A 53,348-nucleotide genomic window follows, 5' to 3' on the forward strand; every position below is an offset into this window, starting at 1 on the left:
GACGTGGGCGCCGAGGCGGTCGAGCCCGCCGAGGGGGCGCCGGACGGGGTGGCGGCCGCGGTGGGGGAGCCGGCCGCGGCGGTGCCCTTGCTCGAAGCCGAGCCCGAAGCCGAGTTCGAACCCGAGCTGGAGCAGGCAGCGAGGCTCACCGCGGCGAGTGCCGTGAGGGAGGCGGCGAGGAGACGAGTGCGCATGGCGCCACACTGTCATGTCCGCGGCGCGGAAGGGAAGGTCCCGTCCTCGGCCGACGGACGGGCCCCGGAACGGCGGACGGCGGCCCGGAGGGAGTGCCTCCGGGCCGCCGTGCAGCCGTGCAGCCGTCTGCCGCCCGCCGTGCCCGGACGGCCGTCAGCCGGGCCCGTTGGCCTTCAGCCAGTCCTTGGCCACCGCCGACGGGTCCTCCTTGTCGACCGAGACCCGCTTCATCAGCCCCGTCAGCCCGGCCGTGTCGAGCTTGGCCGACACCGCGTTGAGCGCCGCCGTCGCGGTGGCGTCCACGCCCGCCTTGTTGACCAGCGGGGTGACGTTCTGGGCGCCGAAGACGTTCTTCGGGTCGCTCAGCGGGACGAGCTTGTACTGCACGATCTTCGGGTCGGTGGTGAACACGTTGCCGACCTGGATGCTGCCGTCCTTGAGCGCGTTCGCGGTGGTGTCGGCGGTGGGCTTCCACTCCTTGAAGGTCAGCCCGTAGACGTCCTTGAGCTGCTGCTCGCGGCGGGTCTTGAACTCCGGCGGGCCGCCGATGGTGAACTCGCCGGCCTTGGCGGTCAGGTCGGCGATGCTCTTGAGGTTGTACTTGTCGGCGGTCTCCTGGGTGACGCTGAGCGAGTCCTTGTCCTCGGCGGGGGAGGAGTCGAGGATCCCCAGCGCGGCGGGCAGCGTCGTGGTCAGCGCCGCGTTCACGTCCTGGGTCGTGACGGCGGTGTTCTTGGCGTCCAGGTAGGCGAGCAGCGCGCCGTTGTACTCGGGCAGGACGGTCAGGTTGCCGCTCTGCAGCTGCCCGTAGAGCACCTCACGGCTGCCGATGTTGAACTTCTCCTCGACCTTGACGCCCTTGGCCTTGAGCGCCTGCGAGTAGATCGAGCCGAGCAGGACGTTCTCGGGGAAGTTCGCCGAACCGACGACCACCGTCCCGCCGGAGCTCCCTCCGGTGGCGGCGGAGCCGGCCCCGGAGGCCGAGGCGCTCGACCCGCCGCCGAGCGGGTTGCTGCTGTCGGCGGAGGAGCCGCAGGCGGTGGCGCCCAGGGCGAGCGCGGCGAGCGTGCCGAGGAGCACGGCGTGCCTGCTTCTCTTGATTGTCGACATGGTGACAGTTGTCCTTCCGGAGCGGATGGGAGAGGAGAGCGGAGGGGGCCTCAGCGGGCCTTGCGCTGGGCGCGCACCCCGGGCGGGAGCGCGAACCGGGCGAGCAGGGCGAAGAACAGCTGGGCGCCGACCGCGAGCAGCACCACCAGCAGCGCGCCGCCCACGGTCACCGCGTACTGCCGGGTGGCCAGCCCGTCGATGACGTAGCGGCCGAGACCGCCCAGCCCGACGTAGGCCGCCACCGTGGCGGTCGCGATCACCTGGACGGTCGCGGTGCGGAAGCCCGCCAGCAGGGTCGGCGCGGCGGAGGGCAGGCAGACCTGGAGGAGCACCTGCGGGTGGGTCAGGCCGATCCCGCGCGCGGCGTCCCGGACGTCCGGGTCGGTGCCGCGCACCCCCTCGACGGCCGCCACCAGCAGCGGCGGCGCGGCCAGCGCGACGAGCGGGAACAGTACGGCGGTGTCGCCGACCCCGGCGAGCAGCACCGCGAGCGTCACCAGGCCGAGGGTGGGCAGCGCGCGGGCGGCCCCGGCGAGCGCGGTGACCACGGTGACGCCGCGCCCGGTGTAGCCGATCAGCAGCCCGAGCGGGACGGCGATCAGCGCCGCGTAGAACAGCGCCTCGCCGGAGAGCAGCAGGTGCTCGGAGACCCGGTGCACGATCGAGTCCGGACCGCTGCGGCGGTCCGGATCGGAGAAGAAGTCGCTCAGCCAGTTCAGCCAGTTCACGAGCCCGCCCCCTGCTCCCGGACGGCCCAGGGCGCGAGCAGCCGGCGGGCGGCCACCAGCAGCAGGTCGACGGCCAGCGCCAGCACGGCGATCAGCACGATGCCGGCCACGATCGGGGTCGGGAAGGTGCGCTGGAAGCCGTCGATGAACAGGTAGCCCAGCCCGCCGCGCCCGATCAGCGCGCCGACGCTGGCGAGCGAGATGCTGGACACCGCGGCGACCCGCAGCCCGGCGATCAGGTACGGCACGGCCGCGGGCAGTTCGACGGCGGTCAGCCGGTGCCACGGCCCGTAGCCCATCGCGGTGGCGGCCTGCCGCACCGAGTCCGGGACGGCGCGCAGCCCGTCCACGGTGGTCGGCAGCAGGACGGCGAGGGCGTAGAAGGTGAGCGGGATCATCACCGTCGCCTGGGTGGCGAGCCCGGTGTACGGGATCAGCACCACGAAGACGGCCAGCGAGGGCAGCGCGTAGACGATGTTGAAGACGGCGGACAGCGGCTGGTACAGCCGGGGGAAGCGGGCGCAGGCCAGGCCGAGCGGGACGGCCAGCAGCAGGCCGATGAGCACCGGGACCAGGGCGATCACGGCGTGGTCGGCGAGCAGGTTGCCCAGGTAGCCGAGGTGGTCGCCGATCCAGTACCAGCGGACGATCGGTTCATCGTCCACCGTCGGCTCCGTCCGCCGTGCCGGTCCGGTCCGGTTTGTCGATGCTGACCGGCCGCTCCACGCTGACGGGCTTCTCCATGCTGACGGGCTTCTCCACGCTGACGAGCCCCGCCGCGTCGACGGGCCCCGCCGCGTCGACCGGCCCGCCGCCGACGGGTGTGAGCGCGGCGAGGACGGCCTCGCGGTCGGCGGTGCCGATCGCCCGGCCGCCCGCGTCCAGCGCGATGGCGACCCCGGCGGGGGAGAGCACGGCGGCGTCCAGGGCGGCGCGCAGGGTGTCGGTGTCCGGGTGGTAGCCGGCGGCCGGCTGCAGTTCGGTGCTGCCCGTGCCGCGGTCGATCCAGCCGATCGGCCGGCGCTCGTCGTCCAGGGCCAACTCCCAGCCGCCGTACCCGAGTCCGTCGTCGAGCGGGCGCGGCCGGATGGCCTTCGCGGGCCGCAGGCCGAGGCCGCGCAGGCCCCGGTCACGGCCGAGGAAGGCGGCCACGCCGTCGTCGGCGGGGGAGGTCAGCAGGGTGTGCGGATCGGCCAGTTGGGCGATCCGGCCGTGCTCGCGCAGCACCACGACCTGGTCGCCCAGCCGGACGGCCTCCTCGATGTCGTGGGTGACGAACAGCACCGTCTTGTGCAGCTCGGACTGCAGCCGCAGCAGCTCGTCCTGGAGCCCGGCCCGCACCACCGGGTCGACGGCGCTGAACGGTTCGTCCATCAGCAGCACCGGCGGGTCGGCGGCCAGCGCCCGGGCCACGCCGACCCGCTGCTGCTGCCCGCCGGACAGCTGGAAGGGGTAGCGCTTGGCGGTCTCGGGGGCGAGGCCGACGAGTTCCAGCAGTTCGGCGGCCCGGGCACGGGCCTTCTTGCGGTCCCAGCCGAGCAGGTACGGCACGGTGGCGATGTTGTCGATCACCTTGCGGTGCGGGAAGAGCCCCGCCTGCTGGATCACGTAACCGATGCCGCGGCGCAGCTTGGCGGGTTCCAGCCCCGCGACGTCGGCGTCGTCCAGCAGGACGCGGCCCGAGGTGGGCTCGACCATCCGGTTGACCATGCGCAGCAGGGTGGTCTTGCCGCAGCCGGACGGTCCGACCAGGACGGTTATCCGACCGGTCGGGACCTCCAGGTCCAGTCCCTCGACCGCGATGGTGCCGTCGGGGTGGCGCTTGCCGGCGCCCTCGAATCTGATCACGGAGTGTTTCCTCGTCAGGGCGCCCGGTGGTGGCGGCGCCTGTGTCGGTCGGTCTTACGGGTCGTTCGGTTGATGGCGGCTCACCGCCCGGGCGTTCTTCCGCCCGCGTGGCTGCCCAGCTTCGGACCGGCGGAAACTCTGATCAGCCTATGACCTGCATCATCTCCTGTCCCTGATTTACGGCCCGGCACACCGCGTGACCCCGGCTCGGCCGCCGGGGCCACGCGCTGTGACCGCCGACCCGACGGCCGGGGGCGCGGGTGTGACTTCGGCTCAGCCGCCCGGTCGGGTCGGCAGCCCGGCCGCCGCCCAGCCGACGAACCCGCCGTCCAGATCGGTCGCGCGGTGCAGCCCCAGCTCGCGCAGCGAGGCCGCGGCCAGACTGGAGGCGTAGCCCTCCGAGCAGACCACGACCACCTCGACGTCGTAGCCCGAGGCCTCGGGGATGCGGTGACTGCCCGTCGGGTCGAGCCGCCACTCCAGGACGTTGCGCTCGATGATCAGCGAGCCGGGGATCTCACCCTCGGCCGCCCGCTGCGCCGCCGGACGGATGTCCACCAGCAGCGCGCCCTCCAGGTGAGACTGGTACGCCTCCCGGGCGCGCGGACGGTGGACGCCCTCGCGGGCCCGCTCCACCAGGTCGTCGATCGTGGTCACCATTGCTCCGGTCCTTCCATCGAGGTGCGGACGAGCCCGCCGGCCCGCAGGTCGTAGTGCGCCATCGCGCTGAGCGGGGGCGAGTAGGCGTGCAGGGTGACGGCCGGGCCCGAGGCGGTGTTGCGCACGTCGTGCACGTACTCCGGGCCGAAGGCACGGGCGGTGCCGGCCGGGACCCGGCGGATCAGCAGGCCCTGCTCCGGGCCGCCGAGGGACAGCTCCTCCAGCTCGCCGAGCGCGACGGTGAACGCGCCGCGCGAGCCGCCGTGGTCGTGGAAGCCGGTGGACTGGCCGGGCAGCCAGCTGATCAGCCAGACCTCGTGGTCGTCGTCGGCCACCAGGCGCTGGTACCAGCGCTCCTCGGTGGAGAGACGGACCAGGTGGATCCACTGCTCGGGCTGCTCGGCCAGCTCGCGGACGACGGTCCGCAGGGTGCTCGGGCTGAGCGGGGCGCGGGGCCGCCCGGCGGCTGGCTGCTCGGGATTGGGCTCCTCGGGGGCGGGGGCGGGGGCAGGGGTCGGGGTATCGGCTACCAGGTCCAGGCTCATGGGGGGCGTCCTCGGGTGCGGCGGGAACGTCGGCAGGGGCGCTCGGGTCCGGTGGCGGGGCTGCGGCGTGACGGTGACGGGCGCGGGCCGGCGGAGCGACCTGGCTCGACCTGGCACGGCACGCGCGGGTGCCGCCGGGCGGGCGGGATTCAGGACTGCGGGTGCGGGTGCGCGGTACGGGCCCTGGCGGTGGTCACAGGGCGGAACCGGCGGAGCGGAGCAGGGTCAACAGGCACAGATGGAACTCGCCTGGCGTCGCAGATCGACGTGCAGGCGGCAAACCAGAGTGGTGCCGGAGTCCATGCCAGGGATCCTTTCCGAGCCGGTCGGAGGAAGTCAAGCCGGGGCGCCCGCTTGTTGCGCCCTGTTAACCAGCGGCTCGACACTCCTCGGCCTCGGCCCCCTCCACCTCCTCGGCTCGACCGCGGGCTCGGCCCCCGCTGCTTCCCCTCCGGCTCTGCCCTCAGCGCTGTCCCCCCGGCTCGGTTCCCCGGCTCAGCCCTCGGCCGGAACGCGCGGTGCCGGCGGCGCCGCTGCGGGCGCCGGGCCGGGCGCGGGCGCGGTGGAGCCGTCCGCCGCCGTCGACAGGGCGCGCTCGACCACCGGCCCGGCCTGCTCGCCCAGGTAGCGGCCGAGCGTCTGGTAGGCGTCGAACTGCTGGTGGTTGAACCACTGGTCGCTGGTGCCGTCGTTCGGGAAGGCCTGGTTGGCCACCGCGTAGGAGTGCAGCTCGTACGGCATGTCGGCGGTCAGCACGGCCTGGAGGACGATCAGTGTGCCGTGCCGCTCGGAGCCGGGCTCGCCGTCGAGGGCCGGGTAGTGGATGTCCCCGGTGATCACGCCGCAGGCCGAGAGCCGGTCGGAGAGCTGGGCCGCCAGCCCGTGCAGGGGCGGGGCGGACCCGTCCCGCCCGGCGGTGGCGCTGCCCGGGATCAGCAGCTCCGGCTGGTGCAGGGTGATGACGACGCCGAGTTCCTCGCGGGCCAGGGTGATGGCGGCGGCCAGGTTGGCGGCGTAGCCGGAGTCCCCGCTGGCGTCGACGCCGACCGCCGTCCGCACCCGGTGCCGCAGCAGCTCGACCAGCCCGAGGTTCTCGTAGTGCCCGCCGTCGGTGGTGAGCAGGAACCGGTCGTCGGCGGGGAACCGGCCGGTCAGCTCCCGTAGTTGGTACGGGAGTCGGCGGACGGCGGGCTGCCCGGGGCGGCGCCAGTCGGGTGCGCCGGACCAGGCCGGGCCGAGCTGTGCCGGGTTGGGCAGCCAGGTCCCGAGCCGGGCGTTGGTCACCGCGAACAGCCCCTGGTAGACCCGGGACTGGCGGCCCATCGCGGAGGAGAAGGCGGCGCCGGAGACGGCCATCGCGGACTGCACGGTGAGGTCCCGGGCGATGTGCCGGCGGGTGCGCCGCTCCAGCAGGTCGGTGCGCGCGTACCCGACGTCCGGGCCGCCCACGTAGTCGTACGAGAACGAGAAGGAGACCGCCCGACGGCCGGGCGGGGTACGGGAGTTGCCGGACAGGTTGGCCGCCGCCGAGAAGATCACCTGGGGGAAGTCGGGGTGCCGGGCGGCGTAGTGGCTCAGCCAGGTCTGCTCCCGGTGGAAGTCGTACCGGCGGGCCAGCGAGCGGCCGCCCTCGGTGACCCGGCGGACCGCGAACGCCGAGGCCAGGCGCAGCCGGTAGAACGGGTGCAGGCTCATCCAGGTCTGGTCGAGGTTGAGCCCGACCGCGCCGAGCACCAGCGGCAGCAGCACCTGGACGGCCGTCGGCCAGGCGTACCCGGTGGCGACCGCCCAGCCGAGGGCCAGCAGCGCGCCCGCCGTCAGCGTGCCGAGGGCGGCCCAGACCACCAGGTACTGGGGGAGGTTGGCGGTCAGCCCGCCGCCGATCCGGCCCGCGCCGCGCAGCGCCCCGGCGGCCGCGTGCACGCCCCGGCCGATCGTCCGGCGGTCGCGCCAGAGTATGCCGAGCAGCAGGGCGAGGTAGCTGAGCACCACGGTCAGGCTGAGGCCGGCGCCGGTCAGCTGCGGGCCGGCCGCCAGCGCCTGTTGGAGCCGGACCGCGCCCCAGGCCAGCCCCGGCACCGCCAGCACCCCGAGGGCCAGCAGTCCGGCCAGCGCGAGCGCGGCGTAGTTGAGCCGGCGTAGCGCGCGCGGCAGCACCGCGTGCCAGCCGAGCGGCGGGAAGGCCAGCAGCCACAGCAGCCAGCACCCGGCCGCCGCGGCGAGCAGTGCGCCGAGGGCGGCCAGCGCGGGGGTGCGGAAGGCCAACGCGCCCGGTACGGCGCCCGGGTGGCGCAGGCCGGCGGCGGCCAGGGCGTCCAGGTCGGTGAGCGGGACGGCGTGGTAGAAGCGGCTGAGGCCGAGGCCGAGCACCAGGACGGCGGCCAGCAGCAGGGTGAGCGCGGACAGCACCCCGCGCAGCAGCGTGCCGAGGGCGACCAGCCACTCGCCGGCGCCGTCGGCGATGTACTTGCTGTGGCGGCGGAGGTGGTCCTCCTCCGGGGAGCCGGGCTCCATCACCGTGTCGGCCGTCAGGCCCGAGGCGGCGCGCACCGGGCTGCCGGGCGCGGAGTCGCTGAGCGCGAGCTGCAGCGCGCCCACGGTGTAGCCGCCGCCGGAGACGGACACCAGGTAGCGGGCCCGTTTCAGCCACGGGCGCAGCGCCTGGAGCGCGCCGAGCGTGACGCAGGCCGAGCGGATGCCACCGCCCGAGACGCAGAAGCCCAGCTCGGCGGGCTCGCGGCCGGGCGGCACCCGGCCGGCGTCCCGCCAGTGGGCGTGGGCGCCGGGGGCGTCGGACGCCCCCTCTCTGCGCGGGGCCCGGTGCTGGTGCGGGGCCTGGTGCAGCGGCCGCCCGTGCCGGGTGAGGACGGGCCACGGCGGTATCAGCGCCGGGCGGTCGGGGTCGGCGTCGTCGGCGGATTTCGCCGCCCCGGGGCTCAGGCCCCGGGCGGCCCGGGCGGCCGTCACCGTCAGCAGGCCGGCCGCCGCCACCCCGGTGGGCAGGAGCAGCAGCCAGGTGACGGTGGTGAGCGCGGCCGCCACCGTGAAGGGGGTGTCGGAGCCGCCGTGGTCGAGCCCGAGGCGCAGCAGGACGTTCGCGCCGAGGTCGCAGCCCGCGGCGAGCGGCCCGGCGATCCCGACCAGCAGTGCCGGGCCGATCCGGTGTCGGCGCCCGAGCACGTACCCGCCGAGCAGGGCCGCGGCGACCAGCGTCAGCCCGTAGCCGCCGATCAGCCAGAGTTCGTCGCGCAGCGCGGTGAGGTAGGCCGAGGTGCGCTCCCCGACCACCGCCTCGGCGGCCGCCCGGGAGCCGGCCAGCTGCAGGGCGGTCAGCCGGGTGTGCGGCGACTGGCCTCGGGCCGACAGGAGGCCGAGGGCGAGCGGCAACAGCGCCCCGAGGGCGAGCAGCAGGCCCGCCCAGGCGGGCAGGGCCGGAGGGCGGCCCACCGTGCCGTCGCCCGCGCTCGCGCCCGTCTGCGCCGACGTGTCCGCCGATGCCGATGCCTGCGCCGACGTGTCCGCCGCCGATGCCGGTGCCGACCTGTCCGCCGGACGCTCCTCGTGCCCGTCCACCGCTGCCATCCGTACCACCCCCCGTTCGGCTCCCCGCCGGCCGTCGATCCCCGTGCCCTGCTCCTGAAGTCGCCTCGTAGCAGCGTCGTATGACGATCCGTCGAAGCGTCCACGCGCGTTTTACCCTGTCGTGGCCGATTCCGCACCCCCGGTGACCGCTTTCACTCGAATGAGTAAGGAGGTCACTTCCGGGGTAGATGAGCGTTTCATCCCACCAGGGACCGACCGCGTGTCCGCGCTACAAGATCGCCCCAGACGCGATGCCGTCGACGTATTGTCAGGCGACCAAAGCCCGGCCTACCGTCTACAGATCGCGTTCTACGCACGTAGACCCTTCCCGTAGACCCCTGTGGCTCCCGGAGCGGACCCGCAGGCGAGACCCGCCCCGTCAACCCTCAGACCGCGGGCCCGACCGCACGGCCGGGACGCGGAGTTGCGGAGGTACCCATGTCGCAGATCGTCCGTGCCGCGCTCGTCCAGACCCGCTGGACCGGCGACCAGGAGAGCATGATCGCGCTCCACGAGCGGCACGCCCGCGAGGCCGCCGCCCAGGGCGCGAAGATCATCGGCTTCCAGGAGGTCTTCAACGCCCCGTACTTCTGTCAGGTCCAGGAAGCCGAGCACTACCGCTGGGCCGAGGCCGTGCCGGACGGTCCGACCGTGCGCCGGATGCGGGACCTCGCCCGCGAACTCGGCATGGTGATCGTCGTACCGGTCTACGAGGAGGAGCAGGCCGGCGTGTACTACAACACCGCCGCGGTGATCGACGCGGACGGCAGCTACCTCGGCAAGTACCGCAAGCACCACATCCCGCAGGTCAAGGGCTTCTGGGAGAAGTACTACTTCAAGCCCGGCAACCTCGGCTGGCCCGTCTTCGACACCGCCGTCGGCAAGGTCGGCGTGTACATCTGCTACGACCGGCACTTCCCCGAGGGCTGGCGCGCCCTGGGCCTGGCCGGGGCGCAGATCGTCTACAACCCCTCCGCCACCAGCCGCGGCCTGTCCGCCTACCTGTGGCAGCTCGAACAGCCCGCCGCCGCCGTCGCCAACGAGTACTTCGTCGCCGCCATCAACCGGTTCGGCACCGAGGAGTACGGCGACAACGACTTCTACGGCACCTCCTACTTCGTCGACCCGCGCGGCCAGTTCGTCGGCGAGGTCGCCTCCGACAAGGAGGAGGAACTCGTCGTCCGCGACCTCGACCTCGGCCTGATCGAACAGGTCCGCCAGCAGTGGGCGTTCTACCGCGACCGTCGGCCCGACGCCTACGGGCCGCTCGCCGAGGCCTGAGGAGCAGCGCGATGACCACCCGTGACCCGCGGCAGCGCACCGTCGTCCGCGGCGGCCTCGTCATCACCGCCGCCGACGAACTCCACGCCGACGTCCTGATCGAGGGCGAGCGCGTCACCGCCCTCGCCGCCACCGGCAGCGCCGCCGCCGAGGCCTGGACCGCCGGCACCGTCATCGACGCCACCGGCCACTACGTCATCCCGGGCGGCGTCGACGCCCACACCCACATGGAGCTGCCGTTCGGCGGCACCGCGGCCTCCGACACCTTCGAGACCGGTACCCGCGCCGCCGCCTGGGGCGGCACCACCACCATCGTCGACTTCGCAGTCCAGCCCGTCGGCGGCGCCCTGCGCGAGGGCCTGGACACCTGGCACGCCAAGGCCGAGGGCAACTGCGCGATCGACTACGCCTTCCACACCATCGTCTCGGACGTCAACGACGCCGTCCTCAAGGAGATGGACACGCTGGTCGACTCCGGCGAGTCCACCTCCTTCAAGCTCTTCATGGCCTACCCCGGCGTCTTCTACAGCGACGACGGCCGGATCCTGCGCGCCATGCAGCGCGGGGCGGCCAACGGCGGGCTGACCATGATGCACGCCGAGAACGGCATCGCCATCGACGTCCTGGTCGAACAGGCCCTGGCCGCCGGGCGCACCGCGCCGCGCCACCACGGCGAGGTCCGGCGCGAACTGCTGGAGGCCGAGGCCACCCACCGGGCGATCAAGCTCGCCCAGGTGGCCGGCAGCCCGCTCTACGTGGTGCACGTCTCCGCCGCCTCCGCGCTCGACGAACTCGCCCGGGCCCGCGACGCCGGGCTCCCCGTGTTCGGCGAGACCTGTCCGCAGTACCTCTTCCTCTCCACCGACAACCTCGCGGAACCGGGTTTCGAGGGCGCCAAGTACGTGTGCAGCACGCCGCTCCGGCCGCGCGAGCACCAGGAGGCGCTCTGGCGCGGGCTGCGCACCGACGACCTCCAGGTGGTCTCCACCGACCACTGCCCGTTCTGTTACGTCGGGCAGAAGGAACTGGGCCGCGGCGACTTCTCCAAGATCCCCAACGGCCTTCCCGGCGTGGAGAACCGGATGGACCTGCTCCACCAGGCCGTGGTGGACGGGCGGATCAGCCGGCGCCGCTGGATCGAGATCGCCTGCACCGCCCCGGCCCGGATGTTCGGGCTGCACCCGCGCAAGGGCACCATCGCGCCCGGCGCGGACGCCGACCTCGTGGTCTACGACCCCACCGCGGTGCAGACCGTCTCCGCCGCCACCCACCACATGAACGTGGACTACTCGGCGTACGAGGGCCGGCAACTCACCGGCCGGGCCCGGACGGTGCTCTCGCGCGGCACCGTGGTACTGGACGACGGCCGCTGGCTCGGCCGGGCCGGCCACGGCACCTTCCTGCGCCGCGACACCTGCCACTACCTGACCTGATCCCCCCTCCCGTCCGGGGCCGCGCGGTGTGCCCGCCGGCCCCGGGCCACCCTCCCGACCCCTCTCCCGGAGCCACCCATGGACATCGGCCTCGTCCTGCAGACCGACCCGCCCGCCCGCCTGCTCATCGACCGGATGATCCGCGCCGAACGGGCCGGGTTCAGCCACGGCTGGACCTTCGACTCCTGCGTGCTGTGGCAGGAACCCTTCGTCATCTACAGCCGCATCCTCGCCGAGACCGAGCGGCTCACCGTCGGCCCGATGGTCACCAACCCCTCCACCCGCACCTGGGAGGTCACCGCCTCCCTGTTCGCCACCCTGAACGACATGTACGGCAACCGCACCGTCTGCGGCATCGGCCGCGGCGACTCCGCCATGCGGGTCGCCGGACGCCGGCCCGCCACGCTCGACCGGCTCTCCCAAGCCATGCACGCCATCCAGGAGTTGGCCGAGGGGCGCACCGTCGAGGTGGACGGCACCGAGATGCACCTGCCGTGGGTCGGCCCCGGCGCCGCGCTGCCGATCTGGATGGGCGCCTACGGGCCCAAGGCGCTGGCGCTGACGGGCCGTCAGGCCAACGGTTTCATTCTGCAGTTGGCCGATCCGTACCTCACCGAGTACATGGTCAAGGCGGTCCGGGCCGCGGCCGTCGAGGCGGGCCGGGACCCGGCCTACGTCACCATCTGCGTGGCCGCGCCCGCGTACGTCACCGCCGACGACTCGGCCGCCGCGCTGGCCCACGCCCGGGAGCAGTGCCGCTGGTTCGGCGGGATGGTCGGCAACCACGTCGCCGACCTGGTCAGCCACTACGGGGAGCACTCCGACCTGGTGCCCGACGCCCTCACCGACTACATCAAGAACCGCCAGGGCTACGACTACAGCCACCACGGCCGGGCCGGGAACCCCGACACGGCCTTCGTCCCGGACGAGATCGTCGACCGCTTCTGCCTGATCGGGCCGGTCGGGACCCAGCGCGACCGGCTCGCGGAACTCCGTTCGCTCGGCGTCGACCAGTTCGCCGTCTACGCCATGCACGACGCGGTCGAGGCCACCATCGACGCCTACGGCACGGACGTCATCCCCCACCTCTGAACCCGTGATCCCCTGATCCCGCACGCGGCAGACGGGAGTTGCCCATGGCCGACACCGCGACCGGCGGCGGCGGACAGCGGCAGCACCCCGACGGCCGGGTCGAACTCGACCCGGCCGAGGGGGTGTTGCCACCCAACGGCTTCACCAGTGACGACCTCCGGCCGGTCCCGGTGCGGCGGCGCACCTGGACCACCTACAACTTCCTCGCACTCTGGGTCGGCATGGCCCACAACATCCCGTCCTGGACGCTGGCTTCGGGCCTGATCGCGATCGGGATGGACTGGAAGCAGGCGGTGCTGACCATCGCGCTCGCCAACCTGATCGTGCTCGCGCCGATGCTCCTCACCGGACACGCCGGGACGAAGTACGGTATTCCGTTCCCGGTGTTCGCCCGGGCCGCGTTCGGACTGCGCGGCGCCAACCTGCCCGCGCTCATCCGGGCGGCGGTGGCCTGCGCGTGGTTCGGCATCCAGACCTGGATGCCTAGATTTCAACAAACCATCCCCTTGTCCAACCCTCGGCATCCACAGTTGGATGCCGAGACTTTGACAAAGGGCCTCTGACCAGGTCATATGACGGTATGGACCTCATACGAAACGTACTTCTGCACGAGCGGATCAGCTCGGATACCGAGACCTCGACCTCCATCGAGCGCCAGGACGAGAAGCTTCACCAGCGTGCTGCGGAGGATGGAGTCAAGGTCGTAGGAGTCGCCGTAGACAGGTCCGTTTCTGGTGAGGTCGACCTGTACCGCCGACCGGAGCTCGCGCCGTGGCTGTCCCAGGAGAAGCGCGGTGACTGGAACGAACTCTGGGTCACGAATCAGGACCGGCTGAGTCGATCCGACATCCACGTCATGGCGTTCGTGTTCCGCTGCCTGGAGTGGGGCAAGGAGATCGTCATCCTGGATGATCCCGAGTTCACACAGCAGATGAAGACCCCCGAGGGGCGCGTCATTCTGCACGCGAAGTCGCTTGGTCCGGCCAAGGAGCTGGAGCGCATCAAGGCCCGTTGCATGGAGGCGCACGAGTGGCGGCGAAAGACCACTCGTTGGCCCGGAGGCATACCGACATTCGGCTACGTGTCGTACAAGGTGATGGAGAACGGCAAATCCGCCACCTACATCAAGCTCGATGAGGACATGCTTACTGTCCTGCATGACATGAAGCGCCGGATGGTGGTGCTCGAAGACTCCTTCTCGGGCGTCACGATGTGGCTCAACAAGAACCAGATCCTGACGGCCCGCGACAGGGCGCGAATTCGGGCGGGCAAGCCTCCGGGGCGCCTGAACAAGGCGACGGGTGAGTACGTCCTTGAGAGGTGGTCCGAGACCACGGTTGCAGAGCTGCTGACGAACGAGGCCCTTCTTGGCTACAAGAAGCACAAGGGGGAGATCATCATCGGATCTGACGGCAAGCCACTCAAGATCGCGGAAGCGGCCTTCGATCCGAACGAGTGGGACGAGCTCCAAGCAGCCTGCCAGGCTCGGAGGATCACCTTCCAGCGTCGCGCGAACCGCCCGAACCCGAAGTACGGCGTTGTCTTCTGCGGGGGGTGCACGAAGAACGGCACTCACTCCCAGGTGAAGTGGAAAGACCGCGAATACCGGTACTACCGGTGCAACGGCTCCCACGCCCTGAGGTGCGAGGGGCACACGATCGACGCCGAAGAGGCCGACGACATCATGGAGAAGGTCTTCCTCCGCGAGGCTGGCCATGAGCAGGTGGTCAAGAGGGTCTTCCAACCTGGAGAGGACCACACGAAGGAGCTGGAGCAGGTGCGCAAGCACATCAAGCGCCTTCAAGCGGAGAAGGACAGGGCGAAGGACTGGGATGAAGAAGACGAGGCGGAGTACGAGGAGCGCCTGGGCGCGTTGAGGGCCCGGCGGAACGAGCTGAAGAAGCTACCGCAGCGAAAGGCAGGCTGGGTTGCGGAACGTCTCAAGAAGACCTACCGGGAGGCATGGGAGGAGGGTGACGCCAACGCTCGCAGGAAGCTCCTCATCTCGGCCGGCTTCCGGTTCGAGATCCTGGACAACCGAACGGAGGTGCCCTGGATGATCCAGATCCCCATGGACCTGCTCGCGGAGATCAGTGGAGAGGCGCGAGACTCTACGCGGGTGATCCTGCCGAGCACCCTGGCAGTCTGCTGACCCCCTGCGAGCCCCGGCCCCACGGCCGGGGCTCCTTCAATTCAGCAATCCGTCACTTCAGTGGGAGCCGTCTTCCGGGGCGGCTCCTTCTGCATGTCGAGCCGGGCCGCCAGGAGTAGCCGGAGCTGACGTCGAGGTGCGGCCCAAGAGCACCGGTCGCAGGCTCGGTGTATGGCGTCGATCATCGTGCTGTTCGAGGTGGACCAGGGCCAAGCCGCCGGCCTCGAAGGCGACGGCCCTGACGTGCTGCGAGTGCATGCCTCCGGGGCTGATCCTGAGACCCCTGAAGACCCGCTGGACCGGACCCTCTGCGGGATGAGCACGGGCACCTTGGAGCGCTCGGGCTACCGGCCGGCGCAGCCAGGGGAACCCTGGTACCCGGTCTACCTGCGGGCCAAGAGGTGTCGAGACTGCGAGGACGTTCTCAGGAGGGTCTGACCCACAGGGGCCGCCTTCGGCGGGCGGCCCTATATGTAGCCCTTCCAAAAGTTACATAGGTGCCGCTCGACCAGGAGGCCGGCACTCGCCTCCGCGGATGTGGCCCAGCTCACGAAGAGGGACCGAGGGCTGGCTTCGACCAAGATCATCTATTCCTTCAATCTAGCAATCCAACATCAATGCCAGGCGAGTTGACTGGCGGAGCGAGAGGGTTCGAAGCCCGCGAAGGGGTGTCCGGCCGGCCTTCCTGTCGCTACGCAGCGTTGATGTTCCGTGACTCAATTACTTCAATCCCGTACACGGTTGGAGGACGGTGCCCCCGGCGGTCCCGCTTTGATTGAGCTAAGGCATTACCCCCGGTATTTCCAGTCGCATTCATTCAACGGGAATTGCGGAATTGCTGGAACGGAATGAACGTGGCATGGACATTACTTCAATCAACCCGGGTGACGCGTCCGAGTGAGGAGGGGCACATTCTGAATGGCGTTGGGTGATCGATCGATGTGGTATCACGTGCGTGCGCACACGCATTGCCGCCCCACAGGGCCTACAGGGGCCTGGCAGGGTGTGCCTGGGGTGGTTGCCTAGGGGGGTGCCTGGCAGGCGCTCAGAGGTGCCATTCTGCACGTCTATGCGTTGACCGGCGGAGCTGGTACATGTGCGCGCGCATTCCTCTCCCGAGAAAGAACAGGTTGACTGGCGGAGTGATCCAGATCACTCACTCGGAAGTTGACCGGCGGAGTTGATCGGCGTAACTTTGAATGCGTTGGAGGGCGAACGGGACGGAAACGGACCGACAGCCCCGACAGAGCCGGAAGAGGACGAGCCCCAAGGGGTTCGGGAAGTACGGCAAGCACATCAAAGAGCGGAAGCGCGCACGCCCCATCTGGGGAAGGCGTCAAACCGTGTCACGGCGGACTAGCGGCCTAATGCGACGGCTAGGGGACACACTCCCAATGTGCGACGAAACCAGCGGACAAGGTGAGCGCAAGCGAGTGTGACAGCGGGCAGGGCTTCGGCCGCCCGCATTCAGCAGCGTAGGGCGCAAGAGAGCGCCTATACCGTCCCGGTGCAACTCCGGGCGCTGCACGCACCCCTAAAAGTTGACCTGCGGAGTTGAGTTGAATGCGCAAGGGAATTGAAATCTCGGCCATTGTGGCCGGTGGAATTGTGGGCCTTCTGTTTGCTCACTGGCTGGGCATGGACCGTGTCATTGGGACCGGTTGGGACAACATCGTCTGGCTGGTCACTCCGCATGATGCGGACAACGTGACTGTCTTCAATGACGGTTTCTACGAGAGCAAGCACGACGACTGCGAGCAGGGTTTCCAGGCCGCTTGCGAGTGGCTTAAGGCGGCTAACTGATGTGCGAGTCGCTTAGCTACATCGTTGAGCGTGACGCCCACTTCCGGACTCGGATTCTCGGAAGTGCCGCTCTCTGGATTGCGCTCGGGATCAAGGACGAAATGACAGCGGCGCACAACACCATGGTTGAGACGTCGCGCAAGCTCCGCAATGCACACAAGTCCGTGTGCTCCGTCTGCAAGTAAGGGCAAGAAACATGCATCTCCTTACGTACGTCAACAAGCTTCCTGTTGTGGCATGCATGCGGGACAACAGTTCTGAAACGGCGCGCTCGGTCGTGGTCTGCGATCAGCGGTACAAGGGCCCTTACACGGTATGGAGCGTCCACCAGTCGGGCGGGGAAGTGGTGGCAGAGAACGGCCACTACGACATTGACGACTACAGCCGTGCGCTGTCTATCGCTTCGGAGCGTGCCAAGTGAGCTATGTACTGTGCGGGCCCGGTGTGGCGGACTGGTGCATCACCGTGATTGGTGGGCGCCCCGGGGAGACGGACTACTGGACTGAATATGTCCAGGGTGACCGGCCTGAGGAGGCGGATGCCTGCCTCTTTCTGCCTGCCGGTTGGGAACTCCTGGAATACGAATTCAAGGCGACGCCCCACGGTGCGCACTCTGAGGAGTGGGAACCGGAGCACGCAGACTACCCGCATCAGCCCGGTTATCTGTACGACTGTCCGGCCTGTGAGGCCGAATGCAACTGCACCCGCATTCCGGGTTCGCTCGAATACACGCAGTGCGTTTTCTGTGTCGCCCTGGAGGAGATGACCCGATGATTGAACACGTCTACACAGGGTGGGCTGTCACCCTCACTAACGGCAACGTCGTGAACTTTACCGACCAAAAGCGAGCGTTGATCTACTTCGGGGACAATGACACAAGGGAAATGAAAATAAAAAAGCAAGCCATTGCTTGCGGGATGTTCACGCGAGGATTCTGCGGACACTGCTCCCAGGGTGTTCCCACTCGGATGGTGAAGTGATGAGTTCGGAAGGGCGCTTCTTCTACTACGAACCTGCCGACTACACGGCCTGTGCCGAGCACATGGCGCGGGATCTAGAACGTTGGTTCCCGGAGACGGCAGAGACGTGCCAGGGGTGGGACTACAACTACACCGGGCCGGACATTGACCGCCTGATACCGGCCCTCACTGAGTCTGGCGAACTGCTGCCCGGACACCTCGCGCGGCTTGGCTTTGCTGGCGCGTGTGAATCGCTCCACTGAACCGTTTGGGTTGGGCGCGCGAAAGCGTGCCTTTCCCTGGCTGCTCAGTGCTGCCTACTCGCTCAACCGAAAGGGATGACCATGCACACATTCGCCATTGAACAAGCCGACGCCCACCGATTCGGGTCTGCCGTCGCAACGCACATCCGGGCACGGGCCGACTTCCTCACGGACGACATGCATGCCCTCTGGTGGGACCTCTACGTGGCATTCCGGGACGCCAGTGGGAGCGGCACGGTAGATGTCCCCCGAGACGCTGCGCACGGCATTCCGGTGATTCTGCACGCGGAACGCTACTGGGAGGCGGAGGAAATTCGAGTGCACGTTAAAAGTGTGCTCCGGCCGCAGTGGCGTGACTTCATGAAGGGTGAGTGCCGGTGATGGCGGAGTCCGAATCTGAAATGAACGAGAAGCGGGCTTACTGGGCGCGGGTTGCGGTGAAATTCGCGGCCCAGACTGGCCAGCACGGGGAAGCAAAAGCGCTGCACGAAGAGGACTGCTTTCGTGAGGTGGTGGGGGATCTAATCTGCGATCTCGGGCACCTTGCTGCCTCCTACGGCCACGACTTCGAAAAGGTGCTGAGGGATGGGCTCGAAGCGTTCCGCGAGGAGTGCGCCATTGCCGAATGCGAGGAAGCGGAAGAGGGTGGCAGCGAATAATGCACGGGTTGAGCTGCATTCGATGCGGCGGCACTCGACTGATATTCACCGTTCGGGCGTGGGCTGTGTGCATGACGTGCCATGCCGGAATGGGACAGGGGGAGGCAATGAACTGCCCAGAATGGTGTGAAACATGCGAAGCATTCGTTACGGAGGATGATCGGTGATGGCGGCAAAGCACTACCGCAAGCGCGACGACGGAAAGATCGGCTGCAACACAGGGTTCAACGAGTGTGATGCTCTGGCAACTCGATGGATGGACTTCCTTCCGAATGGCGCTCTGCGCGTGAGCACGGCCTACTGCGCCGAGCACGGGGACTGGGAGCTCAAGGACTCCCAGATCAGGGAACGCAACCTCCGCCAACCGTAGGCCTCATCAGTCGTACGAGGAGAAAGAGAACCCGTGAGCACCTATACCCGCAATGCCGTTTCCAAGGCCATCCTTGATGCCGCCGATCTCGTCATTGAAGAACTCAACGGTGGAGAGCGTGACACCGATCTCCTGAGCGTGGTTGTGAATGCCGCGCTGACCATATTGGACGACCCAGACGCTTCATTCCGTCAGATCGTTGAAGAGTGCTACAGCATTGAGGAGGCGGAGCTTCGTAGCTGGTGGACCAACTGGGCGTAAGCCTCCTCTAACGGACTTTGAGAGTGGTCCCGGTACTAAGTGACCGGGATTGCTTCCTTGGGCCGTCAGAACCACTCGGATACTTCGGAGAGACCAGCATGCGTATCTATGTCGCCTCGCTGCTTGACTATAACGGTGGCGTACTTCACGGGCGATGGATTGACCTAGACATCCATATGGACGTGGAGGCAGTCATGAGCGAAATTCGGGAAATGCTGAATAAGTCGCCTTGTGCTGCCCGCGAGTTTGGGGTTTCTGAGGATTGGGCCATTCATGACACGGACGACTTCCCGTCAGGTGTCGAGGTCGGCGAGTTCACCTCGATTGACCACGTTTGCCAAATCGCCGACACCGTTCGTCAGGTAGCTGACAATGAGGTGATAGAGGCAGTCATCTCGTCGACCGGGTCACATTTTGTCGAATGGGACTCGCCCGACTTCTTTCATGACAGGTGGGTCACCAAGGTTGACAGTGTGAACGACTTCCTTTACGAGGATTTCCAGACAGCGCACGAGCTGCCGGATGAACTCATGGGATACATCGACCTGGACAAGTATCGCGTTGATGTGGAACAGGACTATGACTTTGTCAGGCTCTATGCGGGATATGGCGTCGTGCTCCGAAACGTCTGAGGGAGTGCGGGAATGCCAATGAAAGGGGAAGCTCAGTGAAGCCGGAAGACATTTCGCCGGACGTGAGGGTGTCCGGTAGGGACATGAATGGGGCGGAGGTCATCGGCCGAATCATCGGCGGCGCCTTGCTCCGTGTGAGTGGGGAGATGCGTGCGGCTGCGATCGTGCACACTCCGCGTGAAACCAACATCGTTGGATACCTGGTGCACCCGGGCGGCGTGTTCGTCGCCCTGATCGAAGATCTGGAGATCAGCAAGTGACCGATAGCGCCTGGACGCCTGTGACGTACACCCATGTAGCGGCCGGCCTGGGTCCGGAAACCTTCGCCCTCTCGGTGGTGGTCGAGTGGGCGAACGATGAGAGGGGCGGTTACCGGGTGTCCGTCCTGGACGGTCGCGGGGAGGTGAAGCGGTCGGCGGGGCGCCCCTACGAGAAGCTGGGCGCAGATCCTTCCCCCTATGAACTGAACGCGCTTGTCCGGCGACACTTCGCCGTCGACCACACGCGACACGGCGAAGCGTCGGATTGGTGGTCTGATTTCGCTTGCCTGGCATGGGAGTTGGCAGACCATGAAGCCATCAGGTGGTATCCGGCCTGCCACCTTGACCGGTCTGCGCGGGCGCGTATCGAGGAGCTGGCCGCATGAGTGACGGTGTTCTCCTGTACTGGGCCGTTCTGTACACACAGGGCAACGAAGTGAGTGGCCTGGTGTCGGTGACGGACGGCGAACGCGCGCCCCACACGGTAAACAGCGTCCGCAGAGCGGTTGAGATCCGGCATGGCAGCGTCGACGAACTGTCTGCTGTCGGCCCGATGCTCACTCGCGAATTGGCGGAGGACTACCTTCGGGCGGCCACTGCAACGCAGGCCGGTCTGAATTTCTGGTTGGAGCAGGCAAGTTGACCTGACGTTCTTTGATGGGGGGCACCCGCAGTGGTGCCCCTTGTCATAGAGTGTCAGGCAATGCCGAGAGGTAGAACGATGGCAATTCGCAAGATAGTTCGAACTGAGTTCGTGGCGACCTGTGACGCACATGCCCAGAAGGGGGTGGACGACGTTCCCGGGACGTGCAAAGTGTTCATCGGCGCCAAGGGTTGGGACCTCTGCCAGGAGCACGAGGACAAGTTTGTGGGGTTCTTCGTTGAGGCCTTGGGGGAACCCTGCCGGACCGAGATGCGCGCCGTCGAAGCCTCCGAGGAGGAGGCCGCAGCGGAGCCGGGGCCAGAGGAGGATGAAGGCGCCCAGGAGGAACGGGAGGAGGCCCCCGAAGGGGGCTTCGACACCACCGGCCTGGGACTGTGGGAGGACTTCCCAGAGGACCCGTCAGAGGACGACGAGGACTTCAAGGGCACGGTCGTGGTCACGGGTAACATCCCCAGCTACAACCACTCGGACGCGCGGCGGGCGCTGGAGAACGCGGGGTACCGGGTCGTTGGGCATGTAGACGCCGACACGGTGATGATCGTGCTCGGTAAGCAGCCAGCGGCGCACAAGGTGGCCGAGGCTCGGCACCATCGGACGCCGGTCTTGGATGCGAGCCGGGCCCGGGTGTTCGCCAATTGCGTGGAGGCAGGGGAGTTCCCTGCCAACGATGAGCTTCCGGACGTTGAACTCAAGCGGGGCGCTCGGGCGCTCCTTCCGGTGTGAGGGGAGATAGGACATGGCTTCGGCTGACTACAGCGGGATGTTCACGGGGCGACTCAAGACCCTGGTGGACGAGTTCGCACCTCAGATGAATTGGAGCCCGATCGGGCTTGGAGCAACCCTTCTCGCGGTCCTGTCGGCCATGGCGGACGACACCCGAGTCCAGCGCGGAGAAGGAAGCCTGGCGCTCCCGCTGCAAGTGGTGATCGTCGGCGAGTCCGGTGAAGGCAAGGGCCAGTTGTGGAGCATGGCACGCGACATTGCGCAGAACGCCGACCCGGTGTTCATGGGTAGCAATGTGATCAACAGTGTGACAGGGGGAAAGGGCCTGCTGATCGAGGTCTTCAACCGCAGCAACCATGCGCTGGTATTCGAGAGCGAATGGCAGCGCATCCTGATGTCAGCCACCAGGAACCCCACGCTCTCCGCCAACATCCGAGACTTGGCTGACTCTGTCACCGTGGCCGGGGGCACAGGCAAGGACCGGGTTGTCGTCGAAGACCCCCACGTGGCCTTCCTCGGGCACATTCAGCCCGAGGTCTTCGCTTCCTGCATGTCCGCCCGGGACGCGTCGGGCGGTTCGTACAACCGACAGATCTTTGTTCCCATCGAGCAGGAAAACTGGCTGTCGGAGCGGCACCGTCGACCCCCGGCGCTGACAGTGAAGGCACAGGAGTGGTTCGCGGAGGCCCTGCGTCACTCACGCCGAACGCCCTTCCTTTCGCTGACGGAAGACGCGCTGGACGCTGCGGACGAGATGGAGCGACCCATCCGGGAGCACATCGCAAGCGTGCCCTCCTTGAAGCCTTTCGGAGCCCGAGTGATCGAGCACATCCGGCGGGTGGCGGCACTGATGTGCCTCTTCGACAAGCGGAAGGAGGTGACCAGCACTGACCTTCAAGCGGCCCGCGCCTTCGTTGAGTACTCGTTCACAGCGGTTGAGCAGTTCGCAAGTCTGGCGGCGAACGGACGGGGAGTGAAGACCCTGCCGGACTACATCAGGGAGCACCTGGTCCGCCTTGGCGGAAAGGCCCAGCACTCCAAGCTGGTGCGTGCGCTGGGCGCGCGGGCCAGTGCCGTCAGTGTCCGCGCGGCCGTCAAGGAGATGGACGACATCGAAGTGTTCTGGGACGAATCCGGAGCGCTCGGACGGACGGCGGAGATGTACCGGTTCCGTGCCACCGACCAGGACGACATGGAGGACTTGGGCGACGACGTCGACCAGGCCGACGAGGAGACGGCGCAGGTGATCCCCCTGCCCGAGGCGAGGAAGCAGGGCCGACCGGCCGCAGCGGCCTTCGAGGAGAAGCCGGCCGAAGTCGGCAACCCGCTCCAGGCGCTCCTGTAGGGGTCGACCACGTAGACCGACAGTGCGCGGCGGAGCTGCGCGACGAAGACGAAGAAGAGCGGGCCTGGCTGGTGCGGGCCCGCTCTCTCGTTTGTGGAGAGGAAGAGAAGTGACCGAAAGCCGGGCCACGAAGCACGTAATGCGGAACCTTCAGACCAGCGACGTCGACAGTGGAGACCCCTGGGGGCAGGTCGCTTCGCACTTTGGGACGACGCTCGACAGCTTCACCAGGAGTGCGAAGCAATGGCTCAGAGACAAGTCGGCACTTTCCACTAAAACCATCGAGAACGCGGACTACGAGGTTGCGTACCTCTGGTTCATTCACGGAAAGCACAAGGGAGAAGAAATGGGTAACGTCCAGGTTCGGACTGGGAAGCGACTGTGGGAGTACTTCGAGGGTACGGGGTTGTTTCAGGAAGGCGGAGAGGAAGACCCTGAAATCTATGCGGAGCTCATGGCGCTCCGTCCGTATGGCGGTGGTCGCTGGGGGACCGTCAGCCAGGGCACCCTGGGGTGGATGCTCGACTTCGCCGAGTCTTTCGCGGATGTCGCTGAGGATCGGTACGACAGCAAGGCCGCGGGAGACTTCCTGTCCAAGCACAGCGGCCTCTACACAGGCCAGTTCACGGCGGCGGGTCAGCTGGCCGGCGCCAAGGCATCCAGGGAAGAGGAGAGCCCCGTAGAGGCTGACGTCCCCTTGGAACCGGCGCTCGGGATCGAGCCGGGTACTGAGGGGGTCGATCACCGTTTGGACAGCGAGACCCCGGTGGGGTCTGCTGACGGCAAGACGGAGTCGAAGAGGCAGGTGCCGGAGGAGTCTTCCCACGGCAAGCCGATCTACCACGTGAAGACGGGGAAGCTTGTGGGGTGGTGGACTCCCAAAGCCTTCGTTTCGGTGGAGAGCGTCAGTGAAGAATCCGAGGACTGATCAGCCCATAGCAGCGGGTTAGGCCGCCCTTCGGGGCGGCCTTCCTGTTGGTAGCTCCTGGTAAGGTCCCCGGTTGGTTCTGGAACGAAGTGAAACCAACCGGGAGAGGCAATGGCATTCGGGCAGATCAAGCAGGCGAAGGCGAAGGGGCGGCACGGGGAAGCGGCCAAGGCTGCCCGCGAGGCTGGCCAAATGGTGTTCGCCTACAAGGTTATTGAGGAGATCGGCCAGATCGGCTACTCGGGTCCGATCGGCGTCCTCGACCGAGCCATAGAGGCCATCGAAGAGCACGGTTGGAGGCTGGAGCACGTGCAGACCGAGAAGGTTGAGAAGCTGACCGGTGACCGGCGTATGTTCTACCTGATCTTCCGCCGCTCGTAGTAAGCCGGAATGCAAGAAAGGCCCCCAGGCATCCCGGAGTTGGGATTACCTGGGGGCTCTCTGCGTTTAGACCATGGGTCCGAACGCGCTCTCTTCTGCGCTCCCCGGCTGCTCGGCCGGGGACGTCCTGTTGCTCACCTGCTCGGAGGGCAGGTTCTCCACGCCGGCCTTCCGGACGGCGCGGGTATGGGCCTGGTGGACCAGCTCGCCACCGAGCAGCGAGATGACCAGCATCACCAGGGAAACGATCTTGTCCTGAACGTCCGGGCTGACCCAGTTCGTGAACAGCGCCAGCACCGCCACCAAGGCGGCCTGGACGCGAGCCGAGTTGGCCAGCAGGAACGAGACGACACCCTTCACGACCAACCCCTTCCTTCAATCTCGCAATCCGTCATTGCGGTCGCGGCTACCAGGCGATACCTGCGGTGGTGCGGGCAGAAACCGTGTAGTCGAGGCCCTTGGAGTCCTTGCCCTGCACCTCGGCCAGCAGGATTTCCCCCGGCCAGAGCATGTTGGTGTAGGTGAACTGGGCATCCACGAGGCCCTGTTCGTCGGCCACGAAGCGGGCGGCCGGCATGGTGTAAGTCCGGGCCCCGGTCGCCTTGTTGGCCTTGAAGTACCGGCACGCGAGAGCTGAGCCGGGCGACATCGTCGCCTCGATGGACATCGTGACGGCCGCGTACTGGTGGGCCTCGCCGTCCAGGACGACGCCGTTCTTGCTGCCGTCAACGTCGATCGTCGCGAGCTGCTCGTTCTTCACCTGCGTGCGATTGTCGTTGCGCGCCCAGATGTTGCCGGGAATCCCGGTCACCTGAGGGGCCACCGGATCGTGCTGCGGCGGGGGAGTCGGCTCCGCAGGCTGGTTGCTGAGCGGCCACAGGCCCTGACCGTGCTCGGTCTCCAACTTGGTGAGCTGGGCCTGGCCCGGGAGGCCGTCGGCGCTGTCCGTGTCGCCGATCGCGAGCTGGTAGGCGCGCACGGACTCCGTGTCGGCAGTTCCCCACGTCGGCCCCGGTCCCTCCGCGTACCGGGAACAACCGGCGGCCACAAGGCACTTGCCCATGTACGTGATGTGGTCGCCGTGGGCGCCCGGTCCGTACTCGAAGCCGTGAATGGTCACGGTGCCCGCAGGCGGAGGGGTGGTCGCGCCGCCGGCCGGGATGTCGGCCTCGCTGGCCTCCTGGCCGAAGTAGACGTTGACGAGGTTCTTGTCCGCGCCGACGATGCCCTCCGGGTACTTCGGGTAGCCGTAGGAGTGGGTCCAGTTCGAGTGGCGGGAGACGGTCCGCTTGAAGACACCCACGCCCTCGGAGCCGCCCCAGTCGTTGGTGTTGCCGCCCACGGTGTAGATGTGGTCCCGGTCGTACGCGTAGACGATCTCCGTGTGGGAGCCGCCAGGGCCGTAGGTCGAGGTCGAGTCGCCGTAGAACACCTGGGCCCCCAGGGCGGGGAACTCGGACAGCCGGCCGCGGCTTCGGTACCACTCCTGGGCGACGCTGCACGATGCGGTGTTCGGGATGATGTCGGCGTTGCCGGTCTCGCGTGCCACGGCCGCGATGAAGTCGGCGCACCATGACTCTGCGGGGCGTCCCATCTCCTGGGAGAAGCGGTTGCTGTTGCCCGCCCCTTCGCGGTACCCGACGTAGGTCTTCGCCTTGCTGATGAGTGTCCGGGCGCCAGTGGCCATTGTGTCCTCCTGAGGGCATGAAAAAAGGAGCCCGAAGGCTCCATGCGGAATGTGTTGGTGGTCGTTAGTCGGGAACGGGAAGGTCGTGCTTCTTGATGAAGAGTTCCAGTTCGACAACTCGGAAGCGGAGCTTGGCGATCTCCTCGGTCTGCTTGTCACAGAGTTCCTGAAGCCGTTCGACACGGTCCACCAGGTCCTCGTTCCAGTGCTTGATGGTGCCGAGGATTTCGCTGCGGTCGGCCTTCGCGCCTTCCTTGACCATGCGGTAGAGCTGCACCACGCCAGTCACCGCAGCGATGAGGCCCCCACCGAGGATGTAGTCGAGTGCATTCATCGTGCAGTGCCTCTCAAGCTCTCAGGTTCATGCCGGTAGGTCCGCAATCTTTTGGATGGTCAGCGAGATCATGGCCGTGTCGTGGACATGCGCGTCCGCCCACCAGCAAATGATGCTGGTTCCTACCTTGTCGCCCTTGCTGCAATGGCCTACGACCTCGACGCAATAGGTCCTCAGGTGGTCCTCCATGCCCGACACGACAAGATCCTGAGTGGCCTTGTAGTTGTAGGGAAGCGTCACCGTTCCCCGGACCTTTCCGGCGCCGGCGCCACGGACGTTGTCCACGTAGCAGGCGAACTGGAACCGCGCGCGATACACGCCGGCCTCGGGAATGGTGAACTGGCGAGGGTTGTCGAGTACCCAGTCGCCGACCTTGGCGGCGGGACGAGTGAGGTCCCATTCAGGAGCCACCGAGACGTTGTTGGGGACGTCGAAGGGGTTCTTGATTTCGAGAGACAGAACCGGATTCTGGCCGAGGCGGTAGGCGTCACGGTTGAGGCTGCTGACGTTGCTCTGCAACTGTGTCGTGCTGTCGTAAAGAGCCTGGTGCACGTCGTACACCTGGACGTTCATCTTCTCGGGCGAGACCACCTCGCGGTCTGCCCACTTCTCCAGATTGGGGAGGGCCATGGGGTTACTCCAGAACAGTCGAGAAGCCGAGTACGGATGCCCGCTGGTCGCCGAGAATCCAGGTCGGCTTCCCATCGGGGTTCTGCTTGCCGGGGATGGTGATCACGGCGATGGCGAGCTGATCGGCAAGCGAATCGAAGACCAGGTCGCCGGGCGTGAAGCCGGAGCCGACCGTGTCGGCCGCCATGATGTGCACCGTCTCCGTCTGCCACGGTCCGTGCTCGCTCACGCGCCGCTGAACACCTCGGGGCCAGCCCGCGGCGGTCATGTCCTTCGAGGCCGCGATGGCGACGTAGAGGGTGGTGAAGTCGTCGGCGGGGTCCAGGGCGGCCCTGTCGACGCCTTCGTAGGTCTTGTACGAGATCACTGGCTTCGCCGGGATGGAGCTGGTATCACCGTGGCGGTAGACCAGGTTGGCCACCGTCATGTTGTCGTCCTCGCCGAACGACTCGAAGGAGCTCTCATAACCGCAATCCGGCGTCCAGAGGAACATGTTCAGAGTCAGGTGGATGTCCGAGGGACGGAGCTTCAGCAGGTCGACCACCGGACGGAGCCCGTTGGCCGGCTTCGTCACCGAGCCATACGACGCGCACAGCGACACGACGATGTCGCCCATCGCGACTTCTGGAGGGATGGACAGGGAGACGTGGTTCCGGTCCCTGAACGTTGCGCTCCTGGCTGCGACGAACATCGGGAACTCCTCGGGCGTCTGCCCGCCGGATCGCCAGTTGTGGCCGTCGTACATCGGGATCTCGCCGACCGGCTTCCAGGCCTTGCCGTCGTAGATGTTCGTCTTGGCGACCTGCCACGTTGAGCCGTCCCAGACGTAGGACGCATTACCCATACTGCACCCACACATCGCCCGGGGAAGGGTTCTCTGGAGGCTTCGGCCCTGAGAACATCCGAGCATTGCCGACATTGCGAGCGGTCACCGTTCCCTGCGTTGCGAGATTGCCGCAACGGAGATCCCCGTCCGCGTTCACATTGCCGTGAACGGCCAGGTTCTTGACGGCCGCGTCGCCGCCTTCAGAGACCTGGAAGACGGCGCTGCCGTTGCCCTTGCCGGTGACCTGGAGGACCGGCCGGGTCCCCGTGACGTCGCCCTCGACCTGGAGCCACGGGACGCCGGAGGACTCCGCCCGGTTGCCCCCAGCGAGCTGTGCGTACCCCTGCAACCGCTGATCGGCGTAGGCGCGGTCCCCGTGCGGGTCCGTGCCCTTCGCGTGCTCCTGGAGCTTGTCCGGGGTGTCGTTGGCCTCGATGGCGATGCGGCCGGGGCCGAAGTCGACCCAGAGGCGGAAGACGTCGTTGTCCGGTCCCCGGAACTCCGGGACCATGCCGCGGGCGTCGGCCGTCAGGTTCTTGATCGGATTGCCGGTCGCGTCCTGGAGGTCGGTTACCTGTCGGGCGTCCTTCCCGAGGCCATCCCAGACAGTACCGGTGACGCCGGGAAGGCGGGCCCCGCTGTTGTCCTCGGCGGGCGTTGCTGCGTCACCCGCGAACTTGCGCCTTGCCATTAGCTACTCCCCTCGTGGAAGAGGTCCATTTCGATCAGGCCCGTGAACCAGAGGTTCGCGTCCTTCGGGAAGGTCTGGAGCCAGTAAGTACCCCAGTCCTTGTTGGGGAACGACAGCCAGGCGAGGTTCCAGCCGCCCGTCCAGGCATTGCCGTTCTGGAGCATCAGGGGGTCTGCGCCGCCATTGTCGCGGTACAGCATGGCGTTCATCAGCTGAGTGATTCCGCCTCGCGGCGAGAACGGCAGGGACACCGAGAGGGGCGTGGTGCCGTTCCGCAGGTCCCTCCCGGAGACGTTCTGGAGGTTCGCTGTAACCCAGCACATGTTGGAGCCCACCCACTGGAAGTGGCCGGTGGCCTGGATACCGTCCTGGGTCGCCAGGCCGTGAAGCTCAGGCCGGTACTTCCGGGTGGGTCCGAGGTTGCTGATCGGAGACCAGCCGCCGTTTCCGGCATAGCCCCAGACGGCCTCACCGCCGGCCGAGTCCCGGGCATACACGATGTCGCCAGGGGTGCCCATCATGGTGCGTCCGAGGTCGCTGTGGACCTGCGGGAGCGAGTTGCCGATGAAGACCCGCTGGTCATAGATCGTGCTCACCGAGGTTGCCGAGGAAGCGATCGTGCACTCGGCAATGGCGATCTGCCACACGCCGCCCAGCTCCTGGGTGAGGCTCGGAGGAAGAGGGGTCGAGGCCGGCGAGCCCTTCACGGTCGCCAGCTTCACGACCCCCTTGCTCACGTCCAGCTCCAGGACGACGAGGTCGATGCGCGGGTTCATGTCCGGGTTCTCGAAGAACTGGAGGGTCACCGCGGAATCGGACTCGTAGCAGAAGCCCTTCACGAAGGCCTTGCCGGGCTGGACGTCCACGGTCCGGGGGAGCTGCGAGGAAAGGTTCTGGGCCACCGAGAGGGCGTTGTCGGTGGCCTTGCCGATGACGCCGGACGGCGAGAACGCGGCGGCCATCTTCTGCCAGCGGACTTGATCGACGCTGGCGCCGTCGCCCTCGTTGAAGGGCCAGGAGTTCTCAGCCATTCATTCAATCCTTCGTCTTGTCAGCCACCGGTGTAAGACAGGTAGCGGGGGGTGAAATGCAGGCGGATCAGGGTCTTGTCGTCGTAGTCGCCGCCCTCGACCTTGATCGTGTTCTTGCCGGGCGCCAGAGCCCACAGGGCGGGGTTCGGGGCCAGGCGGGGCCACAGGTTGGTTCCGTCGTCCAGGGCGACGGTCTTGAACCCCGGACGGGTGTCCACGGTCGCTACCTGGCCGGCCGGAACCGTGTAGGTCGAGGAGAAGCCGAAGCTCTTGCCCGTGGTCGTGTTGAGCATCTTCAGGCCGGTAGCACGGCCGGAGATCGACCAGACGGGCCAGGACTCCACCGAGGAGGGGTTGTTGACCTCGACCACCCCTTCGGGGCCGAGCGAGGCCGAGCCGATGCGGAGCGGATTGAGGAACTTCCGATGGAGGTCCTTCGGCGGGGACAGGAAGGACCCGACGTCGCTCAACTTGAGCGACCAGTCGAATTGGTTCTCGCTGTTGGAGTACCAATACGGGTCCATGGCGCGGAGGATCATTGCGTACCGGATATGCAGGAAGCCGGCACTCTCCTGGACCTCGTTGCCTTCAAGGCCCGAGACGTAGAAGCACTTCAGATGCCGGGCCGGGAGGTTGCCGTCTCGGACGGTGAGGAGCCCTGGGCCGGCGTGTGGGCTCAGCGCCGAGAAGAGCCGGTTCTTCATGGTGATCAGCGACTTGCGGTCAAGGCCGCGGATGTACAGCGGGATCGTGATGTCCCTCGAAGTCGCCCTAACAGTACGGAACATGGCGCCGTCCATGTTCGGTAGCTGGTCCGCGTGCAGGTCGTACGTCGGCAGGTCGAAGCCGGACGGCCCCCACTGGATGGCCAGCCCAGCCGGCTGCTTCCCTGAGATGTCCCCGGTGAGGGGGATGACGTCGCCGTTGGTGCTGGTCCAAGTCACGTAGGTGTGAGGCCACTTGACCGGCTTGTAGGGGTTCTTGCCGAGTCCGCCAGGGTCCGGGAATTCTGAGTACTTCGCAGGAATCGGCATCGGTCACACCCTCGCACTCAGTTCTCGAACTCGTTGCCACAGCTTCTTGATCTCGCCGAACACATTCGCAGGGGTGCCGGTTCCCTGATCCCCGATCACGGGAGTAATGCTGTGCCCATTCGAGTCCACCTCGATGGTCACCTGGCGCACAATGTCGCAGTGTTCCTCGCCGTCGACAATGCAGGTCACCGTGTCCCCGAGGAACCAGTCCTTGCCGAAAGTCTGCTGGGGAGTGTCGATCGGGTACAGCTGCAAGTTGCCCTGCGGACCGTTGTCCAGGAGAGCCTGCTGCCCCTTGGCGTCGAGCGCCGCAAGGGCATCCTCGACCTTCACGTCCTCGTCGGCGGCCACGGGCGTACCGTCCGAGGCGCTGGCCTTCTTCACCGGGATGTCGCGGGCGTCGACGAAGGTCTCCGAGACGATCCCCCAGAACTCTTCGGCCTCCTGGTCGATGTACTCCTTGATGAAGCGTTCGGCACCCTGCCCCTGGGCCGCGACGATGGCCCGGGTGTACTTCGGGGCCTTCATGGAGTAGACGAACTCCTTGAGATTTCCCAGGTCCTCGGAGAAGCGGATGAGGCCGCTGCGGTCCTGGGGCTCGAAGACGTCGAGTTGGACGCGGCGGGTCTCGGCGTCGTACACCGTCCGCCAGCCCACGCTGCCCGCGTCGCACACCGGCTTGAGGCCGTCCCGGAGGTTGTCCCATTGCAGGTTGAACGGGGTGACCTTGCCGAACTGGTGCCAGGGCTGCTTGTCGCCGTCCGGGGTGGTGAAGCGAGCAGGCGCGCGGCCGTCGAGCGCCAGGGCGCCGGCGTTGCGGCTGACCATCTCCTCCACGGCCTGGGCGGCGCGGACGCCGCCGTTGGTGTAGGAGGCGCTGTCCTGGCCGCTGACCGGCCGCTCGGGGTTGGGGTAGGCCACGTGGGCTTCGAGGATGTAGTTGTCATCGCACCCGGAGATGATCAGGCCGCCGGGCCCGGAGTCGGTGTCGATCGTCCAGTATTTCTCAATGGTCTGTATGGGGCCGGAGACGATCGGCTTGTCGACTCCGTCTCGGTAGGCGACGATGCCGTGCCCCGGCTGGAAGAGTCGGGCGTGCGGCGTGCCGGCCATGATCTTGATCTGCCAGTGGCCCGTGTCGCAGTAGCGCAGGACGGTTTGGAACTCCAGGAAGTCATCGACCTGGCCGATCGGATTGAAGTCGCGGTCTCGCACCAGGACTCGGTATTCGCTCACCTGAACTCCTCCTCTCGGTTGGTGAGTTGGGAAGGGAGAGGCCCGGCAGGCTGACCTGCCGGGCCGTGTCCCTAGAACCCGTTCATCAGGGCGGCCGTGTTCAGGGCCCTCATGATCTGCCGCTCGGACGGGACGTCCGGGGCTGCGTTGACGATCACCGTGTGACCGGCTCGATCCTTCAATCCAGCAATCCGTAGAAGCTGGTCGGTCCGCCGCTCGTCGGTGAGCGGGAGGATCAGTTCGGGCCCGCGCTCGCCGATCTCGGCGAACGTGCGCGAGGTGACCAGGCCGCCCCTCCAGTAGCCCTTCGGAGGCAAGTTCGGGTTCGCCTGCTGCACGTTCTGAATGCCGCCGTAGCGGGCCACGATGTAGTTGATCGAGGCCGCCAGGTTGGCGATCGGGTCGAGCAGATCCCAGGACGTTCCGGCCTGGTGGTAGGCCGCGAAGGTCGGCCAGATCACCTGAGCCAGACCCTTGGACGGGGTGCCGGCCGCGGCGTTCGAGTCCCAGTTGTTGACGACGTTCGGATTGCCGCCGGACTCGCGCTGAACGATGGTCCCCATGCCGCGTTCCCACAGGTCGACCGGACTCACGCCGGTGAGGGCGATCGCCTGATCGATCCACGACTTCACCTGGCCGGTCGGGGCAGGGCCGGAGCCTCCACCCTTCGAGCCCTTCTCGTCCACCCCGGCGAGGAACTTGTCGACGGCGTTGTAGACCGAGTGGGCCGGGGCCATGCCGAGCCGGGAGAGGATCATCGGGGTACCGGCGAGCGTCTTGTCCAGGCCGTCAACGATCGGCTTGGCCGTGTGCTCCCACACGAACTTCGCACCCTTGGCAAGCTGGTCCTCAGCCCAGCCCACCGCGGACTGAACCCAGTGGATCGGGTTCCAGTCGAAGCCCTTCTTCTTCTTCGGCGCCGGAGGCACGATGCCGCCTTCGGCGAACCGGAGGGGCCGGCCTGCAACCGCGTCCGCATTCCAGGAGAGAATTCGGCTGTGTCCAATGGACCGAGCAACCTCCGGTCGAAGGACCGCCTCACCCGGAGAAAGGATCGCCGGATAGTTGTCCACGCCGGGCGCGTAGCCCGGCACAATGCCACCGGTGGCGAATCCCGGAATGTTCGGAATCGTCGGAATTCCCAATTTGTCAAGAACCCAGTTCACGCCGCCATTCGGGTTCTTCTCCGAACCGAGGAGTTCCTTGTTGATGAAGTTGATCGCGGCCTTGATCGGCGCCTGGACGATGTCGCTGACTTCGCCCCAGGTCTTCTTGATCGCCTCCTTCGACTTGTCGAAGAAATTCGACAGGCCGAGAATCGCGCTTCCGAAAGTGTCAAGCACGGGCTTGATCACGTGATCCCAGGTCCAGGACATCGCGGTACCGATTCCGTCCCAGGTGGGCTTCACAATGTCTGTGTAGAACCACTTGATGGCCGGTCCGAGAACGCTCTTGATGAACCATTCGAACAAATGAAGGATCGGCTGAATGACGACCTTCCAGGCCGTCTGAATTGCCCAGCCGATAAGGTCCCAGGTCGGCTTGATGACATCGGTGTAGAACTGCTGGATGCCCGGCCAGAGAATGTTTCGGATTACCGACCAGAATAGTCGGAGGATCGGGTAGATCACGTCAGACCAGGCGACTGCTATGACCGTGCTAATGCCATTCCAGGCCGGTACTATGCAATTCTTCCAGAAGTCTGTAACTGTCGGTATCAAGTAACTTACGATGAATACCCGAAAGGCGTCGTAGACCGGGTAAATGACATTTCGCCAAGCCCACATGACGGCCGCGGATATTCCGTCCCAGGCTGGAACCATGACGTTGTGCCAGAGCCAGAGCGTAGCCGGGACCAGATCGTTCAAGATGAAGTCTCGGGTCGCGAAGAACGCCGGCTTCAGGTACTGGTACCAGGCGATCCAGACGGCGGTGGATATCCCGTTCCACGCGGGGACCATGACGTTCTGCCACAGCCACAGAGTGGCCGGGATCAAGTCGTTCCTGATGAAGTCCTTGGTCGCAAAGAAGGCAGGCTTGATGTACTGCGCCCACGCGACCCAGACGGCCAGCTGAATGTCTGTCCAGGCCCTCTGGCAGAAGTCCCGGAAGGACTTGTTGTGCTGGTATAGCGCAACAAGTCCGACGGTGACCAGGGCTATCGCAGCAATGACCCAACCGACAGGACCAGACAGAATGGCGGCCAGCGCACCAAGCGTCCTGGTGATGGCAATGATTCCCAGAATGGCATGGGCAAGCTGGCCCAGTATCAGAATGGCAGGGCCGAGGAGGGCAATGGCAATGAGGACCTTGCCGATGCCGTTCTGGACATTCTTAGGCAGCGTGGAGAACCAGACAGCCAACCGCGAAACCCAGGAGATTATCTTGGAGAAGACATCGATGATCTTCGCGGCGAACACCGTAAGGAACGGCATCGCACTGTCGAGTGCATCCGCAAACCCGCTGACGGAGCCGGCCAGATGCTCGACCGACTTCGCCGTCTTCTCATTGGAGCCGAGACCGACCTTGAGAACGTTGGTGAGCTTGAGCCAGGAACCCTGTAGCGACTCGTTCGCCGCAGCGGCGGACTTGGTGTAAGTCTCATCCGTGTTCAGGAAGTGGATCAGCTTCGGCATGACGTCCTTAGAAAGGAGATTCCCTTCCTTGGACATCTTCTTGAGCTGCTCGATGTTCTTTCCCGTAGCCCGGGACATCAGGTCCCAGGCAGGGATGCCGTCCATCGTGAGGGTGTTCAACTCCTTGGAGTTGATGGAGACACCCATGAGCATGTGCTCGAACTGAATCATCGCCCGGTTTGCCTGGGAGGTGTTCAGGTGGTGCGCGGCGATGGCATTCGACATCGCGTGAACTTCGTCGGTGACCGGCGCGACATTCGTCTCCAGAGAGGAGAGAATTCGAGCCAGCTTGTACATGTCGTCAACGCTGACGGGTAGCGTCTTCGACATCTGGTCAAGGGTGTTGACCATCTTGACCGCCGCGTCCTGGCCCTGGAATGCGGCGATGGCTGCAATGGTCCGGTTCCGGAGGTCGCCGAACTTCACCGAGACGTCGACCACGCCGACGCCAAGGGCCAGCAGCGGGCCGGAGACGAAGCGGGTGATGCCGTGCCCTGCGGCCACAGCTCCGGTCGCGAAGGCATGGAGGGCGGTGGTGTGCCGCTGAGCCGCGACGACGCCGTCGCTCTCCGCCCGAGCCAGCCGGAGCTGGGCGGCGGCCTGGCGGTCGGCAGCGGCAGCGGCAGCCGCCATCGAGGCGGCCAGTTGCTCCTGGACGTCCCTGGCCACCCGGGCTTCTGCCGTGATCCGGCGCAGTTCGGGTGCGAGACGGGCGGTAGCGGTGTTGAGCTCCCGGAGGGCCGCGGTGGTGGCCCGGGAGGAGGAGACCATGCCCTCCTCGAAGGCCCGGCCCATCCTGCGGCCGGCCGTCCGCATCTTGCCCTCGTTGGCGAGAAGGCCGGTGCTCAGGCTGCTCGACGCGTTGCGGCCGAGCGTTTCCATCTGCCGCATCAGGCTCAGCCGGAACTTGTCCAGGCCATCCCTGTCCAGGCGGGGAGTCACGGGAATGTAGCCGGACCCCACCTTGATCGGTTCGGCCATCATTACTCCCTAGATCTGAAACGGGTTGGCGAAGAACGCCGCGATAGCAGCAGCGGGCGTCATCTCCGGCGCGGAGGCCTCGTGCTGGGCCTCTTCGAATTCGCCGGGGCGCGGAACCGATTCAGGGAACGGGATGTCCGTGGCGCCCTCTCCGGAGTTCGCCTTCAGGAACATCCAGTTCGACACCTCAAGGGAGTCGACCAGTCGAGCAGTCAAGTACTCCTGCGGCCCCCAGGACATCTCTTCATTGATGCAGGAGGCGAATAGACTTTGGCCCGGCATTCGCAGGAGCATCCGGGCCAGTACGCACAGGCGGCGGAGCGAGAGCTTTCCTCGCCAGAGATCACACACGTCCGTTTGGAAGAATCGAAGACAATCGGACTCGAACTCCGGAAGGTGATCCGTGAGGGCGACGGAAAGCAGGATCAGTTTCCCGGCTCACCGAACCCGGCAGCCTCGGAAATCGCCTCGGCGAACTCCAGGAGATCGCGCATCTTCGGCTTCTCCGAGAGGAACACGGCCCACTGGTCCTCACCCAGAAGTGCCTTCAGCATGGCCACGGTGTCGTCAGAGCCGGCCAGCTCCATGACCTCGACCGGCATGTCCAGTGGGGCCGGGATGGTGTACTCGGTACCTCGGAAGTCGAAGTTCGTCTCCTGCTCCAGGGCCTCGTCCTGAGCGATCGACGGACGCTTGCCGGTCGCCGCAACAGCCTTGGCGGCCTGAACCTTCGTGGTGGCAGTCATGGGGGTACCTCGAAACTTGAATAGCGCAGATGGAGAGTGAAGAGAGAGGGGCCGGGCGGTTAAAGCCAGCCCGGTAAGGCTTTCGATCCGCAGGTCAACTTTTGGAGCAAAAAAAGTTAGCCCTTGGAGGTCGGGCCCGAAGTGGTGACGCTTCGGGTGGTGCCACCCGGAGTCGACGGCATGATGTTCTTGTCGTCGGTGATCAGGTAGCCCAGATTGCCGTTGCCGTCATCGAGGGCCTCGATGGTCAGCTCGTAAGCCTGGTTCTTCGTCCGAGTCAGGGTGATGGCGCCTCGGTCCGAAACCATGGCCTGGGCGAGCACTGCGCGGTACTGCGCGCTGGCGTCGTTCCAGTCGACAATGACGGAGATGGTGTCCAGGTTCGGGTTCGATGCGATGTTCAGGCGGTACTGGCCTTCGATGGGCTTGTCGTCCTTGTCGACGGCCGGCTCCCACTTCGAGCCATAGAACAGCTCGGTGTTCGGGGCGTTCAGTTCCATGAGGGTGGCCTTCACCTGGAACGACGCATTCTTCACGGTGTAGAGCACCGGCACGGCGGACTGCCAGACCTCGACCGCCTCAGTCTCGATCTTCGGAGTGATGGTCACACCGTCCGAATTCGCGTAGCCGAGAGGAGCGAAGTTGAGGATCTTCGGGTCCTCGTCGACCTTGAGGGGAAGTGGGGCGTCCTCACCGAAGTGAACCCAGATCTGGCCGTTCGGAGCGAAGCGAATGTTCTTCTTGCTGTTGTTGCTCATACTGTCTTCCTTGGGCTGACTTCAACGAAATAGATCTCGACGGTGCCCAGAAAGCGGGCCTCACGAGATTCAGGATCAGGAAACGAACGTGGCGAATTTGTCTCCGCCACGTCGAGAACCTGAACGGTGTCGAGCACCATCGAGGGCATGTGCTCCAACAGGTATTCACGGACGGCGTAGGCCAGTTTCGAGCACCGCGGCTTGGAAGCGGCGTAGGTGTTGATGGAGAAGCCGGCCCGGTCCATCCGGTCCCGGACGTCACGGTGGCCGCCGTCGTGCTCCACGATGACGGCGGAGGTTCCGGGGCTCCGGCCGACCATGTCGCCGGAGATGAAGACGCCCTTGAACTCCTCCAAGGAACGCAGGTACTCCACGAGGAAGGTTGCAGGGTCGACTCTCACTGTGATCGGGCCTCTCTCAGAGCGGCCTCAAGGAAGTGAGAGCCGGCGTGGCGCTTCCCGGCGCTGTCCGTGAAGCCGAAGTTGAGCAGCAGCACGTGACGGACACGGTGGTCGGGCTCGATCACGACAAGGCCTTCTCCACGGGCAACGCGGACTTCGAACTGCCGCTTGATGGTGTTCCAGTGCCGGGCCCGATTGCGGTATGGCGCAAGGGCCATGGCCCGCCGGGCTATGCCCTCGCAGATCCGGAGGAGAGCGGCTTCGAGCTCGGGGGAGGTGCGGCAGATCTCCTCGAACGCGTAGGGGTCCAGCACGAGTTCGACCGCCATCAGTGGTTCACCCGCCAGACCTGGACGCGCGTGTGGTTGCTGCGGGCGGAACCGTGATCCCAGAACTGGGGCGCGCCGTTCACCTGGTAGTGCTCGCCCTCGAAGGCGACGCGGTCGGTGTCACGGACGTCGACCTGGCCCAGGATGTAGAAGACGGCCTGCTCGGTTTCGGTCTCCCGGCCGGGGTCGGCTGAGGTGAACACCCGGCGGGACGTGCCGCCGATCGGCTGGTGGGACGCCTTGCCGGTGAACACCACGGAGGCGTTCGCCCAGTCGCGTTCCAGGACGTAGCCGTCCTCAGTGAGACCAGCGCGAAGAACCGAGATGGTGTGCCTGAAGAACGGCATCGGTGTCCTCCTTCCGCATCGTGACCGTGCGGAAGGAGCCTCTGCGGTAGCGGCGGCGAAGCGCCTTCAGGGTGGCCTCGGACAGGGAGGCCTGCCCCGGGGTTGAACCGAAGCTGGTCTCCAGCTCGCCCACGCGCTCCATGGAGACGCCGGGCCGCAGGGCGGCCCACCGGATCACCTCGGCACAGACGATGGCCATCAGGCCGGCCGGGCAGGTCCGGTAGCCCCAGGAAGCTGTCACCTGCACGTCGGAGGTGCTGGATCCGATCCCGTGGAACGGGCGCGGTATCCACCCTCCTCGGCGCCACAGGGAGCCGCCCTTCAGGAGGTAGTCGGTGACCTCCTGGCCGTCCAGGAGGACCGAGGAGATGCCCGCCAACGGGAACATGCGCCTCGGTAGTTCGAGCTGGATCGAGAGCGCCAGCGGGATCGACACCATCTCGTTCTCGTGGAACCGGAAGTCCGCCTGGCAGTAGTCCTCGATGAGGCCGATCACGTCCTCGATGAAGGCCTCGAACTGGGGCTTCTCTTCGTCGGAGACGGGCCGCCCGAGACGGGCGGCCACATCATCGACAGTGACGAGAGGATTCTCAGTCACCCTCCGTCCTCCTTTCAGAGGATAATTCGCTCCGCAAGTCAACTTTTGGAGCAAAAAAAGGGAGTGGAAGGCTTACTTGGTGGCCTTGGTGGTCGATGCCTTCTCGAAGGACTTGACTGCCATGACCTGCTCCGGACGGATGACCTTGGCGTCGTAGAACAGGCGGCTCTTGATCGCGTCAGTGAAGGAATCCTCCGGCTCATAGGCCTTCATCTCCGCGAAAGGCATGACCAGGGAGATGGCGTCAGTGGCGAACATTGCCATGTCGAGCTTGTTCAGGTCCGAGGTCAGGTTGCGGATCAGCGGGCTCTTGGTCCGGTCGTGGGAACCGAGGGCATTGGATACCAGGACCGGAATGCCCAGGACCATACCGATGTGGCCGTTCGGCACAACCGGCGTGCCTCCGTATCGCTTCGCGTCGATGAACTGGGGGTCCTTGAGCAGAGAGCGGTAGACGTGAGGGGAAACCGCAATCACGCGATCATCCGGCGCGTTGTTGATATCCAGCTGCGTCACCATGTCCACGATGGTGTTGTAGACCGCACCATCGGAGACCTGGGCACCCTGGTCCTTGAGAACCGGGTCCAGGAGCTCGATGGTTCCGCCCTCAAGCTTCGCGGTCGGTACGACGTTGGCCTCGACCGAGTTGTAGTCCAGGCCCTGCGTTGCGTACATCAGCGTGGTCGCGAGAGTGCGCTCGATGGACTCGGCCTGAATGCGGGCGCGCTTGCGGATCAGGTCCGAGAGCTTGTCGGCGCCGGCCTGAGTGAAGAGCTGGTCGACGCTGTCGATCTCCAGATGGAAGGAGCTGCCCTTCTGCACGGTCATGCGCATGTACTCAAGCTGAGCGTGGTCGCGGTTACCGACCTTGCCGTAGGCCTTGACGATGCCATAGTCGTTGACGATGTCGTTGCCGTCATCATCGGTCCACCGGAAGTGCGGGATGCGGATGGAGTCGCCACCCTTGTGGAACTCACCCTCATAGGCCCGGTTGGTGAACTTGGAATTACCGAGGATCAGCTTGTCCTCAAGATCATCCAGAAGCTGAGTGGTCCAGATCTCCGGGGTGAAGACGCCCTTGACGCCTTCGGTGATTCGGGCGCCGGTATCGCCGTAGAACAGGTCCTTGTTCTGAGTGGACATGAAGTCTCCCTAGGGGATTGAAATGTGCGGTGATGCCTGAGCGACGCTCAGAGCTGGCCGCGCATGATCGCGTCGAGACGGCCCTCGGCACGGGCCTTGCTGATCTCCTGACGGGACATGCGCTTGAGTTGGTCGCGCGTGACCTGACCCGCGCCAGCTCCGCCACCCTGAGGACCAAGGCCGAGATCCTGGCGATACTCCGGCTTCTTGCGTGCCTTCGGGAGGCCATCAACGAACGACGAGATCGCCTCGGAGTTGAGGGTGCCGTCCTCACCGACGAACCGGGTGAGATTCAGGAAGTCGGCATCCGGGAGCCGGGCCCCCGCAGCCGCGGCGGCTGCCTTCAGCTCGGCGGTCGCAACGCGCGTACCGAACTCGGCTGCGGCGGATCGCCGGCCTTCCTGGCGGGCGGTCTCGACGGCCAGCTCCTGGTCCGAGAGGGACGCCGTCTTGAGGGCGTCGAACTCGGGCTTCAGGGCCTCCAGCTCGGCGAAGGACTCCTTGGCGCGGGCCTCGTGCTTGCGGGCCAGCGACCGCCACTTGTCCACCTCGGCCTGGAGGTCCGGGGTGTGCTGCGGCTCGGTGCCGTCCTGCGAAGCGGGGTTCTCGTCGCTCATGCGTGTTCTCCATGTCGGGGAAAGGGGGAAGGCCGCCCTGGCGGCGGCCTTCGGTGTGGTCGGTGTTCGGGTGCCCGCCCTACGCGGGCTTGTTCTTCGGACGGCGGTTCTTGGCCGGCGCGGAGCGGGGCCGGGTGGACGCCACGCCCGGGGCCTTCGTCGCCGTGGCGACGGAGCCGCCAGCCTCGGCCAGCTCCCGGTTCACGTTCCCACTGTTGCCCTGCGGGGCCTTTTGGGCCAGGCCGGCCAGGTCGACGCCGCCCTTCGCCGGGCCGAGCATCGCCGGGTACCGGTGCAGCAGTTCCTCCTGCTCCGCCAGCATGCGGTTGAAGCGCTGGATCTGCGGGGGTGTGTAGCCCGCCTTCTCCCACAAAGCCTGCCGCGGAATGCCGAGAGCGGACTGCTTGATCAAGGCGTCAATGTGCTGAGCCTCGGTGCGGATCTCGGGGTCAGCCCAGATCGTCTCAGCGTGGAAGGCGTCCTGTCGTGGGTCACCGAGCACCTTGAAGGCCAGGCGCATGGCGCGTTCCCAGCCCTCGCCAAAGTGCAACATCCTCTCCCGCGTCTTCGAGGTGAGACCGGCTTCGGCGGAGGCGATGGCGTCGCCGGATGGGATCAGTCCGCCGGACAGGAAATAATGGAACGGGAGCTTCGCCTTTGCCGCCATGTTGGCGACGAGTTTGTCAATCAGGACGCAGTAGTTCGCCAAATTGGCTGCTTCGAAGGAACCGAAACGAGTGTCAGGGTCCTCGGCCTGGAGAAGCTTGTCGACGGCAACCTGGAAAGGGGCAACCGGGTTGCCGTTCTCGTCCTCAGTGATCTCCATGCCGGTGACGTAACGCTGAGGGAAGGCGGCGTATTCGGACGCCACGATGGCGTCCTGGACGGTCTTGTTGATCGCGTCCTGGATCGGGATGATGTCATGCAGATCGGAGTAGGGATGCCACAGGACCGGGGACGCCAGACGGTTCCGATTGATCAGCGGAATGACAGGGGATACCCCAAGGGGATTCCTGCCTACCTTCGGATTGACCCACTCACCCTTGACGTTGTCGAAGGTGTAGACGCGGGTGTCCGTCCACAGAGTGGCCGTCTGGCGGCCCCAGTCGTCCGTGATGAACTTCGCGGCGACCTCGATGTCCCGCTTCGATCCGGGCTTGAACTGGACCGCGATGTGCTCGCTGGACTCGGCCGTGATGGTCGGCCGGCCGTCCGAGTCCGCCCAGACAACGGCGAAGGCAGCGCCGGTGACCATGGCGCCCAGGTGCGCGGCGTTGGAGTCCGCGTCCATGTGGTTGCGCTGCCAGATCTCCTGTGCGTCTCGGTCCGCTGACGGGTCGTCCGTCATCCGGAACCCTTCGACGCGCATCCGCTCGTTGGCGCTGTCGACCACCAGGCCACAGAAGTTGTCGGCCCACTTGTTGAAGATCTCGCCGAAGGCATTCGAGTACTGGGCCTGGGCGAACCGCATCAGCTCGTGGTTGCCCTCGTAGTAGTTGGTGAAGCGCTGGCCGGAGGCCCAATTGCGGGTCAGCTTCCCATACAACCAATCCAGCCACTCAGGCGGCGTCGTCGGTCGGTTGAATGGGTCCATGCGCTTCTCCTAGAAACCAGCTACTCGTCTCCTTCGCTTGAAGAGGCGGCCATCGGCTATTGCGTCTGCCCGAGCTTCGAACGCCAAGACTGAACAGACAGCGAGGTCGATCTTCTTCTTGCTCTTCGGGGAGTTCTTCTGAATGAGAAGTCCCTGTGGGACCTCTCTCGTGACGGCATTCATGACATGCCGGGTAATGTGCTCACTGCCGTCATGGCTGAGATCGCCAGTGGAAACGGCAGTGCGGAACCGCTCAATCGCATTCGTCATGCGAGTCGGGCGGTTGGTCCAGAACTCATAGACCGTGTCGTCTCCGTACTGGAGAGACCAGCGACCAATGGGTTCCTGCCAGTACGGCGGGTCGCAATACATCCATTCGACGCTGTACGTCTCGAAGGCGCGCTTCACCGCGGCCTCGACGCCCAGGACATCTACTTCCCAGTCCGGTCCCGCTTCCCGTGGCTTCTCCCAGAGACCCAGTAGAAATAGCCGGCCGTCGCGAAGGCGACAACCGACAAGACCAGTACTGTCTCCGCGCAGAGAACCATCAAATCCCACAGCGATCTGATCACCTGGAGATATAGGGTCAGAATCAGAAAAGCTTCCATCCCATTCCTCCTTGGACATCCATCCGTCGGCGCCCTCGGCGATGTTGTTCAGGTAGAACCGGTAGGCGACCGAGGCTGGCGTGGTGGCCTTGTCCTGGATGGCATCCACCAGGCCGGAGAAGTCGACCCAGTGCGAGTCTCCGTAGGCCTCCCGGAGGCCGGCGAGCAGTGCGGCCTCGTCGTCCAGGTCGATGTTCCGCGGTGCCTCGCGGCAGTCGTAGAGGCGGGACTTCGACGTGGACTCGGCAACGCGCTGGGCAACCGAATTCTCGGCCGGGTTGTACGCATTGGTGGTCTGGACCCAGCGGGAACCAGCACCGGAGGTCTTGCGGACATTTCTGTCCAGCGTCTCGAAGACGTAGACCCCGTGGTTTGACTCGACCCAGTGGTGGGTCTCGTCCATGATGACGAATTAGGCAAAGCCAGACCCCGACAGAAACGTTTCTGCCGGGGTCTGACAAAGCTCGGCCTCGCCCCCTCAAGACCGCGAGAGGACGAGGTGACCGACTCGATGCGGCCGGGATCGCCACTGCGGAACTGCACTAGGCTCTTGCCGATGTCCAGCCCGTACGTCTCCTGAGCCGGGCCCGAGGCCAGCATTCCCCGGATCATGTCCCGGGTCTGGGCCGTCTGATCCAGGGAGGTGGCAGCGATCTGAATGACCGGCAGGGCAACGCGCTTACCTACCGGATACCCGTCCTGATCAAAGTGAGAGAACCGGGCAGGCCCGATGAATTCGATGATCGCGAGCGATGCGAGAAGAGGTGTCTTGCTTTAAACCCCAGCCCTTAGCACGCCGGAGGGCGCTGGACCGGTAAAGCCACCTCCCCTGCTTGTCGATGGCGTAGAACCACAGGATGAATCGGATCTGCTCGTCGGTGAACTGCCAGGACTGGCCCGCGCTCTCACCATCAGGCTGAACGAGGAAGGTCTCGGCCCATTCAAGGATCTCGTAGCCGAGAGTTTCCTTGGGAGAGGGAATGCCGGAGGGTATGTTGCCTGTCTGCATTACACACCTCCCAGCCTCTTGAACCGCTCCATCCGGAGTACCTTCGAATCAGTCGCCTCACCCTGGGCAGACGAGTTGAGGTCATCGAACGTCATGCGCAACCGTGCACGGTCGTCCACTGTCGAGCCCCATTTGGCGACACGCTGACGAATCTCGGCCGCCAGCATCACCTTCGACTTCCCGGTGACGTACATCTCGTGCACGAGGTTCATGCACTGCTCAAGCTCGAACCAGTCCGTCTCAATGAAGAGACGGGCCTGACGGCACGTCGAGTACACGTCCCAGAAGCGCCTGGCCATCGGGTGCCATTCGTTCTCGTAGATCGAGTGGCATGGCGGGTAGGGCCGCTGTGGAAGCGGCTCGGCTGACGCCTGGTGAGACCAGGGGTCCTTGTTGCGCCGCACCGCGTTGGGCTTCGGGGCGGGGCCCCGGCCGGCCATCAGCGCACCGCCTTCAGCGTGGCCTCGGACAAGCCGAAGATCTCGCCCAGGTCCTCAAGCTCGAAGAGGGCGTCCTGCTGCCAGGAACGGCGCTGAGCGGCCCGGGCGTGCGCCACCTTGGAAGGCGCGTACTGGTCGCTGTGGTCGTCGTCGTTCAGGGTGTAGGGACGCATGGCGCAGGACTCCGTGTCGGATAGAGGTGAAGGCGGCCCCGGCCGGACTCGAACCGGCGGCCTCTGCCGTGACAGGGCAGCGCTCTGACCTACTGAGCTACGGGACCTGAGTGAGTCGGCAGGATTCGAACCTGCTCTTCCGCCCTTCGCGGGCGGGGTGCTCGCCGTCTACACCACGACTCCAGCCGGGAGCGACCCGACCTTGCGGCCACCGGGTGATCAGTCCGGTAGCCGGTGGCTCCCCGCCCTGGATTCGAACCAGGAACCCGGGCCTCAACAGGGCCCTGCTCTGCCTTTGAGCTAGCGGGGAAGAGCCCTCCGAGGAGGGTGGGAAGTATTAGGCCTGCTGGTTGTCGATGTGGATTCGCAGGCCCAGCAGGGCTTGAGCCGGCGGGGCGTCCAAGTAGTCCGCCGCCCTGCGTAGTACGTGGGCGCGGTCGCGGGCGCCCTTGCCGAGCAGCTGGTTGTTGCAACGGCGGCAGAGCAGGCCGCGCACCGCACCGCTGTTGTGGTCGTGGTCGACCGAGAGGTTCTGGGACCGGCGTTCCAGGCAGATGGCACAGCGGCCGTCCTGGGCGGCGAAGAGGACGTCGTACTCGCCGGCCTGGAGGCCGTAGGTGCGCTGGACCCGGGACTCGTGCGCGGCCTTGCGGCCGGCCTGCTTCCGGCAGGTCGAACAGACCCGGCCGCGGGGAGCGAAGAAGCGCTCCGCCCGGTTGCGCTCACAGCGGGAGCAGCGTCGGAATCCCTTGCGGGGCTCGGCCATGTCAGCCCCCTCTGGACTCGCGCTGCGTCTTCTGTCGGTGACAGGCAGAACAGACCGCAGCCAGGTTTGTGAGGTCGTGGGTTCCGCCCCGGGCAACCGGGACGATGTGGTCAACCTCGTTCGCGCCGGTTGACTGGCAGAGGTAGCAGGTCTTCCTGTCCCGGTAGAGAACTCGGAGCCTGATCCGGCTCCAACCGGGGATCGTTCCCCGGTTTCTGCGGGAGCTGTTCGCCCATGGCTTGCGGAGCTGGTGCTCGGTACAACGGCCGTCTCGAACGGTTGTTCGAATACATCCGCCGACGAGGCAGACACTTTTGGCTCTGGGCATCTGCCCTCCCGCTCGGCGGATTGATAGATTGAACGAATGGGCCAGGACTGCCGGTGCGCGGCGCCTTGGGCGCATGGCAGGCACTCCGCCGGAGCGGATCACCAACTAAGGGCGGTAGCCCTGGAAGTCGTGACCGGCCCAGGGTTTCGCATCTGGCCCGGGCCGGTAGACGCCCTCTGGAGTCTTCCGAGAGTTGAATTCTCAACCAGAGACTCAACAGAAGGAGGTGTTTTCCAGTAGAAGCAGGACCCTTTGGGAGTCCTGCTCTCTTGGGCGTTCGAGATCTGAGAGTTCGCTTCGCTCTCTCTCTTCTCTCTCACTAAGTACATAGGTGCCGGAGGTGAGGCACCAGGGCGCCGAAGTTGGAATCGTGATCCAGATCACGCCCAATCACTCATTGGCACATTGCTCTGCCTGCGTTGACTGGCGGACTTGGACTGATGCTGTGTGAGTGCTAGCTTGGGATGCAGTTAAGGATCAAGCGGAACGGAGCTCAAGCGCGTCATGACTGCACTCCCCGACGACCGTGAGCTGTTGAAGATGGCCCAGCGGGGCATGACTCACGAGGAGATCGGCAACCTCTACGGGGTCACCAAGCAGGCCGTGAACAAGCGGCTTCGCGCCATGGGGTACTCCAGTAAGCCCATAGCGAGAGCGCTGGTGGACCTGCTGCCGTGGGAGGTGGGCAAGGAGCACCGGAAGGCCCTGCCGTATGTGAACCTCCGCTACTGGATGCGCATGCAGCTGGGGGACGAGGAGGTGCCCGCGGTCCGCCAAAGAGACGGTCGCAACTACGCGTACCTCCTGGCGGTCAAGGAAGTGGTACTGGACTACGACGCGGCCACGGGCTGGGCCGAGGTGGCCAGGCAGCCGTCCGACGGTCGGCTCGCGATTCGGTGGCCGGCGGACGCCCCGGAGCCCTCCGAGACGGCACGAAAGGCCCTGGAGCTACCGGAAGCATGACTTGCCACAGCAGCACAGCTGACTCCCGCTGAACCCCTGACGAAAGTCGGGGGTTTTTTCATGCCTAAGGTCCGTCCGTTTCAGGACCTTGGTCCCGTTTGGGGGGTAGCCACTCCTATACGCCCCGCCCTATGCATTTGGCGCACTGAACCTGTGTGGCTCTCATCACTTCTTAACCAACCTTTTAGAGTTGGTTGACCTGCGGACGGCATGTAAGGTGATGAAGCCCTCGGTGACCGGGGGTTTAACAATCCCTCCCAGGAAACTCTCAGGAAGGTTTTGCGCAGCATGCTGGTGCCTCCAGAATTTCGGACGCTGTTTGCGAACGAGGAGCTGGTCACAGCCCTTACGAGGGAACCGGGATGGGGTCATGTGCAGACCCTGGCAGCGATCGGAATCGTGTTGATCATCAATAAATGCAGGAATGGAACTGAATGGGTCTTCATGTATGACCCCGAAGTGATGACCGATCAGGACGTAGAAGACATGCATGAGTTCGTTGACCGGATACCCCGCGGAGCTGAGCTGGTGCAGGTCGTTGAGTCAAGCCGGCCTCACCCGAAGATCCCAGGAAGCACAGGCTTCCTTGAGTTCTCCTACTTCGACTCCACCGTGATTGGAACCCGATGAGCAAGAAGCGGCGCAGCGTCTCCCAGCACAACCAGTACTTCGAGGGGTGTAGCTGGCGCTACAAGCTCCAGCGCATCGACCGCGTGGAGGCCAGGCCGGCGGCGTGGAGCCACCACGGGACGGCCTTCCATACGGCTGCGGAACACGTTGAGCTGGCCCGCTGGAAGGGGGACGGCCTCCTGGACCAGGGCGACGCCCAGGACCTCTTCAATGACGCCTACACCGAGGCGATCAACAAGAGCATGAAGGAGTGGCCCGAGCTGGACGACTGGCTTCGGGTTGGCGGGAGCACCGAGGAGGATATCGAGCGCAGGTACGAGCTCGGCATGCAGCAGGCGGCCGAGTACGTGACGCACTCCAACAGCCGACTGGAGCGCGTCTGGGAGACCCCGGAGGGAGTGCCGGCGATCGAGCTGCGGTTCGACGTGGAGTTCGCTGGCGTGCCCGTCGTCGGTTTCATCGACCTGGTCCTTGAAAGGCCTGACGGCTCGCTGATCGTGAGGGACAACAAGACCGGGTCGATGAAGAGCAAGTTCCAGCTCTTCGCCTACGGCAGTGCCCTCCGGCGGATGGTGCCCGGTGTGCAGGTGCACGCGGGGGACTGGTGGCTCGCGAAGGAGAACAGGCTGACGCGGCCGGTGAAGATGAGCATGCCTGATCAGGAGATTGAGGCGGCGTTCGTGGCCTTGGACGAGGGCGTGACGGCCGGGGAGTTCGTGCCGCAGCCTGGCTTCAACTGCCGATTCTGTGACGTGTCGCATAAGTGCGATTTTTTTTACCGCAAAAGTTGACTCGCGGAGCAAATCAATTGCATTGATCATCGAGAGGAAAGGTAGAATGAATTGATTTCGCTTTCTCAGGCCAAGCGGGTCAAGGGTGCGGCCGGCGAGCCGATACCGAGCCCGTTCAAGGGCCTGACGAAGATGGGCGTCGAGTTCCGGCGGGGTGAGTTCTCGATCGTCTGCGCCGGAGGCGGCACGGGCAAGAGCGTCTTCGCGGCCAATCTGAGCGTCCTGCCGAACATCCCGGCCCTCTACTTCTCGGCGGACAGCAATGCGGCCACCCAGCTCACCAGGGCAACGGCCCTGATCACCGGGGAGGATACCCAGACCCTCAAGCGGAAGCTGCGCGAGGACCAGTTCGATGACTACGACCGGGCTCTTGCGGACCGCTGGTGGCTCCGATACAACTTCGACGCCAGGCCGACGGCGGAGGATCTGGAGCTGCACCTAAAGAGCTATGTCGAAGTGTTCGGGATCGCGCCGCATTTGGTGATCATCGACAACATCACCAACGTGGATGGCGGGGCCGACAGCGCCGAGAGCTACACCTTCGGGCTGGAGGGTATGTGTGAGTACCTGAACGAGATGGCCCGGACGACGCACGCTCACGTCCTGGCGCTCCACCACGTCACCGGGGAGTTCAGTGACGGTCTCAAGCCAATCCCGCAATCCGGAGTGAAGGGCAAGATCTCCCGGGTTCCCTCGCTGATCCTGACCATCCACAAGGAGATCGACGGCATGGACTCCCGAGTCCTGCACATCTCCCCGGTCAAGAACAGGGAAGGGTTCGAGGACAGTAGCGGCGAGACCTTCGTCTCGTACGACTTCAACACCTCGACCATGCGGCTGACCGACGTCGATGCCAGCGATGTTTTTTTGCCCTAAAAGTTGACTGGCGGAGCAGGGAAAGGCATTCTGAAAGTGCAAGGAAACGAAATGACTCCGGAAGAGCTTCAGGCTCTGGACCCGGGGACTCCTCTGTGGAAGATCCCCGTCGAACTCCGGCTGGGCTTCATGGCCTACCGGCGTCGCTGCCGCTGGATCGGGGCGGACGATGCCCGCTAAGGAACTCGCCTTCAACTACCGGAGGTACCGGGGGGACAGGAATACCTTCCTCTCCCGGTTCCGCAGGTACGACTTCCCGGTCACGATCACCTACAAGGACGGCTATGGACCCGCAGGAACGGCCGAGCATCCTGAGTGTGTTCCGGCACTACTACCCGGAGACGGCGGTCAGCGAGAGCCGCGGAGGGTGGCAGAAGATCCTCTGCCCGGTCCATCCGGAGAGCAGGCCGTCAGCGTCACTGCACGGCGAGCGGAACAGATGGAGTTGTTTCGCGTGTGACATTCACGAGGACTCGTTGGACGTCATCATGAGGGAAGAGGAAGTAGGTTTCAGTGAGGCCCGAGGAATCGCGGCAGAGCGCCATGGTGCAGGCGGCCAAGGTGTACCACGCGGAGCTGGAGGACAGCCCGGCAGAACCGTATCTGGCAAGCCGGGGGCTGCTGGAGGTGGCCGGAAAGTTCGGCCTCGGATACGTCGCTTCCCCTCAGACTGGGCATGACCGGGCTGACGGCCGACTGGCGATTCCCTACTTCCGTCCGGCCGGCGGCATCCACCAGGTGGCCAGCCTGCGCTTCCGGGCCATCGGGAACGAAGACCCGAAGTACCTGAGCCTGCCGGGCGATCCGACCCGGATGTTCAACACCAAGGCGCTGATCACCGCTAGCCCCGTCGTGGCGATCTGCGAGGGTGAGATCGACGCCATGACAGCCGAACTCTGCGGCATACCGGCGGTCGGCATACCCGGTGTCGGCAGCTGGAAGCCCCACTTCGAGCCGCCGTTCATGGGCTACGAATCGGTACTCGTTCTGTCAGACGGAGACGGTCCAGGGCGCAAGTTCGCGGAGAAGCTTGCGGGCCAGCTCCCGAACATCAAGCACATAGACATGGGTGACGGTCTCGACGTGAACAGCTTCTACATGAAGTACGGGCGTGATGCCCTGCGGGAGAAGTGCGGTCTTTTTCATGCCTAAAAAGTTGACTGGCGGAGCAATGGTGAAGGTTGCTCTGAATCCCGAAGGTTTCGACAGTATTTTCAATGGCAAGGTGGGAAAGGTCGTTGCGATCAATGATCGGAAATACCGGCCCGTGGAAGTGCGATTCCCAGGCAGTACCGGGACCTACTGCTTCGATGTCGATGAACTCGAAGAGTTCCCGAAGCTGACCCGCGAGCAGGAGATCATGCGGTCCGCATTCCGTGACAAGCCGGAGCCCGTTCGGCCGGCCGAGCACGACGCCGTGAACCACCCGACGCACTACACGAGCCACCCGAGCGGCGTCGAGTGCATCCAGGTGACCGAGCACATGAACTTCGCCCTGGGCAACGCGACGAAGTACATCTGGCGCGCCGGCCTCAAGGGCACCGGCAAGGACATCGAGGACCTGCGGAAGGCCCTCTATTACATCAATCGTGAGATCCAGCGACGAGAGGCCATGCAGTGAAGAAGATCGTCGTCATCTCGGATCTCCAGATGCCGCTGGAGAACCGGCGGGCGAACAAGAACCTGATCCGCTTCATCGGCGAGTTCGCGCCGGACGAAGTGATCAACATCGGCGACATCACCGACTACACGGCGCCCTCGCGTTGGTCGTCCGGCCGGCGAGCCGAGTACGGCATGACGGTGAAGGAGGAGGCGGCCTACACGGTCCGCCATCACCTGGAGCCGGTCCGGGCCGTGTATGACGGGAAGTACACGCTGCTGGGCTCGAACCACGGCGAACGCCCCCACAAGTACCTGGTCGAGAAGTGCCCGGCCCTCTTCGACTACGACGAGTTCCAGGAACCGCAGCTCCTCTGCCTTGATGACCTTGGTGTCGACTTCGAGCCGGTGAAGTACGACTTCGCGCCTGGGTGGATGGCGGTTCACGGGCACGCCCGCGGAATCAGCCTGAGCCGGTCCGCCGGCGGTACCGCGATGAACGCCGCCAAGAAGTTCCAGAAGAGCGTCGTCATGGGGCACACGCACCGGGCCGGGATCGTCTCCGAGTCGGCCGGGATGGGTGCCCACCGAACGCTGACAGGCGTGGAGGTCGGCCACCTCATGGACGTCTCCCGCGCTGGCTACCTCGGGCCCGCGCGGCTCGCCAACTGGCAGAGCGCCTTCGGCCTGCTCTACGTCGCCGGGAGCCAGGTACAGGCGAACGTCGTCCCCGTCAGCCGCGCCGGCTCCTTCATCGTGGAAGGAGAGCTGTACAAGTGATGGACTGGGAGCTGGTCCAGGAGCTGGCCGCCGACATCGGCCGGGAGATCGCCCGGCGGTGGCCCGTCGTGGATGCCGACGACGTGAGCCAGGAGATCCTGACCCACGTCGTCGAGAACCAGGCCCGGCTGGTCGACCGAGAGCGGGGCTACCTGGCGACGGTCTTCCGCTCGATCGGCCAGCGCTACGCGAGTCGGGAGCGCGACTACCAGAACCTCGTGGATGACCAGTACTGGTACACCCCGAAGGAAGTCCGAGCCCTGGTCCGGTCGTTCGGGCTCGACAACGACCAGCTCGCCCAGGTGCTCGGCAAGAAGGACGACCTCCAGCACTGCCGCGTCACGGACAATCTGGTCCCCGCCCGGTGTGACGTCATGGAGGGGATGAAGTGCATCTCCCCGCGCTACCGGGAGGTGGTCTGGAACCACCTGGTGGACGACCAGGAAGTCACGGACTCGAAGCTGCTGACGAGGGCCGTCGACGCCCTCACCACGGCCATGAACCGCAACATCAGGAAGCAGGAGCAGACGGCGTGATCGAGACGGACCAGCACTACACCAGCGACGACGAGATGGTGGAGATCCGCGTCGTCCACGACGACAAGCCGGACTCCCTGACCTACATCCAGGTCCACAAGTCCTCTCCGGCGGAAAGCCTGGAGTTCACCGTCGATCCCAAGACCCGCGCGGCCTTGGTCGAGATGCTGACCACCGCGGCCTCGACCAACACCCTTTCCATCCGACTCTAGGAGAGTCCCATGTTCAAGACACAGACCGCCGAGACCGTGTTCCGGCGCACCTACTCCCGCGAGCTGCCGGACGGCACCTCGGAGACCTGGGACCAGACCGTGGAGCGGGTGGTGAACGGCAACCTGGCCCTGGTCCCCGAGCGCTACATCGAGGAAGGCGAGCGCGAAGCCCTGGTGCGCCTTCTGCTCGACTTCAAGGCGCTCCCGGCTGGCCGTCACCTCCGATCCTCCGGCGTGGCCGACTACGCGCTCAACAACTGCTGGGCGGCCCCGTGGGATACCGCCGACGTCGCCCGCCACTTCTCCTTCACAATGGCGCGCCTGGCAGAGGGCGGAGGCGTCGGCACCAACTACAGCAGCCGCTACCTGGAGGACATGCCGGCCGTCGCCGTGCCCACCGAGGTCCACATCGTGTGCGACCCCGAACACTCCGATCACGACGAGATGGAGGAGGCCGGCCTTCTCTCGGACGCCTACAGTCACAAGTGGGCAGGGGCCTTCCCCGTCGAGGACTCCCGGGAGGGTTGGGCCGATGCGCTGGCCGACCTGATCAAGACCGCGCACGACCTCAGGACGAAGCACGTGACCCGCGTCTACGACGTGAGTCGCATCCGGCGCAAGGGCGCCCCTCTCAAGAAGTTCGGAGGCACCGCGAGCGGCCCCCAGCCCTTCGCCCAGATGCTCCTGAATATCGGCCGGATCATCCAGAACACCCCTCCGCACCGCCGCCTGTCCGGCATCCAGTGCATGGAGATCGATCACGAGATCGCCCAGTGCATCGTCTCCGGCGGCGTCCGCCGGTCCGCGCGGATGAGCCTCATGCACTGGGAGGACCCGGAGATTGACGACTTCCTGAACTGCAAGCGGGACATGTCGAAGCACTGGACGACCAACATCTCGGTGGAGATCGACAGCCGTTTCGTCCGGGCCCTGGACGACTCGGTGAACGTCTTCGACCAGGAGGAGCAGGTCAAGGCCCGTCAGGTCTACCGGGCCCTGTGTGAGGGCATGCTGAGGGACGGGGAGCCGGGCTTCTGGAATTCCGATCTGAGCGCCGTTGGCGAGCCGGACGGGACCTTCACCGTGAACCCGTGCGCGGAGGCCCTGCTGACCCCTGCGGAGCCCTGCAACCTCGGTTCCATCAATCTGGGTGCGTTCGTTGACACCGACTCGGGCATCCAGTGGCCCGAGCTGGTGGAAGCGCACCGCCTGATGACCCGCTACCTGATCCGGGCCACGTTCGCCCCGGTGGCCGACGCGGAGTCCCAGCAGGCGATCGGCCGGATGCGTAGGATCGGGCTCGGCCACCTGGGCTTCGCCGACTACCTGGCCAAGCGCGGAATCGCCTACTCCAGCGCCCCGTTCAACCTGAATGTCATCGAGGACCTGGAGGAACTGGCTGAAGTCGTGGACCAGGCCGCGGTGGAGTATGCGCACGAGCTCCGCATCCCGGTGTCGGTGAAGAAGCGGGTCATCGCCCCGACCGGCACCATCAGCAAGCTGGCCGGCTCCTCCGGTGAGGCCGTGCACCCGATCTTCGGGCGCTACTTCCTTCGCCGCATCCGCTTCTCGAACGTCGACCCCCGTGAGGTCGCCCAGGTCGAGGAGTACAAGGCGAAGGGCTACCACACCGAGCCCTGCCTGTACGCCGCCAACACCACGGTGGTCACGATCCCCACCCGCGACCCGCTTGTGTCGGAGGTAGGGGAGGAGGGCGTCCAGGACGCCGGTGAACTCACCATCGAAAACATGCTGGACGTGCAGCGCCTCTATCAGCAGTCCTGGGCCGATCAGGCCGTGAGTTTCACGGCCAACATCGACCCCGACCGATACACCGTCGAAGACCTGATGCAGATCCTGAAGGGCTACCTCGGCGACCTGAAGGGAGCCACCATCTTCCCGGAGGTCTCCCGGGATCAGGCCCCGTACGAGCGCATCTCTCCCATGGAGTACGAGGCGCACGCGAAGCGCCTGGGTATCGAGGTCGAGGACACCGGCTATGACGAGATCTGCGCGTCGGGCGCCTGCCCGATTTAGCATGCCCTAAAAGTTGACTGGCGGAGTTAATCAACGTACAAACGGAAGTAGGAGGACAAGTGCTCGACTATGACGATCCGTTCGCGGATGTGAATCCCTGGGACGAG

The 53,348-nt window shown here is 65.8% G+C and carries 67 protein-coding genes, 3 tRNA genes and 2 pseudogenes (1 of these 72 running past the window's edge); 34 read left to right on the plus strand and 38 right to left on the minus strand.

Annotated features, from left to right (window positions below; translation table 11 throughout):
• From BG452_RS07695 to BG452_RS07730, 9 genes and pseudogenes are all read right to left on the minus strand, one after another.
• Positions 1-194: pseudogene (locus BG452_RS07695) on the minus strand (hypothetical protein); the annotation flags it as partial.
• 154 nt (positions 195-348) lie between these two features.
• On the minus strand, positions 349-1,305 hold the full coding sequence (locus tag BG452_RS07700) for an ABC transporter substrate-binding protein (RefSeq protein WP_188303437.1): 957 nt from the start codon (positions 1,303-1,305) through the stop codon (positions 349-351).
• 50 nt (positions 1,306-1,355) lie between these two features.
• On the minus strand, positions 1,356-2,033 hold the full coding sequence (locus tag BG452_RS07705; RefSeq protein ID WP_188303438.1) for an ABC transporter permease: 678 nt from the start codon (positions 2,031-2,033) through the stop codon (positions 1,356-1,358).
• Positions 2,030-2,698 carry an ABC transporter permease gene (locus BG452_RS07710; RefSeq protein WP_188303439.1) on the minus strand — a complete coding sequence of 223 codons (669 nt, stop codon included), beginning with the start codon at positions 2,696-2,698 and terminating at the stop codon, positions 2,030-2,032. Before BG452_RS07710 ends, BG452_RS07705 begins: the two co-directional genes overlap by 4 nt.
• Positions 2,688-3,881, minus strand: coding sequence for an ABC transporter ATP-binding protein (locus tag BG452_RS07715; protein WP_188303440.1), 1,194 nt, complete (start codon positions 3,879-3,881; stop codon positions 2,688-2,690). Before BG452_RS07715 ends, BG452_RS07710 begins: the two co-directional genes overlap by 11 nt.
• A 273-nt stretch (positions 3,882-4,154) precedes the next feature.
• Entirely contained in the window at positions 4,155-4,541 is a 387-nt protein-coding gene (locus BG452_RS07720; protein ID WP_188303441.1) for a rhodanese-like domain-containing protein, read from the minus strand.
• Positions 4,535-5,086: a cysteine dioxygenase gene (locus tag BG452_RS07725; protein ID WP_188303442.1), complete on the minus strand. Its 552-nt coding sequence runs from the start codon at positions 5,084-5,086 to the stop codon at positions 4,535-4,537. The genes BG452_RS07720 and BG452_RS07725 overlap by 7 nt, the downstream gene beginning before the upstream one ends.
• 225 nt (positions 5,087-5,311) lie before the next feature.
• Positions 5,312-5,389, minus strand: coding sequence for a putative leader peptide (locus tag BG452_RS48035; protein ID WP_101948289.1), 78 nt, complete (start codon positions 5,387-5,389; stop codon positions 5,312-5,314).
• 192 nt (positions 5,390-5,581) lie between these two features.
• Entirely contained in the window at positions 5,582-8,533 is a 2,952-nt protein-coding gene (locus BG452_RS07730) for a hypothetical protein (protein WP_188303443.1), read from the minus strand.
• A gap of 573 nt (positions 8,534-9,106) precedes the next feature.
• Here BG452_RS07730 and BG452_RS07735 point away from each other — a divergent pair.
• The 22 genes and pseudogenes from BG452_RS07735 to BG452_RS07840 all read left to right on the plus strand — a co-directional run bounded on the left by BG452_RS07735 (position 9,107) and on the right by BG452_RS07840 (position 23,874).
• Complete coding sequence (locus tag BG452_RS07735; protein WP_188303444.1) at positions 9,107-9,949, plus strand: nitrilase-related carbon-nitrogen hydrolase; 843 nt, start codon at positions 9,107-9,109, stop codon at positions 9,947-9,949.
• Between the two features lie 11 nt (positions 9,950-9,960).
• The gene (gene hydA, locus BG452_RS07740; protein ID WP_188303445.1) at positions 9,961-11,382 is read left to right on the plus strand and encodes a dihydropyrimidinase; all 1,422 of its coding nucleotides are present in this window, start codon (positions 9,961-9,963) and stop codon (positions 11,380-11,382) included.
• A gap of 78 nt (positions 11,383-11,460) precedes the next feature.
• Positions 11,461-12,474, plus strand: a complete 1,014-nt coding sequence (locus BG452_RS07745; protein ID WP_188303446.1) for a TIGR03842 family LLM class F420-dependent oxidoreductase — start codon at positions 11,461-11,463, stop codon at positions 12,472-12,474.
• A 44-nt stretch (positions 12,475-12,518) separates the two neighbouring features.
• Positions 12,519-12,956 (plus strand): annotated as a pseudogene (locus BG452_RS07750) (cytosine permease); the annotation flags it as partial.
• Positions 12,957-13,054: 98 nt separating this feature from the next.
• Entirely contained in the window at positions 13,055-14,626 is a 1,572-nt protein-coding gene (locus BG452_RS07755; RefSeq protein WP_188303447.1) for a recombinase family protein, read from the plus strand.
• A 171-nt stretch (positions 14,627-14,797) separates the two neighbouring features.
• A complete protein-coding gene (locus tag BG452_RS07760) occupies positions 14,798-15,064 on the plus strand; it encodes a hypothetical protein (RefSeq protein ID WP_188303448.1) in 267 nt (88 codons plus the stop codon).
• A gap of 1,125 nt (positions 15,065-16,189) precedes the next feature.
• Complete coding sequence (locus tag BG452_RS07765; protein ID WP_188303449.1) at positions 16,190-16,429, plus strand: hypothetical protein; 240 nt, start codon at positions 16,190-16,192, stop codon at positions 16,427-16,429.
• Positions 16,430-16,670: 241 nt separating this feature from the next.
• Positions 16,671-16,850, plus strand: coding sequence for a hypothetical protein (locus BG452_RS07770; RefSeq protein ID WP_188303450.1), 180 nt, complete (start codon positions 16,671-16,673; stop codon positions 16,848-16,850).
• The gene (locus tag BG452_RS07775) at positions 16,847-17,203 is read left to right on the plus strand and encodes a hypothetical protein (protein ID WP_188303451.1); all 357 of its coding nucleotides are present in this window, start codon (positions 16,847-16,849) and stop codon (positions 17,201-17,203) included. The genes BG452_RS07770 and BG452_RS07775 overlap by 4 nt, the downstream gene beginning before the upstream one ends.
• A 205-nt stretch (positions 17,204-17,408) precedes the next feature.
• Positions 17,409-17,651 (plus strand): hypothetical protein, encoded by a 243-nt coding sequence (locus BG452_RS07780; RefSeq protein WP_188303452.1) that lies wholly within the window; start codon positions 17,409-17,411, stop codon positions 17,649-17,651.
• A gap of 81 nt (positions 17,652-17,732) precedes the next feature.
• On the plus strand, positions 17,733-18,032 hold the full coding sequence (locus BG452_RS07785) for a hypothetical protein (RefSeq protein ID WP_188303453.1): 300 nt from the start codon (positions 17,733-17,735) through the stop codon (positions 18,030-18,032).
• On the plus strand, positions 18,032-18,310 hold the full coding sequence (locus BG452_RS07790; RefSeq protein ID WP_188303454.1) for a hypothetical protein: 279 nt from the start codon (positions 18,032-18,034) through the stop codon (positions 18,308-18,310). The genes BG452_RS07785 and BG452_RS07790 overlap by 1 nt, the downstream gene beginning before the upstream one ends.
• 166 nt (positions 18,311-18,476) lie before the next feature.
• The gene (locus tag BG452_RS07795; RefSeq protein ID WP_188303455.1) at positions 18,477-18,680 is read left to right on the plus strand and encodes a hypothetical protein; all 204 of its coding nucleotides are present in this window, start codon (positions 18,477-18,479) and stop codon (positions 18,678-18,680) included.
• A gap of 33 nt (positions 18,681-18,713) precedes the next feature.
• Positions 18,714-18,941: a hypothetical protein gene (locus BG452_RS07800; RefSeq protein ID WP_188303456.1), complete on the plus strand. Its 228-nt coding sequence runs from the start codon at positions 18,714-18,716 to the stop codon at positions 18,939-18,941.
• A gap of 98 nt (positions 18,942-19,039) precedes the next feature.
• On the plus strand, positions 19,040-19,573 hold the full coding sequence (locus tag BG452_RS07805) for an antirestriction protein ArdA (RefSeq protein WP_188303457.1): 534 nt from the start codon (positions 19,040-19,042) through the stop codon (positions 19,571-19,573).
• A gap of 35 nt (positions 19,574-19,608) precedes the next feature.
• On the plus strand, positions 19,609-19,833 hold the full coding sequence (locus BG452_RS07810) for a hypothetical protein (RefSeq protein WP_188303458.1): 225 nt from the start codon (positions 19,609-19,611) through the stop codon (positions 19,831-19,833).
• Positions 19,830-20,219 carry a hypothetical protein gene (locus BG452_RS07815; protein WP_188303459.1) on the plus strand — a complete coding sequence of 130 codons (390 nt, stop codon included), beginning with the start codon at positions 19,830-19,832 and terminating at the stop codon, positions 20,217-20,219. Before BG452_RS07810 ends, BG452_RS07815 begins: the two co-directional genes overlap by 4 nt.
• Positions 20,216-20,476, plus strand: a complete 261-nt coding sequence (locus tag BG452_RS07820) for a hypothetical protein (RefSeq protein ID WP_188303460.1) — start codon at positions 20,216-20,218, stop codon at positions 20,474-20,476. The genes BG452_RS07815 and BG452_RS07820 overlap by 4 nt, the downstream gene beginning before the upstream one ends.
• Positions 20,477-20,554: 78 nt before the next feature.
• The gene (locus BG452_RS07825) at positions 20,555-21,220 is read left to right on the plus strand and encodes a hypothetical protein (protein WP_188303461.1); all 666 of its coding nucleotides are present in this window, start codon (positions 20,555-20,557) and stop codon (positions 21,218-21,220) included.
• Positions 21,221-21,233: 13 nt separating this feature from the next.
• A complete protein-coding gene (locus tag BG452_RS07830; protein WP_188303462.1) occupies positions 21,234-22,565 on the plus strand; it encodes a DUF3987 domain-containing protein in 1,332 nt (443 codons plus the stop codon).
• Between the two features lie 109 nt (positions 22,566-22,674).
• A complete protein-coding gene (locus BG452_RS07835; protein ID WP_188303463.1) occupies positions 22,675-23,493 on the plus strand; it encodes a hypothetical protein in 819 nt (272 codons plus the stop codon).
• A 111-nt stretch (positions 23,494-23,604) separates the two neighbouring features.
• On the plus strand, positions 23,605-23,874 hold the full coding sequence (locus BG452_RS07840) for a hypothetical protein (RefSeq protein WP_188303464.1): 270 nt from the start codon (positions 23,605-23,607) through the stop codon (positions 23,872-23,874).
• Positions 23,875-23,940: 66 nt separating this feature from the next.
• Here the strand turns inward: BG452_RS07840 and BG452_RS07845 are convergent, their stop codons facing one another.
• From BG452_RS07845 to BG452_RS48040, 29 genes are all read right to left on the minus strand, one after another.
• On the minus strand, positions 23,941-24,234 hold the full coding sequence (locus tag BG452_RS07845) for a hypothetical protein (RefSeq protein ID WP_188303465.1): 294 nt from the start codon (positions 24,232-24,234) through the stop codon (positions 23,941-23,943).
• A gap of 46 nt (positions 24,235-24,280) precedes the next feature.
• Positions 24,281-25,561 (minus strand): peptidoglycan-binding protein, encoded by a 1,281-nt coding sequence (locus tag BG452_RS07850; protein WP_188303466.1) that lies wholly within the window; start codon positions 25,559-25,561, stop codon positions 24,281-24,283.
• Between the two features lie 64 nt (positions 25,562-25,625).
• Positions 25,626-25,895, minus strand: a complete 270-nt coding sequence (locus BG452_RS07855; RefSeq protein ID WP_117490912.1) for a hypothetical protein — start codon at positions 25,893-25,895, stop codon at positions 25,626-25,628.
• Between the two features lie 27 nt (positions 25,896-25,922).
• Entirely contained in the window at positions 25,923-26,525 is a 603-nt protein-coding gene (locus BG452_RS07860; RefSeq protein WP_188303467.1) for a hypothetical protein, read from the minus strand.
• A 4-nt stretch (positions 26,526-26,529) separates the two neighbouring features.
• Positions 26,530-27,369: a hypothetical protein gene (locus tag BG452_RS07865; protein WP_188303468.1), complete on the minus strand. Its 840-nt coding sequence runs from the start codon at positions 27,367-27,369 to the stop codon at positions 26,530-26,532.
• Complete coding sequence (locus tag BG452_RS07870; protein ID WP_188303469.1) at positions 27,362-28,042, minus strand: hypothetical protein; 681 nt, start codon at positions 28,040-28,042, stop codon at positions 27,362-27,364. Before BG452_RS07870 ends, BG452_RS07865 begins: the two co-directional genes overlap by 8 nt.
• Positions 28,042-29,073: a hypothetical protein gene (locus BG452_RS07875; RefSeq protein ID WP_188303470.1), complete on the minus strand. Its 1,032-nt coding sequence runs from the start codon at positions 29,071-29,073 to the stop codon at positions 28,042-28,044. The genes BG452_RS07870 and BG452_RS07875 overlap by 1 nt, the downstream gene beginning before the upstream one ends.
• Positions 29,074-29,093: 20 nt before the next feature.
• Positions 29,094-30,107, minus strand: a complete 1,014-nt coding sequence (locus BG452_RS07880; RefSeq protein ID WP_188303471.1) for a phage tail domain-containing protein — start codon at positions 30,105-30,107, stop codon at positions 29,094-29,096.
• A gap of 3 nt (positions 30,108-30,110) precedes the next feature.
• Positions 30,111-31,343 carry a siphovirus ReqiPepy6 Gp37-like family protein gene (locus tag BG452_RS07885; protein WP_188303472.1) on the minus strand — a complete coding sequence of 411 codons (1,233 nt, stop codon included), beginning with the start codon at positions 31,341-31,343 and terminating at the stop codon, positions 30,111-30,113.
• A gap of 71 nt (positions 31,344-31,414) precedes the next feature.
• Positions 31,415-34,960 (minus strand): tape measure protein, encoded by a 3,546-nt coding sequence (locus tag BG452_RS07890; RefSeq protein WP_223241905.1) that lies wholly within the window; start codon positions 34,958-34,960, stop codon positions 31,415-31,417.
• Between the two features lie 9 nt (positions 34,961-34,969).
• Complete coding sequence (locus BG452_RS07895) at positions 34,970-35,254, minus strand: hypothetical protein (protein WP_188303473.1); 285 nt, start codon at positions 35,252-35,254, stop codon at positions 34,970-34,972.
• A gap of 131 nt (positions 35,255-35,385) precedes the next feature.
• A complete protein-coding gene (locus tag BG452_RS07900) occupies positions 35,386-35,706 on the minus strand; it encodes a hypothetical protein (RefSeq protein WP_188303474.1) in 321 nt (106 codons plus the stop codon).
• 116 nt (positions 35,707-35,822) lie between these two features.
• The gene (locus tag BG452_RS07905; RefSeq protein WP_223241906.1) at positions 35,823-36,464 is read right to left on the minus strand and encodes a hypothetical protein; all 642 of its coding nucleotides are present in this window, start codon (positions 36,462-36,464) and stop codon (positions 35,823-35,825) included.
• Complete coding sequence (locus tag BG452_RS07910; RefSeq protein WP_188303475.1) at positions 36,461-36,838, minus strand: hypothetical protein; 378 nt, start codon at positions 36,836-36,838, stop codon at positions 36,461-36,463. Before BG452_RS07910 ends, BG452_RS07905 begins: the two co-directional genes overlap by 4 nt.
• Positions 36,839-36,861: 23 nt before the next feature.
• Positions 36,862-37,194 carry a hypothetical protein gene (locus tag BG452_RS07915; RefSeq protein WP_188303476.1) on the minus strand — a complete coding sequence of 111 codons (333 nt, stop codon included), beginning with the start codon at positions 37,192-37,194 and terminating at the stop codon, positions 36,862-36,864.
• A complete protein-coding gene (locus BG452_RS07920) occupies positions 37,194-37,541 on the minus strand; it encodes a hypothetical protein (RefSeq protein WP_188303477.1) in 348 nt (115 codons plus the stop codon). The genes BG452_RS07915 and BG452_RS07920 overlap by 1 nt, the downstream gene beginning before the upstream one ends.
• On the minus strand, positions 37,492-38,139 hold the full coding sequence (locus BG452_RS07925; protein ID WP_188303478.1) for a phage gp6-like head-tail connector protein: 648 nt from the start codon (positions 38,137-38,139) through the stop codon (positions 37,492-37,494). Before BG452_RS07925 ends, BG452_RS07920 begins: the two co-directional genes overlap by 50 nt.
• A 72-nt stretch (positions 38,140-38,211) precedes the next feature.
• Positions 38,212-39,282, minus strand: coding sequence for a hypothetical protein (locus BG452_RS07930; RefSeq protein WP_188303479.1), 1,071 nt, complete (start codon positions 39,280-39,282; stop codon positions 38,212-38,214).
• Between the two features lie 47 nt (positions 39,283-39,329).
• Positions 39,330-39,899 carry a hypothetical protein gene (locus BG452_RS07935; RefSeq protein WP_188303480.1) on the minus strand — a complete coding sequence of 190 codons (570 nt, stop codon included), beginning with the start codon at positions 39,897-39,899 and terminating at the stop codon, positions 39,330-39,332.
• A 79-nt stretch (positions 39,900-39,978) separates the two neighbouring features.
• Positions 39,979-41,493 carry a phage portal protein gene (locus BG452_RS07940; protein WP_188303481.1) on the minus strand — a complete coding sequence of 505 codons (1,515 nt, stop codon included), beginning with the start codon at positions 41,491-41,493 and terminating at the stop codon, positions 39,979-39,981.
• Between the two features lie 9 nt (positions 41,494-41,502).
• Complete coding sequence (locus BG452_RS07945) at positions 41,503-42,504, minus strand: terminase TerL endonuclease subunit (RefSeq protein WP_188303482.1); 1,002 nt, start codon at positions 42,502-42,504, stop codon at positions 41,503-41,505.
• A gap of 300 nt (positions 42,505-42,804) precedes the next feature.
• Complete coding sequence (locus BG452_RS07950; RefSeq protein WP_188303483.1) at positions 42,805-43,110, minus strand: hypothetical protein; 306 nt, start codon at positions 43,108-43,110, stop codon at positions 42,805-42,807.
• Positions 43,110-43,514 carry a hypothetical protein gene (locus tag BG452_RS07955; protein WP_188303484.1) on the minus strand — a complete coding sequence of 135 codons (405 nt, stop codon included), beginning with the start codon at positions 43,512-43,514 and terminating at the stop codon, positions 43,110-43,112. Before BG452_RS07955 ends, BG452_RS07950 begins: the two co-directional genes overlap by 1 nt.
• Before the next feature lie 35 nt (positions 43,515-43,549).
• Positions 43,550-43,723: a hypothetical protein gene (locus BG452_RS07960; protein ID WP_188303485.1), complete on the minus strand. Its 174-nt coding sequence runs from the start codon at positions 43,721-43,723 to the stop codon at positions 43,550-43,552.
• Between the two features lie 33 nt (positions 43,724-43,756).
• Positions 43,757-43,830: transfer RNA gene (locus tag BG452_RS07965), tRNA-Asp, on the minus strand.
• 2 nt (positions 43,831-43,832) lie between these two features.
• Positions 43,833-43,906, minus strand: a tRNA-Ser gene (locus BG452_RS07970).
• Between the two features lie 52 nt (positions 43,907-43,958).
• A tRNA-Asn gene (locus BG452_RS07975) sits at positions 43,959-44,033 on the minus strand.
• A gap of 27 nt (positions 44,034-44,060) precedes the next feature.
• Positions 44,061-44,489: an endonuclease domain-containing protein gene (locus tag BG452_RS07980; RefSeq protein WP_188303486.1), complete on the minus strand. Its 429-nt coding sequence runs from the start codon at positions 44,487-44,489 to the stop codon at positions 44,061-44,063.
• 1 nt (position 44,490) lies between these two features.
• On the minus strand, positions 44,491-44,892 hold the full coding sequence (locus BG452_RS48040; RefSeq protein WP_411292900.1) for an HNH endonuclease: 402 nt from the start codon (positions 44,890-44,892) through the stop codon (positions 44,491-44,493).
• Between the two features lie 429 nt (positions 44,893-45,321).
• On the opposite strand from BG452_RS48040, the gene BG452_RS07990 reads away from it, so the two are divergent.
• The 12 genes from BG452_RS07990 to BG452_RS08040 form a co-directional block, all read left to right on the plus strand.
• Positions 45,322-45,780 carry a hypothetical protein gene (locus BG452_RS07990; RefSeq protein WP_188303488.1) on the plus strand — a complete coding sequence of 153 codons (459 nt, stop codon included), beginning with the start codon at positions 45,322-45,324 and terminating at the stop codon, positions 45,778-45,780.
• Between the two features lie 288 nt (positions 45,781-46,068).
• Positions 46,069-46,410, plus strand: a complete 342-nt coding sequence (locus BG452_RS07995) for a hypothetical protein (RefSeq protein WP_188303489.1) — start codon at positions 46,069-46,071, stop codon at positions 46,408-46,410.
• Positions 46,407-47,201, plus strand: coding sequence for a RecB family exonuclease (locus BG452_RS08000; protein WP_188303490.1), 795 nt, complete (start codon positions 46,407-46,409; stop codon positions 47,199-47,201). The genes BG452_RS07995 and BG452_RS08000 overlap by 4 nt, the downstream gene beginning before the upstream one ends.
• 51 nt (positions 47,202-47,252) lie before the next feature.
• Complete coding sequence (locus tag BG452_RS08005; RefSeq protein WP_188303491.1) at positions 47,253-48,077, plus strand: AAA family ATPase; 825 nt, start codon at positions 47,253-47,255, stop codon at positions 48,075-48,077.
• Between the two features lie 284 nt (positions 48,078-48,361).
• Positions 48,362-48,757 (plus strand): CHC2 zinc finger domain-containing protein, encoded by a 396-nt coding sequence (locus BG452_RS48045; protein WP_223241907.1) that lies wholly within the window; start codon positions 48,362-48,364, stop codon positions 48,755-48,757.
• Positions 48,639-49,229, plus strand: coding sequence for a toprim domain-containing protein (locus BG452_RS08010; protein WP_411292899.1), 591 nt, complete (start codon positions 48,639-48,641; stop codon positions 49,227-49,229). Before BG452_RS48045 ends, BG452_RS08010 begins: the two co-directional genes overlap by 119 nt.
• Positions 49,230-49,251: 22 nt before the next feature.
• Positions 49,252-49,698: a DUF3310 domain-containing protein gene (locus BG452_RS47595; RefSeq protein ID WP_317620945.1), complete on the plus strand. Its 447-nt coding sequence runs from the start codon at positions 49,252-49,254 to the stop codon at positions 49,696-49,698.
• On the plus strand, positions 49,695-50,456 hold the full coding sequence (locus BG452_RS08020) for a metallophosphoesterase (protein WP_188303493.1): 762 nt from the start codon (positions 49,695-49,697) through the stop codon (positions 50,454-50,456). The genes BG452_RS47595 and BG452_RS08020 overlap by 4 nt, the downstream gene beginning before the upstream one ends.
• Complete coding sequence (locus BG452_RS08025; protein ID WP_188303494.1) at positions 50,456-50,992, plus strand: hypothetical protein; 537 nt, start codon at positions 50,456-50,458, stop codon at positions 50,990-50,992. The genes BG452_RS08020 and BG452_RS08025 overlap by 1 nt, the downstream gene beginning before the upstream one ends.
• The gene (locus BG452_RS08030; protein WP_188303495.1) at positions 50,989-51,204 is read left to right on the plus strand and encodes a hypothetical protein; all 216 of its coding nucleotides are present in this window, start codon (positions 50,989-50,991) and stop codon (positions 51,202-51,204) included. The genes BG452_RS08025 and BG452_RS08030 overlap by 4 nt, the downstream gene beginning before the upstream one ends.
• A gap of 9 nt (positions 51,205-51,213) precedes the next feature.
• Positions 51,214-53,241: a ribonucleoside-triphosphate reductase, adenosylcobalamin-dependent gene (gene nrdJ / locus BG452_RS08035; protein ID WP_188303496.1), complete on the plus strand. Its 2,028-nt coding sequence runs from the start codon at positions 51,214-51,216 to the stop codon at positions 53,239-53,241.
• A gap of 59 nt (positions 53,242-53,300) precedes the next feature.
• Positions 53,301-53,348 carry the 5' end (the start) of a hypothetical protein gene (locus BG452_RS08040; RefSeq protein WP_188303497.1) on the plus strand. 474 nt of this gene lie beyond the right edge of the window, so only the first 48 of its 522 coding nucleotides appear in the window; it begins with the start codon at positions 53,301-53,303; its stop codon lies off the right edge, out of view.

Source organism: Streptomyces sp. CBMA123, assembly GCF_014596465.1.
Classification (GTDB): Bacteria; Actinomycetota; Actinomycetes; order Streptomycetales; family Streptomycetaceae; genus Kitasatospora.

What these genes read in the sequence shown, in the direction of transcription:
- BG452_RS07960 (WP_188303485.1), bottom strand. Translation starts at nt 43,723, where the DNA reads ATGCGTCCCTACACCCTGAACGACGACGACCACAGCGACCAGTACGCG.
- BG452_RS07880 (WP_188303471.1), bottom strand. Translation starts at nt 30,107, where the DNA reads ATGCCGATTCCTGCGAAGTACTCAGAATTCCCGGACCCTGGCGGACTC.
- BG452_RS07735 (WP_188303444.1), top strand. Translation starts at nt 9,107, where the DNA reads ATGTCGCAGATCGTCCGTGCCGCGCTCGTCCAGACCCGCTGGACCGGC.
- BG452_RS48035 (WP_101948289.1), bottom strand. Translation starts at nt 5,389, where the DNA reads ATGGACTCCGGCACCACTCTGGTTTGCCGCCTGCACGTCGATCTGCGA.
- BG452_RS07905 (WP_223241906.1), bottom strand. Translation starts at nt 36,464, where the DNA reads ATGAGCAACAACAGCAAGAAGAACATTCGCTTCGCTCCGAACGGCCAG.
- BG452_RS07890 (WP_223241905.1), bottom strand. Translation starts at nt 34,960, where the DNA reads ATGGCCGAACCGATCAAGGTGGGGTCCGGCTACATTCCCGTGACTCCC.
- BG452_RS07935 (WP_188303480.1), bottom strand. Translation starts at nt 39,899, where the DNA reads ATGAGCGACGAGAACCCCGCTTCGCAGGACGGCACCGAGCCGCAGCAC.
- BG452_RS07765 (WP_188303449.1), top strand. Translation starts at nt 16,190, where the DNA reads ATGCGCAAGGGAATTGAAATCTCGGCCATTGTGGCCGGTGGAATTGTG.
- BG452_RS07780 (WP_188303452.1), top strand. Translation starts at nt 17,409, where the DNA reads ATGAGTTCGGAAGGGCGCTTCTTCTACTACGAACCTGCCGACTACACG.
- BG452_RS07720 (WP_188303441.1), bottom strand. Translation starts at nt 4,541, where the DNA reads ATGGTGACCACGATCGACGACCTGGTGGAGCGGGCCCGCGAGGGCGTC.
- BG452_RS07945 (WP_188303482.1), bottom strand. Translation starts at nt 42,504, where the DNA reads ATGGACGAGACCCACCACTGGGTCGAGTCAAACCACGGGGTCTACGTC.
- BG452_RS08000 (WP_188303490.1), top strand. Translation starts at nt 46,407, where the DNA reads ATGAGCAAGAAGCGGCGCAGCGTCTCCCAGCACAACCAGTACTTCGAG.
- hydA (WP_188303445.1), top strand. Translation starts at nt 9,961, where the DNA reads ATGACCACCCGTGACCCGCGGCAGCGCACCGTCGTCCGCGGCGGCCTC.
- BG452_RS07725 (WP_188303442.1), bottom strand. Translation starts at nt 5,086, where the DNA reads ATGAGCCTGGACCTGGTAGCCGATACCCCGACCCCTGCCCCCGCCCCC.
- BG452_RS07700 (WP_188303437.1), bottom strand. Translation starts at nt 1,305, where the DNA reads ATGTCGACAATCAAGAGAAGCAGGCACGCCGTGCTCCTCGGCACGCTC.
- BG452_RS07755 (WP_188303447.1), top strand. Translation starts at nt 13,055, where the DNA reads ATGGACCTCATACGAAACGTACTTCTGCACGAGCGGATCAGCTCGGAT.
- BG452_RS07760 (WP_188303448.1), top strand. Translation starts at nt 14,798, where the DNA reads ATGGCGTCGATCATCGTGCTGTTCGAGGTGGACCAGGGCCAAGCCGCC.
- BG452_RS07940 (WP_188303481.1), bottom strand. Translation starts at nt 41,493, where the DNA reads ATGGACCCATTCAACCGACCGACGACGCCGCCTGAGTGGCTGGATTGG.
- BG452_RS08025 (WP_188303494.1), top strand. Translation starts at nt 50,456, where the DNA reads ATGGACTGGGAGCTGGTCCAGGAGCTGGCCGCCGACATCGGCCGGGAG.
- BG452_RS07745 (WP_188303446.1), top strand. Translation starts at nt 11,461, where the DNA reads ATGGACATCGGCCTCGTCCTGCAGACCGACCCGCCCGCCCGCCTGCTC.
- BG452_RS07980 (WP_188303486.1), bottom strand. Translation starts at nt 44,489, where the DNA reads ATGGCCGAGCCCCGCAAGGGATTCCGACGCTGCTCCCGCTGTGAGCGC.
- BG452_RS07895 (WP_188303473.1), bottom strand. Translation starts at nt 35,254, where the DNA reads ATGCTCCTGCGAATGCCGGGCCAAAGTCTATTCGCCTCCTGCATCAAT.
- BG452_RS07920 (WP_188303477.1), bottom strand. Translation starts at nt 37,541, where the DNA reads ATGCCGTTCTTCAGGCACACCATCTCGGTTCTTCGCGCTGGTCTCACT.
- BG452_RS07830 (WP_188303462.1), top strand. Translation starts at nt 21,234, where the DNA reads ATGGCTTCGGCTGACTACAGCGGGATGTTCACGGGGCGACTCAAGACC.
- BG452_RS48040 (WP_411292900.1), bottom strand. Translation starts at nt 44,892, where the DNA reads ATGCGCCCAAGGCGCCGCGCACCGGCAGTCCTGGCCCATTCGTTCAAT.
- BG452_RS07950 (WP_188303483.1), bottom strand. Translation starts at nt 43,110, where the DNA reads ATGCAGACAGGCAACATACCCTCCGGCATTCCCTCTCCCAAGGAAACT.
- BG452_RS07825 (WP_188303461.1), top strand. Translation starts at nt 20,555, where the DNA reads ATGGCAATTCGCAAGATAGTTCGAACTGAGTTCGTGGCGACCTGTGAC.
- BG452_RS07995 (WP_188303489.1), top strand. Translation starts at nt 46,069, where the DNA reads ATGCTGGTGCCTCCAGAATTTCGGACGCTGTTTGCGAACGAGGAGCTG.
- BG452_RS07855 (WP_117490912.1), bottom strand. Translation starts at nt 25,895, where the DNA reads ATGAATGCACTCGACTACATCCTCGGTGGGGGCCTCATCGCTGCGGTG.
- BG452_RS07860 (WP_188303467.1), bottom strand. Translation starts at nt 26,525, where the DNA reads ATGGCCCTCCCCAATCTGGAGAAGTGGGCAGACCGCGAGGTGGTCTCG.
- BG452_RS07865 (WP_188303468.1), bottom strand. Translation starts at nt 27,369, where the DNA reads ATGGGTAATGCGTCCTACGTCTGGGACGGCTCAACGTGGCAGGTCGCC.
- BG452_RS07850 (WP_188303466.1), bottom strand. Translation starts at nt 25,561, where the DNA reads ATGGCCACTGGCGCCCGGACACTCATCAGCAAGGCGAAGACCTACGTC.
- BG452_RS07820 (WP_188303460.1), top strand. Translation starts at nt 20,216, where the DNA reads ATGAGTGACGGTGTTCTCCTGTACTGGGCCGTTCTGTACACACAGGGC.
- BG452_RS07840 (WP_188303464.1), top strand. Translation starts at nt 23,605, where the DNA reads ATGGCATTCGGGCAGATCAAGCAGGCGAAGGCGAAGGGGCGGCACGGG.
- BG452_RS48045 (WP_223241907.1), top strand. Translation starts at nt 48,362, where the DNA reads ATGGACCCGCAGGAACGGCCGAGCATCCTGAGTGTGTTCCGGCACTAC.
- BG452_RS07870 (WP_188303469.1), bottom strand. Translation starts at nt 28,042, where the DNA reads ATGGCAAGGCGCAAGTTCGCGGGTGACGCAGCAACGCCCGCCGAGGAC.
- BG452_RS07900 (WP_188303474.1), bottom strand. Translation starts at nt 35,706, where the DNA reads ATGACTGCCACCACGAAGGTTCAGGCCGCCAAGGCTGTTGCGGCGACC.
- BG452_RS07930 (WP_188303479.1), bottom strand. Translation starts at nt 39,282, where the DNA reads ATGTCCACTCAGAACAAGGACCTGTTCTACGGCGATACCGGCGCCCGA.
- BG452_RS07915 (WP_188303476.1), bottom strand. Translation starts at nt 37,194, where the DNA reads ATGGCGGTCGAACTCGTGCTGGACCCCTACGCGTTCGAGGAGATCTGC.
- nrdJ (WP_188303496.1), top strand. Translation starts at nt 51,214, where the DNA reads ATGTTCAAGACACAGACCGCCGAGACCGTGTTCCGGCGCACCTACTCC.
- BG452_RS07805 (WP_188303457.1), top strand. Translation starts at nt 19,040, where the DNA reads ATGCGTATCTATGTCGCCTCGCTGCTTGACTATAACGGTGGCGTACTT.
- BG452_RS07875 (WP_188303470.1), bottom strand. Translation starts at nt 29,073, where the DNA reads ATGGCTGAGAACTCCTGGCCCTTCAACGAGGGCGACGGCGCCAGCGTC.
- BG452_RS07785 (WP_188303453.1), top strand. Translation starts at nt 17,733, where the DNA reads ATGCACACATTCGCCATTGAACAAGCCGACGCCCACCGATTCGGGTCT.
- BG452_RS07795 (WP_188303455.1), top strand. Translation starts at nt 18,477, where the DNA reads ATGGCGGCAAAGCACTACCGCAAGCGCGACGACGGAAAGATCGGCTGC.
- BG452_RS07790 (WP_188303454.1), top strand. Translation starts at nt 18,032, where the DNA reads ATGGCGGAGTCCGAATCTGAAATGAACGAGAAGCGGGCTTACTGGGCG.
- BG452_RS07990 (WP_188303488.1), top strand. Translation starts at nt 45,322, where the DNA reads ATGACTGCACTCCCCGACGACCGTGAGCTGTTGAAGATGGCCCAGCGG.
- BG452_RS07770 (WP_188303450.1), top strand. Translation starts at nt 16,671, where the DNA reads ATGCGGGACAACAGTTCTGAAACGGCGCGCTCGGTCGTGGTCTGCGAT.